Annotated in this window: 56 protein-coding genes (1 of these 56 running past the window's edge); 21 read left to right on the plus strand and 35 right to left on the minus strand. The window is 56.7% G+C overall.

Features of this window, described 5'->3' with window-relative positions; translation table 11 throughout:
- Positions 1-120: 120 nt before the first annotated feature.
- Together AACZ86_RS07435 and AACZ86_RS07440 are read left to right on the plus strand one after the other, a co-directional pair.
- On the plus strand, positions 121-2,001 hold the full coding sequence (locus tag AACZ86_RS07435; protein WP_339690916.1) for an ABC-F family ATP-binding cassette domain-containing protein: 1,881 nt from the start codon (positions 121-123) through the stop codon (positions 1,999-2,001).
- Between the two features lie 12 nt (positions 2,002-2,013).
- Entirely contained in the window at positions 2,014-2,997 is a 984-nt protein-coding gene (locus AACZ86_RS07440; RefSeq protein ID WP_339690917.1) for a 50S ribosomal protein L11 methyltransferase, read from the plus strand.
- A 267-nt stretch (positions 2,998-3,264) separates the two neighbouring features.
- Here AACZ86_RS07440 and AACZ86_RS07445 read toward each other — a convergent pair whose 3' ends face one another.
- Together AACZ86_RS07445 and phhA are read right to left on the minus strand one after the other, a co-directional pair.
- Positions 3,265-3,582, minus strand: coding sequence for a hypothetical protein (locus AACZ86_RS07445; RefSeq protein ID WP_339690919.1), 318 nt, complete (start codon positions 3,580-3,582; stop codon positions 3,265-3,267).
- 208 nt (positions 3,583-3,790) lie between these two features.
- Positions 3,791-4,687 (minus strand): phenylalanine 4-monooxygenase, encoded by an 897-nt coding sequence (gene phhA / locus AACZ86_RS07450; protein WP_339690922.1) that lies wholly within the window; start codon positions 4,685-4,687, stop codon positions 3,791-3,793.
- 28 nt (positions 4,688-4,715) lie between these two features.
- Here phhA and AACZ86_RS07455 point away from each other — a divergent pair, with 28 nt between their 5' ends.
- Complete coding sequence (locus tag AACZ86_RS07455) at positions 4,716-5,402, plus strand: TIGR02117 family protein (RefSeq protein WP_339690924.1); 687 nt, start codon at positions 4,716-4,718, stop codon at positions 5,400-5,402.
- A gap of 158 nt (positions 5,403-5,560) precedes the next feature.
- Here the strand turns inward: AACZ86_RS07455 and AACZ86_RS07460 are convergent, their stop codons facing one another.
- Positions 5,561-6,190: a Crp/Fnr family transcriptional regulator gene (locus AACZ86_RS07460; RefSeq protein WP_339690926.1), complete on the minus strand. Its 630-nt coding sequence runs from the start codon at positions 6,188-6,190 to the stop codon at positions 5,561-5,563.
- 126 nt (positions 6,191-6,316) lie between these two features.
- Between AACZ86_RS07460 and AACZ86_RS07465 the strand changes: the two genes are divergently transcribed.
- Positions 6,317-7,171 carry a sterol desaturase family protein gene (locus tag AACZ86_RS07465; protein WP_339690929.1) on the plus strand — a complete coding sequence of 285 codons (855 nt, stop codon included), beginning with the start codon at positions 6,317-6,319 and terminating at the stop codon, positions 7,169-7,171.
- A 100-nt stretch (positions 7,172-7,271) separates the two neighbouring features.
- Positions 7,272-7,832, plus strand: coding sequence for an HD domain-containing protein (locus tag AACZ86_RS07470; protein WP_339690931.1), 561 nt, complete (start codon positions 7,272-7,274; stop codon positions 7,830-7,832).
- Between the two features lie 405 nt (positions 7,833-8,237).
- On the opposite strand, the gene ligA is transcribed toward AACZ86_RS07470, so the two are convergent.
- The 4 genes from ligA to AACZ86_RS07490 form a co-directional block, all read right to left on the minus strand.
- On the minus strand, positions 8,238-10,523 hold the full coding sequence (gene ligA, locus AACZ86_RS07475; protein WP_339690933.1) for an NAD-dependent DNA ligase LigA: 2,286 nt from the start codon (positions 10,521-10,523) through the stop codon (positions 8,238-8,240).
- Positions 10,524-10,579: 56 nt separating this feature from the next.
- Positions 10,580-11,302, minus strand: coding sequence for a cistern family PEP-CTERM protein (locus AACZ86_RS07480; RefSeq protein ID WP_339690935.1), 723 nt, complete (start codon positions 11,300-11,302; stop codon positions 10,580-10,582).
- An 82-nt stretch (positions 11,303-11,384) separates the two neighbouring features.
- On the minus strand, positions 11,385-13,049 hold the full coding sequence (gene recN, locus AACZ86_RS07485; protein ID WP_339690937.1) for a DNA repair protein RecN: 1,665 nt from the start codon (positions 13,047-13,049) through the stop codon (positions 11,385-11,387).
- Between the two features lie 56 nt (positions 13,050-13,105).
- Positions 13,106-13,891: an outer membrane protein assembly factor BamD gene (locus AACZ86_RS07490; protein WP_339690939.1), complete on the minus strand. Its 786-nt coding sequence runs from the start codon at positions 13,889-13,891 to the stop codon at positions 13,106-13,108.
- Here AACZ86_RS07490 and AACZ86_RS07495 point away from each other — a divergent pair, their 5' ends adjacent.
- The gene (locus tag AACZ86_RS07495) at positions 13,892-14,086 is read left to right on the plus strand and encodes a hypothetical protein (RefSeq protein ID WP_339690940.1); all 195 of its coding nucleotides are present in this window, start codon (positions 13,892-13,894) and stop codon (positions 14,084-14,086) included.
- Here AACZ86_RS07495 and pnp read toward each other — a convergent pair.
- The 13 genes from pnp to AACZ86_RS07560 all read right to left on the minus strand — a co-directional run bounded on the left by pnp (position 14,083) and on the right by AACZ86_RS07560 (position 28,340).
- Entirely contained in the window at positions 14,083-16,374 is a 2,292-nt protein-coding gene (pnp, locus tag AACZ86_RS07500; RefSeq protein ID WP_339690942.1) for a polyribonucleotide nucleotidyltransferase, read from the minus strand. The two genes, AACZ86_RS07495 and pnp, sit on opposite strands and share 4 nt — an antisense overlap.
- Before the next feature lie 267 nt (positions 16,375-16,641).
- Positions 16,642-16,911 (minus strand): 30S ribosomal protein S15, encoded by a 270-nt coding sequence (gene rpsO, locus AACZ86_RS07505; RefSeq protein WP_339690944.1) that lies wholly within the window; start codon positions 16,909-16,911, stop codon positions 16,642-16,644.
- 25 nt (positions 16,912-16,936) lie between these two features.
- Positions 16,937-17,974, minus strand: a complete 1,038-nt coding sequence (truB, locus tag AACZ86_RS07510; protein WP_339691167.1) for a tRNA pseudouridine(55) synthase TruB — start codon at positions 17,972-17,974, stop codon at positions 16,937-16,939.
- Positions 17,975-18,001: 27 nt separating this feature from the next.
- Complete coding sequence (locus AACZ86_RS07515; RefSeq protein WP_339690945.1) at positions 18,002-18,736, minus strand: hypothetical protein; 735 nt, start codon at positions 18,734-18,736, stop codon at positions 18,002-18,004.
- Positions 18,733-19,269 (minus strand): GNAT family protein, encoded by a 537-nt coding sequence (locus AACZ86_RS07520; RefSeq protein WP_339690947.1) that lies wholly within the window; start codon positions 19,267-19,269, stop codon positions 18,733-18,735. Before AACZ86_RS07520 ends, AACZ86_RS07515 begins: the two co-directional genes overlap by 4 nt.
- The gene (locus AACZ86_RS07525; RefSeq protein WP_339690949.1) at positions 19,262-19,840 is read right to left on the minus strand and encodes a thymidine kinase; all 579 of its coding nucleotides are present in this window, start codon (positions 19,838-19,840) and stop codon (positions 19,262-19,264) included. The genes AACZ86_RS07520 and AACZ86_RS07525 overlap by 8 nt, the downstream gene beginning before the upstream one ends.
- Before the next feature lie 89 nt (positions 19,841-19,929).
- On the minus strand, positions 19,930-20,340 hold the full coding sequence (rbfA, locus tag AACZ86_RS07530; RefSeq protein ID WP_339690951.1) for a 30S ribosome-binding factor RbfA: 411 nt from the start codon (positions 20,338-20,340) through the stop codon (positions 19,930-19,932).
- Between the two features lie 102 nt (positions 20,341-20,442).
- Positions 20,443-23,013: a translation initiation factor IF-2 gene (gene infB / locus AACZ86_RS07535; protein WP_339690953.1), complete on the minus strand. Its 2,571-nt coding sequence runs from the start codon at positions 23,011-23,013 to the stop codon at positions 20,443-20,445.
- Positions 23,014-23,076: 63 nt separating this feature from the next.
- Positions 23,077-23,760 carry a DUF448 domain-containing protein gene (locus AACZ86_RS07540; RefSeq protein WP_339690955.1) on the minus strand — a complete coding sequence of 228 codons (684 nt, stop codon included), beginning with the start codon at positions 23,758-23,760 and terminating at the stop codon, positions 23,077-23,079.
- Positions 23,741-25,372, minus strand: a complete 1,632-nt coding sequence (nusA, locus tag AACZ86_RS07545; RefSeq protein WP_339690957.1) for a transcription termination factor NusA — start codon at positions 25,370-25,372, stop codon at positions 23,741-23,743. Before nusA ends, AACZ86_RS07540 begins: the two co-directional genes overlap by 20 nt.
- A 2-nt stretch (positions 25,373-25,374) precedes the next feature.
- A complete protein-coding gene (gene rimP, locus AACZ86_RS07550) occupies positions 25,375-25,932 on the minus strand; it encodes a ribosome maturation protein RimP (RefSeq protein ID WP_339690959.1) in 558 nt (185 codons plus the stop codon).
- A gap of 125 nt (positions 25,933-26,057) precedes the next feature.
- Positions 26,058-27,032 (minus strand): calcium/sodium antiporter, encoded by a 975-nt coding sequence (locus tag AACZ86_RS07555; RefSeq protein ID WP_339690962.1) that lies wholly within the window; start codon positions 27,030-27,032, stop codon positions 26,058-26,060.
- Between the two features lie 90 nt (positions 27,033-27,122).
- Entirely contained in the window at positions 27,123-28,340 is a 1,218-nt protein-coding gene (locus AACZ86_RS07560) for an argininosuccinate synthase (RefSeq protein ID WP_339690964.1), read from the minus strand.
- Between the two features lie 100 nt (positions 28,341-28,440).
- Between AACZ86_RS07560 and AACZ86_RS07565 the strand changes: the two genes are divergently transcribed.
- On the plus strand, positions 28,441-28,884 hold the full coding sequence (locus tag AACZ86_RS07565) for a DUF1801 domain-containing protein (protein WP_339690967.1): 444 nt from the start codon (positions 28,441-28,443) through the stop codon (positions 28,882-28,884).
- A 17-nt stretch (positions 28,885-28,901) separates the two neighbouring features.
- Here AACZ86_RS07565 and AACZ86_RS07570 read toward each other — a convergent pair whose 3' ends face one another.
- The 3 genes from AACZ86_RS07570 to AACZ86_RS07580 are packed head-to-tail and all read right to left on the minus strand — an operon-like array spanning position 28,902 to position 31,756.
- Positions 28,902-30,152 (minus strand): cyclopropane-fatty-acyl-phospholipid synthase family protein, encoded by a 1,251-nt coding sequence (locus AACZ86_RS07570; protein ID WP_339690970.1) that lies wholly within the window; start codon positions 30,150-30,152, stop codon positions 28,902-28,904.
- Positions 30,153-30,188: 36 nt separating this feature from the next.
- Complete coding sequence (locus AACZ86_RS07575; protein ID WP_339690972.1) at positions 30,189-30,947, minus strand: molybdopterin-binding protein; 759 nt, start codon at positions 30,945-30,947, stop codon at positions 30,189-30,191.
- Positions 30,944-31,756, minus strand: coding sequence for a cytochrome b/b6 domain-containing protein (locus AACZ86_RS07580; protein ID WP_339690973.1), 813 nt, complete (start codon positions 31,754-31,756; stop codon positions 30,944-30,946). The genes AACZ86_RS07575 and AACZ86_RS07580 overlap by 4 nt, the downstream gene beginning before the upstream one ends.
- Before the next feature lie 227 nt (positions 31,757-31,983).
- Here AACZ86_RS07580 and AACZ86_RS07585 point away from each other — a divergent pair, with 227 nt between their 5' ends.
- A complete protein-coding gene (locus tag AACZ86_RS07585) occupies positions 31,984-32,523 on the plus strand; it encodes a porin family protein (protein WP_339690975.1) in 540 nt (179 codons plus the stop codon).
- A 120-nt stretch (positions 32,524-32,643) separates the two neighbouring features.
- A complete protein-coding gene (locus tag AACZ86_RS07590; protein ID WP_339690978.1) occupies positions 32,644-33,033 on the plus strand; it encodes a RidA family protein in 390 nt (129 codons plus the stop codon).
- Here the strand turns inward: AACZ86_RS07590 and rlmN are convergent.
- From rlmN to AACZ86_RS07605, 3 genes are read right to left on the minus strand one after another with little or no spacing between them, the layout of a single operon-like run.
- Positions 33,030-34,277 (minus strand): 23S rRNA (adenine(2503)-C(2))-methyltransferase RlmN, encoded by a 1,248-nt coding sequence (gene rlmN, locus AACZ86_RS07595; RefSeq protein WP_339690982.1) that lies wholly within the window; start codon positions 34,275-34,277, stop codon positions 33,030-33,032. The genes AACZ86_RS07590 and rlmN overlap by 4 nt on opposite strands.
- 33 nt (positions 34,278-34,310) lie before the next feature.
- On the minus strand, positions 34,311-34,805 hold the full coding sequence (locus AACZ86_RS07600; protein WP_339690984.1) for a hypothetical protein: 495 nt from the start codon (positions 34,803-34,805) through the stop codon (positions 34,311-34,313).
- Positions 34,802-35,446, minus strand: coding sequence for a histidine phosphatase family protein (locus tag AACZ86_RS07605; protein ID WP_339690986.1), 645 nt, complete (start codon positions 35,444-35,446; stop codon positions 34,802-34,804). Before AACZ86_RS07605 ends, AACZ86_RS07600 begins: the two co-directional genes overlap by 4 nt.
- A 229-nt stretch (positions 35,447-35,675) precedes the next feature.
- Between AACZ86_RS07605 and dnaN the strand changes: the two genes are divergently transcribed.
- From dnaN to AACZ86_RS07620, 3 genes are all read left to right on the plus strand, one after another.
- Positions 35,676-36,791 (plus strand): DNA polymerase III subunit beta, encoded by a 1,116-nt coding sequence (dnaN, locus tag AACZ86_RS07610; RefSeq protein WP_339690989.1) that lies wholly within the window; start codon positions 35,676-35,678, stop codon positions 36,789-36,791.
- A 406-nt stretch (positions 36,792-37,197) separates the two neighbouring features.
- On the plus strand, positions 37,198-37,635 hold the full coding sequence (locus AACZ86_RS07615) for a DUF2946 family protein (protein WP_339690991.1): 438 nt from the start codon (positions 37,198-37,200) through the stop codon (positions 37,633-37,635).
- Between the two features lie 67 nt (positions 37,636-37,702).
- The gene (locus AACZ86_RS07620) at positions 37,703-38,788 is read left to right on the plus strand and encodes a transporter (RefSeq protein WP_339690993.1); all 1,086 of its coding nucleotides are present in this window, start codon (positions 37,703-37,705) and stop codon (positions 38,786-38,788) included.
- A 43-nt stretch (positions 38,789-38,831) separates the two neighbouring features.
- Here the strand turns inward: AACZ86_RS07620 and AACZ86_RS07625 are convergent, their stop codons facing one another.
- Positions 38,832-40,574: a D-aminoacylase gene (locus AACZ86_RS07625; protein ID WP_339690995.1), complete on the minus strand. Its 1,743-nt coding sequence runs from the start codon at positions 40,572-40,574 to the stop codon at positions 38,832-38,834.
- Positions 40,575-40,651: 77 nt separating this feature from the next.
- On the opposite strand from AACZ86_RS07625, the gene AACZ86_RS07630 reads away from it, so the two are divergent.
- Entirely contained in the window at positions 40,652-41,545 is an 894-nt protein-coding gene (locus AACZ86_RS07630) for an alpha/beta fold hydrolase (RefSeq protein ID WP_339690996.1), read from the plus strand.
- Here AACZ86_RS07630 and AACZ86_RS07635 read toward each other — a convergent pair.
- The 3 genes from AACZ86_RS07635 to AACZ86_RS07645 form a co-directional block, all read right to left on the minus strand.
- The gene (locus AACZ86_RS07635) at positions 41,542-42,846 is read right to left on the minus strand and encodes an FAD-dependent oxidoreductase (protein ID WP_339690999.1); all 1,305 of its coding nucleotides are present in this window, start codon (positions 42,844-42,846) and stop codon (positions 41,542-41,544) included. The genes AACZ86_RS07630 and AACZ86_RS07635 overlap by 4 nt on opposite strands.
- Positions 42,847-42,967: 121 nt before the next feature.
- A complete protein-coding gene (locus AACZ86_RS07640; protein WP_339691001.1) occupies positions 42,968-43,693 on the minus strand; it encodes a hypothetical protein in 726 nt (241 codons plus the stop codon).
- 3 nt (positions 43,694-43,696) lie between these two features.
- Positions 43,697-44,266 carry a hypothetical protein gene (locus tag AACZ86_RS07645; protein ID WP_339691003.1) on the minus strand — a complete coding sequence of 190 codons (570 nt, stop codon included), beginning with the start codon at positions 44,264-44,266 and terminating at the stop codon, positions 43,697-43,699.
- A 286-nt stretch (positions 44,267-44,552) separates the two neighbouring features.
- On the opposite strand from AACZ86_RS07645, the gene AACZ86_RS07650 reads away from it, so the two are divergent.
- The gene (locus AACZ86_RS07650) at positions 44,553-46,574 is read left to right on the plus strand and encodes a GMC family oxidoreductase N-terminal domain-containing protein (protein WP_339691005.1); all 2,022 of its coding nucleotides are present in this window, start codon (positions 44,553-44,555) and stop codon (positions 46,572-46,574) included.
- On the opposite strand, the gene AACZ86_RS07655 is transcribed toward AACZ86_RS07650, so the two are convergent.
- From AACZ86_RS07655 to AACZ86_RS07675, 5 genes are all read right to left on the minus strand, one after another.
- Complete coding sequence (locus AACZ86_RS07655) at positions 46,571-47,308, minus strand: peptidase (protein ID WP_339691008.1); 738 nt, start codon at positions 47,306-47,308, stop codon at positions 46,571-46,573. The two genes, AACZ86_RS07650 and AACZ86_RS07655, sit on opposite strands and share 4 nt — an antisense overlap.
- Positions 47,309-47,345: 37 nt before the next feature.
- On the minus strand, positions 47,346-48,146 hold the full coding sequence (locus AACZ86_RS07660) for a transglutaminase family protein (RefSeq protein ID WP_339691011.1): 801 nt from the start codon (positions 48,144-48,146) through the stop codon (positions 47,346-47,348).
- Between the two features lie 2 nt (positions 48,147-48,148).
- Entirely contained in the window at positions 48,149-49,099 is a 951-nt protein-coding gene (locus tag AACZ86_RS07665) for an alpha-E domain-containing protein (protein ID WP_339691012.1), read from the minus strand.
- A gap of 13 nt (positions 49,100-49,112) precedes the next feature.
- Positions 49,113-50,510, minus strand: a complete 1,398-nt coding sequence (locus AACZ86_RS07670; protein WP_339691168.1) for a circularly permuted type 2 ATP-grasp protein — start codon at positions 50,508-50,510, stop codon at positions 49,113-49,115.
- Positions 50,511-50,628: 118 nt separating this feature from the next.
- Complete coding sequence (locus AACZ86_RS07675) at positions 50,629-51,543, minus strand: oxidoreductase (protein ID WP_339691013.1); 915 nt, start codon at positions 51,541-51,543, stop codon at positions 50,629-50,631.
- Between the two features lie 164 nt (positions 51,544-51,707).
- Between AACZ86_RS07675 and prfB the strand changes: the two genes are divergently transcribed.
- From prfB to AACZ86_RS07710, 7 genes are all read left to right on the plus strand, one after another.
- Complete coding sequence (gene prfB, locus AACZ86_RS07680; RefSeq protein WP_339691015.1) at positions 51,708-52,835, plus strand: peptide chain release factor 2; 1,128 nt, start codon at positions 51,708-51,710, stop codon at positions 52,833-52,835.
- Between the two features lie 447 nt (positions 52,836-53,282).
- Entirely contained in the window at positions 53,283-54,092 is an 810-nt protein-coding gene (locus AACZ86_RS07685) for a hypothetical protein (protein ID WP_339691017.1), read from the plus strand.
- A gap of 182 nt (positions 54,093-54,274) precedes the next feature.
- A complete protein-coding gene (locus tag AACZ86_RS07690; RefSeq protein WP_339691019.1) occupies positions 54,275-54,628 on the plus strand; it encodes a helix-turn-helix transcriptional regulator in 354 nt (117 codons plus the stop codon).
- On the plus strand, positions 54,625-55,290 hold the full coding sequence (locus AACZ86_RS07695; RefSeq protein WP_339691021.1) for an ImmA/IrrE family metallo-endopeptidase: 666 nt from the start codon (positions 54,625-54,627) through the stop codon (positions 55,288-55,290). Before AACZ86_RS07690 ends, AACZ86_RS07695 begins: the two co-directional genes overlap by 4 nt.
- 117 nt (positions 55,291-55,407) lie before the next feature.
- Positions 55,408-56,058 (plus strand): multiubiquitin domain-containing protein, encoded by a 651-nt coding sequence (locus AACZ86_RS07700; RefSeq protein ID WP_339691023.1) that lies wholly within the window; start codon positions 55,408-55,410, stop codon positions 56,056-56,058.
- Entirely contained in the window at positions 56,055-56,465 is a 411-nt protein-coding gene (locus AACZ86_RS07705) for a hypothetical protein (protein WP_339691025.1), read from the plus strand. Before AACZ86_RS07700 ends, AACZ86_RS07705 begins: the two co-directional genes overlap by 4 nt.
- Positions 56,465-56,605, plus strand: partial view of a hypothetical protein gene (locus AACZ86_RS07710; RefSeq protein WP_339691028.1) — the 5' portion only. 372 nt of this gene lie beyond the right edge of the window; 141 of the gene's 513 nt are visible here — the first part of the coding sequence; the start codon lies at positions 56,465-56,467; its stop codon lies off the right edge, out of view. Before AACZ86_RS07705 ends, AACZ86_RS07710 begins: the two co-directional genes overlap by 1 nt.

Genomic DNA, 56,605 nt, shown 5'->3' on the forward strand with positions numbered 1-56,605 from the left:
AAAGCAAAACTCCAGCAAAATCAATAGAACGGATAATATGAGCCTATCAGCCTGCATTTGCACGTGAAGTTTTTTACGCTATCTTTTGCACTAATGCACTTGCTCCGCTAACGGCTGCCCATGCTTAATTTCAGTAACATAACCGTGCGCCTCGGCGGCACTGTGATCCTTGATGGTGCGACCGCTGCACTGCCCCCCGGCGCGCGCGTCGGCATGATCGGCCGCAATGGCGCGGGCAAGTCGACCCTGATGAAGGTCATTGCAGGGTTTCTCGAGCCCGACGACGGCAGTGTCGATATGCCAAAGGACGCACGGATGGGCTATATTGCCCAGGAAGCGCCTGCCGGACAGGATAGTCCGCTAGACACCGTACTGGCAGCGGACACAGAACGCGCTTCGCTGCTCGAGGAGGCCGAAACAGCCGCAGACCCGCACCGGATCGGCGAAATTCACGAACGTCTGAACATGATCGAAGCGCATAGCGCTCCGGCACGCGCGGCGAAGATCCTGATCGGACTTGGCTTTGACGAAGCCGCCCAGCAACAGCCGATGGACAGTTTCTCCGGCGGCTGGCGGATGCGTGTCGCGCTGGCGGCTCTGCTGTTCTCGCAACCCGAACTGTTGCTGCTCGACGAGCCCTCGAACCACCTCGACCTCGAAGCGACTCTGTGGCTGGAGAATTTCCTGACCAGCTATCAGGCGACGATCCTCGTTATCAGCCACGAACGCGACCTGCTCAACAATGTCGTCGACCATATCCTGCACCTCCAGCACGGCAAGACCACCCTCTATCCGGGCGGCTATGACGCGTTCGAGAAACAGCGGGCCGAACGGCAGGCGCAGCTCGCGTCCTCGCGTGAAAAGCAGATTGCCCAGCGCGAGAAGCTGCAATCCTACGTTTCCCGCTGGGGCGCCAAGGCGCATAGCGCGAAACAGGCGCAGAGCCGGGTCAAGGCGCTCGCCCGCATGGAACCGATTGCTGAAGCGATTGACGACCCGTCGCTGACCTTCCATTTCCCCAGCCCGGCGGAACTGAAACCCCCGCTGATCACGCTCGATGACGCGTCGGTCGGTTATGGCGACAATATCATCCTCTCCGGCCTCAATATGCGGCTCGATCCCGATGACCGGACCGCATTGCTCGGACGGAACGGCAACGGCAAGACCACACTAGCCCGCCTCCTCGCCAGCCAGCTCGAACCGAAAAAGGGCGCGATCAACAAATCGGGCAAGCTGACCGTCGGCTATTTCACCCAATATCAGGTCGAGGAACTGGACACATCCGACACGCCGCTCGAACATATGACGCGGCTGATGAAGGATGCCAAGCCGGGTGCGGTACGCGCCCAGCTCGGGCGGTTCGGATTTTCCGGCGACAAGGCGACGATATTGGTCGGCAAGCTCTCCGGCGGCGAACGTGCGCGCCTCGCACTGGCGATGATCACCCGCGATGCGCCGCATCTGCTGATCCTCGATGAGCCGACGAACCATCTCGACGTCGACGCCCGCGAAGCATTGGTCCACGCGCTCAACGAATATAGCGGCGCTGTGATCCTGGTCAGCCATGATCGCCATATGCTCGAGCTAACAGCCGACCGTCTGGTGATGGTCGACAGCGGCAAGGCAGAGGAATTTTCCGGGACGCTCAAGGATTATACCGATTTTGTTCTCGGCAAGAACCAGCCGGGATCATCCGGCGGCAAAGGCAGCGGCGGCAACCGCAAGGAAGAACGCCGCGCAGCCGCAGAGCGGCGCAAGCAGCAAGGGGAATTGCGCAAGACCGTTACCGCCTCGGAAAAGCAGATGAAGGTCCTCGGCGAGGAAGTTTCCCTCATTGACCGCGCGATGTTCGATCCGGCGTCCGCCGATCCCAAACATGCCGACCTGTCGATGACCGACCTGATGAAGCTGCGCGCGGAAACGCAGGACAAGCTGGATCAGGCCGAAGCAAAATGGATGGAAGCCAGCGACAAGCTGGAACAGGATAATGGCAATGGCTGATCGGTTGCCGCGTTGACCACGACCTGGAAAGTATCGCTCCCCTGCACCCGGGCCGAAGCGGATAGGCTGGCGGAAGACCAGCTGTTCATTGCGGGCAGCGATTCCACCCCGACGATTGTCGCCAGCGAAATCGATTCCAGAAACCCCGATGCATGGGTGATCGACGTCTATTGCCAGATCGAGCCGGATGTGGCGCTGATCGACAATCTTCTGCAACTGTCGCCCTCTGCCGAAGCAGCCGCTTTCGAGCCGATTGTAGAAATGCTCGATGACGAGGACTGGGTAACGCTCAGCCAGCAGGGTCTCGAACCTCTGCGCGCTGGCCGTTTTCACGTTCATACGTCGAGCGACCAGCCGTCCGCCGACCCGAAACTGACAAATCTCTGCATCGACGCCGGACAGGCTTTTGGCACCGGCCATCACGAAACCACGATGGGCTGTCTGCACAGCCTCGACCGCCTCAAGCGCGCCGGCCACCGGTATCGCAATATCGCCGATGTCGGCACCGGCACCGGCCTGCTCGCCTTTGCTGCCCATCATCTCTGGCCAGACGCCAAAATCATAGCCAGCGATATCGACCCGATTGCGGTCACCGTCACCGGAGAGAATGCCGGAGAGAATGCAATTCCGCTGGGCAACCGCCGCAGCCAGATCCGGCTGGTCCAGAGCAACGGCCTCGACCATCCGGCGCTGAAACAACGCGCGCCCTATGATCTGATCATAGCCAATATCCTGGCCGGTCCGCTCGTGTCCCTCGCCCCGCAAATCGCCGCCGCATCAACCACCGGAACCGTGCTCCTGCTCGCCGGTTTGCTGAGCCGCCAGAAAGCCGAAGTCGTTCGCGCCTATGTCCGCGAAGGATTTCGCCTTCGACACAGCCAGCTGGACAATGAATGGCCAAGCCTCACTCTGGTCAAATCAAGAAAATACGGCTGGCGCCGCAAAGCGCATCAGAGAAAATCACCACTGGCACCCGATTATTTCGGGGAAATTTAGCCCTTCCATGGCGAAGGCCCGGGTCAATCTCCAGCAATTTCGGCTGATGGCCTGATTGCGATGGGCGGGATATGGGGATTGTTGCACCTGTCACCGGAATTACCTGCAAATATACTCATGGTCATCCTCCTATCTTGGAGCGCTGCATTACGAATCCGTACATGATAAAAGGATGGCTACATCAATTTAGCAACGTCACCGTAATCGAGAAAGCGAGAAATAGTGGGTGTGTTACCGTTAATCACGGAACCCCACCATAGCTAATATTTACTTATGCCATTCAAGAAAACGTGCCTCTCCAGTATCTATATTCAATAGGAATTCGTCACCACCAAAAGTCTGTACTGTCAATTCACCATCGGTTGCTTCTCCAAAGAAACTGAAAGTTTCATATTCAAATCTAGGTGGAATTGATGGCGCAATTTGCCACAATATTTCAAAATATTCATTGATTTTGTACACATTATAGTTTTTCTTGGGACCATTTTCATGAACTTTGTATTCATCAATTATTACTATCTTGTTTTTTTCATCAATTTCAATTATACTTTTTACTCTTTTCAATTCATCCGTAGTTAGTTTCATGGCAATCGCCTTAGTATTCCGATGACAGTTGCAACAATCCCTACACTATTTTGGATTTTTGTTCCAAAAAAGTGCCTTATCTGCATAGACTTGCTCCCCTGCGAACGGCAAAGCGAGGCGTGTGACTCTCGTTGCGGTCCATCTAGGACCAGTCCGTCAAAACGCCATTTCAAGAGATGGGTACCTGCCTACGCAGGTACACAAACTCTCAAACGACCACAGCTTCCCCTGCCTTCGAAAGCGCATATGCCTGCGTACCCTCGGTCAGCACCTCGTCACCCGCCACAATCTCGGCAATCTTGATGTCGGGCAGCCCTGCAATCTTGTCGTAAACCGGTTTGAAATCCGTCTCCACGGTCACCCGCAGCAGCTCGTCGAGACTGGGGATAACGAAATAATTCTGCTGATAATCGTCGATCCGGTACTCGGTGCGCAAGACCCGCTCGAGATCAAACAATATCCGGTTGGGGCTGGGATCGTCGAGCGCAAAGACGCTCTCGCCATAGCTGGACACAATGCCCGCGCCGTAAATGCGCAGGCCCTCGGCTTCCTGAATCAGGCCGAATTCCACGGTATACCAGTAAAGCCGCGCCAGCTGTTTCAGCGTGCCATATTTCAGCGCCCGTAACCCGCCACGGCCATAAGCAGCCATATAATCCCCGAACCTCTGGTCCGCGAGCATCGGCACATGGCCGAAGACATCGTGGAAAATGTCCGGTTCCTGCAGATAATCCAGCTGGTCCCGCCGCCGAATGAAATTGCCCGAGACAAAGCGCCGGTTGGCAAGATGGTCGAAAAACACATCATCCGGCACCAGACCGGGTGCAGCGACAACCTGCCAGCCGGTGGCATCCATCAATATCCGGTTGAGCTCGTCAAAATCGGGAATACCCGGCTGCGACAGTTTCAATATGTCGATGCCGTCGAGAAACGCCTGCGCCGCCCGCCCCGGCAGCATTTTCTGCTGGCGCGCGAACAATATGTCCCAGGTCTCATGATCTTCTGCGGAATAGGCCTGCCAGTCCTGGTCAATCGTCCAGTCGGCATTTGCGTGCGCCGGCGGCTTGTCATAGACATGGGTTTCGGTTTCGGGTGTGCTTGGCATGCGTCATCTTACAGCAAAAAAGGTTTCCATGGCAACTACAGCGCATAAATGGTTGAAACGCATTGTGGTTGCAGCGGGTGCGATCATTTCCGCCTATCTGCTCGCGGCGCTGGGCGGCAGTTTGTTACCCGCCAACCAGAACTGGCAAAGCCCCGGTGACGGTATCGAGCTGTTCATCGAAACCAACGGCCTGCACAGCGGGATCATCATGCCGATATGGAGCGATGTCCACGACTGGACGCCCCTGATCCGGCCAGAGCATCTGGCGGACCCGTCGCTTTATGGCAGCCATATCCTGGTCGGATGGGGCCATGAAGGCGTCTATCGCAACGCTCCGCAATGGACCGGGCTCCGGCCCGCCGATGCCCTGAGCGCAATCTGGGGCAGCGACGACGTACTTATCCACGTCTACCACCTGAAATATCCACAGGCTTATCCCTATTACCGCCGCCGCCTGAAAGTCAGCGAAGCGGAATATCGGATAATCGTCAAGGAGATAGAAGCACGCTTCGTCCTCGACGATCAGTATCGCTCCCTGCCGACGCCCGGCTATGGCCAGGATGACCTGTTTTACGAGGCCAACGGCCATTATAGCGCCTTCTACACCTGCAACAACTGGACCAGCGACGTCCTGCAACAGGCCGGTATCCGCACCGGGCGCTGGACCCCGTTCCAGGGCGGCGTAATGCGCTGGTTTCCGGAAAGTACAGAATGAGGGGTTAGTGGCAAGCCTGCCTGAAGGCAGATTTCGGCGGACAGAGGTCCTTCGACAAGCTCAGGACGAAAGGGTTATTGCGAAGACGGACGAGTTATTCCAAATATGCCGTTCGTGGTGAGCCTGTCGAACCACCTCTTTCGCCTGAGCACCATCGACTAAGCCGATACCATATCCCGCAAGCCGGTCCGGTCCCTGATCGTCACCGCCCCATAGCCCGGCTCAACCATGGCCGCCGCGTGCAATTTGGTCAGCGCCTTGCCCAGTGATATCCGCGACACCCCTACCAGATCGGCGAGTTCCTGCTGGGTGACGAAAATTTCCGCGCCATCTTGCTGATCACCGCAAAGCTGTAGCAATGCCACCGCCAGCCTTTGCGGCACCGACAGGCTGCGGCTGGATTCGATCAGGTCGAACACCTCCTGCACCGTCAGCGCCATTGTCTTGAGCAGCAGACCGATGACCGCCGGATCGGAGTCCATCAAACTCTGCAGCTCGCTTTGACCGATCCGGATCAGGCGGCTGTCGCTGCCGGCAATCGCATCTACCGTGCGCGGAAACTCGCCCATGAAGGCCAGTTCACCAAAGGTATCGCCGGCACCAATCAGCGCGAACAATGTCAACCGCCCGTCTATGCCATAGCGCCCGACCTGCACCGATCCGCTTTCGATATACCAGAATTCCTTCGCCACATCACCGCGCTGCTGGATGATCTGCCCCTTGGCGAAGCCCCGCAGCTGCCCGCGCGCCAGCAAATCGCGCCTTATCCTCTCGGGTAATGCTTTCACAAAGCCCGTCCCGGCCATTGGAGCCGGCGCGTTCATGAAAAATCACAAGAATGATAACTAGTTTGCATTTGTGGACAACTACATCGGCTAATAAAAATCCGCAAGCAATCCTCTGGGAGAGACATCATGCGACCCGAACTTCTGGCGATTACCGGAATTTTCATCATCTTCGGACTTCTGGAATTTTTCCGTACCCGTCTGTTCAGCAAACCCGAACAGACCCGCGACGATGCAATGGTCGAGATAATCGGCTCGTTCGTGCTGCTGGCCATCACCCAGCCCGGCATCATTCTCGCTGCCCAGTTCATCCTCGGCAATGTCGCGCCGCAATGGCAAGGCGCGCTGGCCAGCATTCCGCTGATCGCCGCCATTGCCCTGTTTCTGGTGTTTGACGACATGATGCAATATTTCTGGCACCGGCTGTCGCACAGCGTACCCTTCCTCTACAATCTGCACCGCTCGCATCATAATGCGAAATATATGAGCGTCCGCCTCGTCTACCGGAATAATATCTTCTATTATCTGACCATGCCGAGCATCTGGTTTTCCGGCGCCTTGATCTATCTCGGCCTCGGCTGGGTCTATGTCGGCTATATCATCGTCAAGATGGCGGTGATTGTCGGCGCGCACAGCGATGTCGCCTGGGACGAGCCGCTCTACAGGATCAAATGGCTGTCGCCGGTTATGTGGCTGGTCGAGCGCACAATATCGACCCCCGCCACCCACCACGCGCATCACGGCCGCCACAAGAGCGACGGCGTGACCCATTACAAGGGTAATTTCGGAAACCTGCTGTTCTTCTGGGACGTCCTGTTCGGCACAGCCAAAATCACGCGCCGCTACCCGGAAACATATGGCGTCGAAAACCTCGCACCCGCCACTCTGGGCCAGCAACTGGCCTGGCCGATCTTTCCGGAGAATAAGGAAGGCGGCCATGGCGTAAATGAATTGGCGGCGATCGAGGCGGCAGCAGAGGTTTAAGCGGCTTGGGAGACCTCTGTCGACGCTGGCCTATGGACTTGTCGTGCCGATAAATTATAAGGTTCGATACGTGCCATCAAAGATAGAAGGAAATACCGATATGACCTCTCAGGCGACTTTTACCAGAATGCAGGATGGCACGCTCGAAGAATGGAAGGTTATCGGCGCCGCCCACAAAGAGGAATTCAAGAATACCGCTGATCGTTTTATCGGCATGTTGAAATCACTCGAGCAGCATACGCTCGGATTTGCCTGTGATCAGCTCCAGCATTCCCTGATGACAGGAACGCTTGCACGCAGGGCGGGCGCCAGTGTCGAGGAAATCGTTATCGCTCTTTGTCATGACATTGCAAAAGCGGTCAATGTTCCCAATCACGGTCCGATTGCCGCAGAGATGATGCGGCCTTACATCAGCGATGACAGCTATCACGTGATCCGCAACCACCAGGCTTTTCAGGGCGAACATTATTACCATTATATGGGCGCACCCACCGATCTCAGGAAAAAATGGGTCGATGAACCATGGTATGATCTCGCGGTCAAACTCGTCGACGAATGGGATGCACCGGCATTTGATCCCGACTTCGAAGTCGATTCGCTGGAAAGTTTTGAACCGCTGATGCGAAAGATATTCCACGACAATCCAACGGCCGTCGGATAGAAAATATTCCGGTTCCTCGGAAACAGCCGCAACAAGGGCAACGGGGTGAAGGAACTGGCGGCGGTTGAAGCTGCGGCCAAGGCATGATCCCGTCATTACGAGGAGCGAAGCGACGCGGCAATCCAGAGCGGCAAGCGACGCACTGGATTGGTTGATCTCCGGTCGGCGTCGGCTCGCTGCGCTCGCAATGACGATAGTTAGCTCGTCATCCGTCGAGAAAAACCGTTCGCACTGAGCTTGTCGAAGTGCACCTCTCGGGGGAACGCTGTCCTTCGACAAGCTCAGGACGAACGGCCTTGACTGAATGCTCCCTTCTCCCGTGAGGGAGAAGGGGGGTCTCAACCGCCCAACAAGGACTTCGGGACAAGATGTACAAACCAGCTAGCTCTGATCGAGGCAGATCCGTCACCCCGCCGCAGCGACAATCTCCGCCCAGGCGGCCTCGTCGATCACTTCAATCCCCAGTTCAGCCGCCTTTTTCGCTTTCGAACCCGCGCCCGGTCCGGCAACCACCAGATCAGTTTTCGCGCTCACCGAACCGGAAGCCTTGGCGCCCAGCGCCTCGGCTTGCGCCTTGGCTTCGTCGCGGCTCATGGTTTCCAGCTTGCCGGTGAAGACCACCGTTTTTCCGGCCACCGCACTGTCGCGGGTTTCGACGATATAGTCGGGCGGGGTAACCTGTTTCAGCAGGTCTTCCCAGACCGCGACATTATGCGGTTCGTGGAAGAAATCCGCCAGCGCCTGCGCCACGGTCGGGCCGACGCCGTCGATCGAGGTGATTTCCGCCCAGGCCGCATTACCCGCTTCGGTTCCGGTCGTATGAGGCGAAGCCTCTCCGTTCGTGTCGAGCGAAGTCGAGACACCGGTATCCGCGCCCTCCCCGTCTCTCGACTGCGCTCGAGACGAACGGTATTTTTCCGATTCTTGCGCAATCTCGGCAATTTCCCGCAACCGCGGCAGTGTTCTGAAATTCTTCAGCAAATCCTTTGCCGTTACTGTGCCGATATGCCTTATGCCCAGCCCGAACAGCAGCCGTGCCGCATCCGGTTGCCGTTTCTTTTCCACAGCCGCCAACAGATTATCCACAGACTTGTCCTGCCAGCCTTCGCGCGCCAATATATCGGCGCGATGCTCGTGCAGCCGGAATATATCCGCGGGACTTTCCAGCCAGCCCGTCTCGATAAATTCGGCGATGCTTTTCTCGCCCAGCCCGTCGATGTCGAGGGCAACCCGCGAGACAAAATGAGCCAGACGCTGGAACCGCTGCGCCGGGCAGATCAGACCGCCGGTGCAGCGCACATCGACCTCGCCTTCCTCGGCGACCGCTTCGCTGTCGCATTCGGGGCAATGTTCGGGGAAATGATAAGGCTGGCGTTGTTCGTCGCGGGTCAGATTTTCGACCACCTGCGGGATCACGTCCCCTGCCCGCTGGATCACCACCCGGTCGCCCGGCCGCACCCCAAGCCGTTCAACCTCGTCGCGGTTGTGCAGCGTCACGTTGGAAACCACAACGCCACCTACTGTGACGGGTTTCAGGCGCCCTACCGGCGTCAGCTTGCCGGTCCGTCCAACCTGGATATCGATACTCTCCAGCGTCGTCTGCGCCTGTTCCGCTGGAAATTTATGCGCTAATGCCCAACGCGGCGCTTTGGCGACGAAACCGAGCCGTTGCTGCCAGTCGAGCCGGTCGACCTTGTAGACCACACCATCGATATCATAAGGCAAGTCCGCCCGTTCCGCCTCGATATGGCGATAATGGGCGAGCATCTGCTCGAGCGTCTCAAACCGCTGAACCAGCGGCGACACCGGCACGCCCCAACTCTCGATCGCCTTCATGACGTCAAATGCCGCCTCGCCCGGCACGTCGCTATGCACGCCCCAGCCATGCGCCCAGAATTTCAGCGGCCGCTTGGCGGTGACATTCGCATCTTTCTGCCGCAGCGAACCGGCAGCAGCGTTGCGCGGATTGGCGAACTGGCGGATTTTCTCGGGATCGAAGTCGACACCCTTGGCCTCCGCATCGGCCCTGCCCTCGTCCATCAGCCGCTCGTTGATCCCGGCAAAATCGGCCTTGGCCATATAGACCTCGCCACGGATTTCGAACAGGTCGGGGATGGTGTTGGAATCGCCGTTCGTGTCGAGCGAAGTCGAGACACCTGTTCCCGCCTCACCGTCGCTCGGCTGCGCTCGAGACGAACGGAGAGATTGCGGAATATCCGAAATCATCCGCACATTAGCGGTCACATCCTCGCCAACCTGCCCGTCCCCGCGCGTCGCAGCCAGCACCAGCTCGCCCTTCTCGTAACGCAGCGAACAGGACAGCCCGTCAATCTTGTCCTCGGCGGTCACCGCCACCGGCGCGCCCTCGTCCAGATTGAGGAACCGCCGCACCCGCGCCAGCCATTCGGCGATATCCTCGTCGGAAAAACCGTTGTCGAGGCTCATCATCCGCTGGGCGTGGGTAACCTTCGACAATGGCGAAGCCGCCACCGCCGCGCCAACCAGCCTGTTCGGACTATTCTCCCGCACCAGATGCGGGAAGGCCTCCTCCAACTCGTTGTTCCGCCGCACCAGCGCGTCATATTCCGCATCGGAAATTTCCGGCGTGTCTTCGGCGTGATAAAGCTTGTTATGCTTCGCGATCGTGCGCGCCAGGCGCATCAGTTCGTTGGCTGCTTCGGCTTCGTTCATCACAAGGCTTTAGCCGCATAGAAACACGAACAAAAGCCGCTAAAATCAAGTTTTATTCAGGAGAGAGCGAAGCGCTTCCGTGATGCCACCGGTGCTGTGCGCAAGGCTCCACCAATCAAGCCAAAACCGAATATCAGCATCATCCAGGTGGCCGGTTCCGGCACAGCGTTCATCGTACCTATCCCGACACCGCTGTCGGACCCATTGATACCCGGCGCAATTGATTGAAAGCGGGTAACAAAATTATCCAGCTCAATCGTATTGGTTGCATCCGCAAAATTGATCGAAAACGTACCTATACCGGTCTGGTTTTGTGTGAGGCCATTGGGCCCACCGGTACAATTATTGCCGCCTGTTGCGCGGAAACATATCTCGCGTACTCCAAGGCCTTCGGGAAAATTATTATTGGCGGCTGAAAACGGATAGGCTCCGGTCGCCGAAAAAGAGGAAATCGTATCTGTCGATGTCACATCAAAGCCAAAAGACCGGAGGCGCGATGCATTGGTTGAATCATTGGCCAGCGAATAGCTGAAATTATATGTTGTGTTGCCATTGGTGGCCCCAACAAATGTAAATTCTTGCGATGCGCTGATCAGTGACGTCATCGAGCCGGCGACTTTGCCTTCATAGTCTATCGAAAATGTGCTTCCTGAAACGCTAGAATCGATAAGAACTGCGGCAGTTGACGGCATAGCCACCAAAGAAGTCGCGAAAAATGATAACGATATTAAATGTTTATACATGTTTATAACTCTACGTTTATGCAGACCCGCGTTCATGCATTCTATTGAACCCTTGTTGAGCAAATTGCAAATCTGACCAAAGGAGGCTGTCCTGTTTTGGTACAATATGTGGCAGCACTCAAACCCCCTCCAGCAACCGATCCGCCTGCGCTCTCGCCTCATCGGTCACATCCGCACCCGAAAGCATCCGCGCAATCTCCTGCCGCCGGCCTTTGTCGTCCAGCGCGCTGACATCGGTGCGCGATACGGTGCCGCTAAGCGACTTGTTGATCAGCATATGGGCGTCGCCCTTGGAGGCGACCTGCGGGCTGTGGGTTACAACCAGCAGCTGGGCGCCTCTCGATAGCCGCGACAGGCGGTCGCCGATCGCCGACGCCACCGCGCCGCCGACGCCGCGGTCGACTTCGTCAAAAATAATGGTTTTCAGGCCATATTCTTCGGCCAATGCAACTTTCAGGGCGAGAATAAACCGGGAAAGTTCGCCGCCCGACGCAATTTTGCCCAGAGGTGCCAGTGGCGCGCCGGGGTTGGTCGAGATCAGAAACTCGACCCGGTCCATTCCGCCTTTATTCCAATGCTCTTCGGGCAATAGTTCAAGCAAAGTCTCAAATCTCGCCGCATCCAGTTTCAGCGGCGCCAATTCTCCGGCCACCGCTTTGTCGAGCGCTTTCGCTGCCTTGCTCCGCTGCGCCCGCAGATTCTCCGCAGCCGCAATGTAGGATTGTTTCGCCCCGGTCAAAGATGCTTCCAAATCTTCCAATGTCCTGCCGCCATCGCTGATCGCGGCCAGCTTGTTCTGCAGTTCGCTGAGCAGGTCCGAAAGCTTGTCCGGCTCCACCCGATGCTTCCGCGCCAGGCCCCTCAGATCGAACAGCCGGGTCTCCATATCGTCGAGTCGCTGCGGGTCGAAGCTCAACGCAGCCGCCGCTTCGTTGAGCTTGTCCTCGGCTTCGCTGGCGTCGACAATCGAGCGGTCGAGCGACTCCAGCGCCTCGCCGAGCAAGGGATGACCTTCGGAGATCATGTCGAGCCGCCGCGCCGCCGCCCTCAGCGAGGCCAACCCGCCGTTGGAACCGTCAAAAGCCGCGCGAATCGCTTCGAGATCGCCGGTCAGCTTCTCGCCCTTCATCATCGTCGCCCGGTCCAGCGCCAGTTCCTCTTCCTCGCCTGGTTGCGGCGCAAATTTGGAGAGTTCCGCAACGCTATGCTCGAGATATTCGCGGTCCTGTTCCGCAGCTTCCTGATCCTGTTTCGCCTGCTCCAGCGCCGTTTTCGCCGACTGCCAGGCCTCATAGGCATCGCGAACCACATTGCCTTCGACACCGGCGAAAGCATCGAGCAACGCTCTATGTCCCTTGGGATTGATCAGGCCGCGATCATCATGCTGGCCATGGATTTCAATAAGCTGCCCGCCCACCGTGCGCAGCAGCGTCGCCGAACAGGGCTGGTCGTTGATGAAGGCGCGGCTGCCACCATCGGCCTTGACCGATCGCTTGATGATCAGCGGCTCGCCAGGTTCGATTTCAATATCATTTTCGGCGAGCGTAGCGGCCAGCTTGCTGCCCTTGGCGGGTGATGCAAAACTGGCGGTAACCTGTGCCTTTTCGGTGCCCTGCCGGACCAGACCGCTATCCGCCCTATTGCCGAGCGCCAGCCCCAGACTGTCGAGCAGGATAGACTTGCCCGCGCCGGTCTCGCCGGTCAGCACCGTCAGGCCCGACCCGAATTCGAGATCAAGCGCTTCGATCAGTACAATATCGCGGATGGAAAGGGACTGCAGCACAATACCCTCTTAAAACACGTTTACTCTAGCTGCAACGCATTGCAGCACCTGTATTCCTAACTGGCCACGTGCTTGTTCACGAGATCATAAGCGCGCTCATACCATTTGGTACCCGGATAGTTGGCACCCAGCACAGCGGCGGTCTTCTTCGCTTCTGTCGGAACACCCAGCGCGAGATAGGATTCGGTCAGCCGCATGAGCGCTTCCGGCGTATGGGTGGTCGTCTGATATTTCTCGATCACCGTGCGGAACCGGATGGTTGCTGCGAGCCATTTGCCGCGACGCTGGTAAAAGCGGCCGATTTCCATTTCCTTACCGGCCAGATGGTCATTGACCAGATCCATTTTCAACTGGGCGTCGGCGGCATAGCGCGTATTGGGATAGCGACGGGAAACCTCGCCGAGAGACGCCAGCGCCTGCTCGGTGATTTTCTGGTCGCGAGTGACATCGCTGATCTGCTCGTAATAGCAGAGCGAGATCAGATAATAGGCATAAGCGGCGTCCTTGTTCCCCGGATGAATCGACAGGAAACGGCGCGATGATTCTATCGCCTTGTTATAGTCCGCGGCAAGATAATAGCTGAACGCGCTCATCTGCTGCGCCCGACGGGCCCATGGCGAATAGGGATGCTGGCGCTCGACTTCGTCAAACAGCGCCGCCGCAATCTTGTACTGGCCACGGTCAAGGCGGTCTTTTGCCGCATTGTAGAGCGTATCGACATCCCGAGCGACGTATTTCGTGTCGGTACCACTACCGCCACCGCCTCCCCCTAGCAAAGCACAGCCGGAAAGTAGCGAAGCGGAGAGACCCAATACGGCCCATTTGAGAATGTGTTTTTTCATATGGCAGACCTCTTAACCGCTTGTTTTCATCCAGCCAAGAACAAAGCAAAAAAACCGCTGGAGGAGATCAATACTCCCTGTTCTGTTTCAGCTTTACCAGAGATTAATCGGACGGTGCAGCCGGAAATATTCCCGGAAAAGAAAAGGGCCCGGATCGCTCCGGGCCCCTTGCTGTTTCATTTTGCGAAAATCTAGTCTTCGGTGATCGAAGCAGGCAATGGAATATCGCCGCCGTCATCCTTCGGACCATCATTGTTCCGGCCACGTCCGCCGCCGTCACGGCCACGGCCACCGCCGTCGCGTCCGCGACCGCCGCCACCAGCACCGTCACGGCGTGGTCCACGAGGCTTGTCACCGCGTGGTTCGCGTGCAGGACGCGTATCTTCGAGCTCTTCGCCGGTTTCCTGATCAACAACCCGCATCGACAGACGGACCTTGCCGCGCTGGTCGATTTCGAGAACCTTGACCTTGACTTCCTGGCCTTCGCTCAGTTCGTCAGAGACCTTCTCGACACGCTCGTTCTTGATTTCGGAAACGTGGACGAGACCGTCCTTGCCGCCCATGAAGTTCACGAATGCGCCAAAGTCGACGAGGTTCACAACCTTGCCGTCATAGACTTTGCCGACTTCGGCTTCTTCAACAATGCCCTTGATCCATGCGATTGCCGCATCGATCTGGGATTTGTCGGAAGAGGAAACCTTGATCAGGCCTTCATCGTCGATGTCTACCTTCGCGCCGGTTTCTGCAACGATTTCGCGGATCACCTTGCCGCCGGTACCGATAACTTCACGGATCTTCTCTTTGTTGATCTGCAAGGTTTCGATGCGCGGAGCATGTTCGGACATTTCAGTCCGGGTGCCGCTGAGCGCCTTGCTCATTTCACCGAGGATATGAGCACGACCGCCACTGGCCTGTTCCAGAGCAGACTTCATGATTTCCTGCGTAATGCCGGCTACCTTGATGTCCATCTGCAACGAAGTGATACCCTTTTCGGTACCCGCAACCTTGAAGTCCATGTCGCCGAGATGATCTTCGTCGCCGAGAATGTCGGAAAGAACCGCAAATTCTTCGCCTTCGAGGATCAGACCCATCGCAATACCGGAAACCGGACGCGCCAGAGGTACACCCGCATCCATCATCGCAAGCGAACCGCCACAAACGGTCGCCATCGAGGACGAACCGTTGGACTCGGTAATGTCCGAGAGAACACGGATCGTGTACGGGAATTCTTCCACTGTCGGCAATACCGGACGGAGCGCGCGGAAAGCGAGCTTGCCATGGCCGGTTTCGCGGCGGCTGGTAAATCCGAAACGGCCAACTTCACCAACCGAATAAGGCGGGAAGTTATAGTGCAGCATGAAGTTGGTGTAGCTCAGACCGTCGAGACCGTCGATCATCTGCTCCGCGTCCTTGGTGCCCAGGGTCGTGGTCACGATCGCCTGCGTTTCACCGCGGGTGAACAGAGCCGAACCGTGGGTCCGCGGCAACAGGCCAACCATGGCTTCGATCGGGCGAACCTGATCGAGCTTACGACCGTCGATGCGGGTGCCGTCCTTGATGATGGCACCGCGAACGATTTCAGCTTCCAGCTTCTTGACCATCTTGCCGGCGGTCATCTGGGTCTGGCCGTCTGCATCGGCATATTTTTCTTTGGCTTTGTCGCGAACCTTGTTCAGCGCGTCGGAACGTTCTGATTTGTCGGTTTTCTTGTAAGCCGCAGCAATATCTTTTCCGACCAGCTTGCGCAGTTCGTCCTTGATAGCGCTATTGTCGTCACCGGCATCAAGCTGCCAAGGCTCTTTCGCAGCCTGTTCAGCCAGATCGATGATCAGGCCAGCAACCTGCTTGGATGCTTCATGGGCAAATGCGACAGCGCCGAGCATGACTTCTTCGGAAAGCTCTTGGGCTTCCGATTCAACCATCATCACTGCGCCCTGGGTAGCAGCGACAACCAGATCGAGTTCGCCTGTGGCAATTTCTTCCATCGACGGGTTCAGCTGATATTCGCCTTCTTTATAACCAACGCGAGCCGCACCGATCGGTCCCATGAAAGGAACGCCAGAGATGGTCAGCGCAGCAGAAGCTGCAACCATGGCGAGGATGTCGGGTTCGTTGACGCCATCATAGCTCATGACCTGACAGATTACGTTGATTTCGTTGTAGAAACCTTCCGGGAACAGCGGACGGCAAGGACGGTCGATCAAACGCGATGTCAGCGTTTCTTTTTCCGTCGCACGGCCTTCGCGCTTGAAGAAACCGCCCGGGATACGACCGGCGGCAGAGAATTTTTCCTGATAGTGAACGGTCAGCGGGAAGAAATCCTGCCCTTCGCGTACCGATTTGGCGGCGGTAACTGCGCACAGTACAACCGTTTCGCCGAGGGTCGCGAGAACCGCGCCGTCAGCCTGGCGGGCAATCCGGCCCGTTTCGAGAGTGAGGGTCTGTCCGCCCCATTCCATTTCGACTTTTTTGATATCAAACATTCGTATTTTCCTTTGTCCCGCCTGCCCTATGCAGTGCGGGGGCTTTCTTGTGTCCAGCAATCCGGCTGAACAGCGGTTCGGGGTCATTGTGCCCCTTTGCTTGGCCGATTCTCACCTTATTGCAAGAATCTGCCGATCTGCTCCTCCGCCAGGGCGGAAGTCCATCTCCCAGGTTTGCGTAAATTGGCACTTTCTGGAGATGGCCACCTGTCTACACAGGCGCACAAAGTGAAAACGGCCCCACTCAGGAGGCCGCCTTCGAAACTCTTATTTCCGGAGACCAAGGTCCTTGATCAACTTGGCGTAACGCGCGACATCTTTCTTGCGAAGATAGTCCAGCAGGCTGCGCCGCTTGTTCACCATCATCAGCAATCCGCGACGAGAGTGGTTATCCTTGTGGTGACCTTTGAAATGCTCAGTCAAGTTCACAATACGCTCTGTAAGCACAGCGACCTGAACTTCCGGAGAACCGGTATCGCCTTTGGTCTGGGCGAATTTTGTAATCAGTTCCTGTTTTTTTTCTGCGGTAATCGTCATTATTCATCATTCCTTCGAACATCTTTTACATATTGAACCCGCGGACCACCTTCACGGCGCCATCAACAATCTCTGCCAGAGCAACCGGAGAACCTAGATTCTCTGTCGCAAGAAAAAGCCCGTTGAGTGCGGGGTTCCCGATCAAATCCTGCTCGTCCAGCGTTAAGCCTTGCCGAAGCATTCTTGCCTGATCAGGGTCGAGGTCGAAAGCCGGGATGTCGTCCAGCCCCGCCTCAAGCGGCAAGAGGTATTCCTTAATGTCCGCGCCCTTACCAATTTCGTTGAGTTTGTCCAGCGAAATCGCCTGTTTCAAGCTGAACGGACCAGCCTTGGTACGGCGCAACATCGTGACATGACCAAACGTGCCAACGGCCCGGGCGATATCGCGGGCGAGCGAGCGGATATAGGTTCCTTTGGAGACATTGGCGGTGAGGGTTATTTCCTGAATTTCCTCCCTGTGCGAAGCATGGGGAGGGGGACCAGCGTTAGCTGGTGGAGGGGTCACCGCGCTTTCCGGCCCCTCCACCACGCCTTCGGCGCGGTCCCCCTCCCCAAAGCTTCGCTTCAGGGAGGAAATAGAAAGAGCGTATATAGTCACCCCCCGCAATTTCATCTCCACATCAACCCCTGCCCGCGCCAGATCATAGGCCCGCTTGCCATCAATCTTCAGCGCCGAATATTTTGGTGGAATCTGTTCAATCAGCCCGGTGAATTGCGGCAGAATAGCTTCAACCTCCGCCAGCGACGGCCGGTGGCCGGACGTCTCCGTCACCTCCCCTTCGACATCCAGCGTTTCGGTCTCACTGCCGAAGCCAATCGTAAATTCATAAATTTTGGTTGCATCGAGCATCCGCCCGCACAGCTTCGTCGCCTCACCGATCGCGATCGGCAAAACCCCGGTGGCCAGCGGGTCCAGCGTCCCGCCATGACCGACTTTCAGCTTGTCCTTGCCCTTGCCGAGAAGCCCCGCCTCGCGCAGATTGCGCTTCACCGCGCCGACGGCTTGCGTCGATCCCAGTTCCAGCGGCTTGTCCAATATGATCCAGCCATGGGGCTTTTCCATCGTCAATCTATATCCTGCCTGAAAAGACTAGTTTTTATCGGAATCAAATTCATAACCATCGCCGATATCGTCAAAAAGGATCAGCGGCTTGCGGCTGATCTTGCTCCACACTTCAGGAACATGAGCGTCTTCAATACTGCCGTTGTCGGTTTTTTTGCGCCGCGTCAGATAATTGATGCTGACAATATTCAATGCTCCGGACCCACGATGCACATGATGATTGTCATAGCCGATCAGCCCCAGCTGCCTCCCCTTCAGCCGAAACGAAAATGTCCTGTTGAACATGTCCCAGCTGCCCGCACTGGACCAGAAACCGATATTTAACCGCATGACGCCCTTGTCGATAGTCAGCGAACCATCCGAGGCGTTGTCAATCGGATCATCGATCATCGCGCCGCCGGTAACGGGGATGATCTGGTCGTTCTGAGCGATCCGCAAATATCCGCCACCCGCTTGCTTTAGCGCCACCAAGATTGTCCGCGGGTTACCGTCATATGGACCTGTACCCACACCGTTGCCTTCAATGACCAGTTTCGGGTCATTCTGCCGGATGATAAGCGCCAGATCCGGAAGCCCGTCCCTATCCAGGTCACCCTCGACGGATTTCTCCAGATACCAGCCATCGGGAACAAATCCTTCGGCGGAGACAGAATTCAACGGGATCGAAGCAGTGCCGGATCGATCCCCGACATCATCACATGCAATGCTTGCTGTATTCGCCAGCAGCAACGCCGGGACCAGGATCGAAAGCCTCGTCTTCACAAGCTCCACTCTTCCTTGAGCAACCCGAAAACGGCGGTATCCCGGACATAATCCGTCCAGGTAATCCGGTTCTTGCGCAATGTACCCTCATGCGTCGCACCGAGTTTCAACACGGCCGCCATCGAGCGTTTGTTACGGGTATCGACACGGAATTCGATCCGGGTAAATCCGCAGGCAAAGGCATGATTGATCATCAGTTTTTTCATAATATTGTTGAACCCGCTGCCGCGCACCGACGGCGCGATATAAGTTCCGCCAATTTCGACTACGTCGAACTGATCCGGGTTGATATAGTTGGTCATGCCGACGACCGTGTCTGTTTCGCGATTGATCACTGCAAAGCGAACCCAATTGCTGGTATTGTGGAAGGCTTGGATAGCCTTGTCGAAATTCTCGTCGAGCATCGAAACCGGATAGATTTCCCAGATATCCTGATCCTCAGCGCAGGCAGCGCGCAGCGGTTCGAGATGATGTTCGGCCAGCGGTTCGAGACGAACGGGGCCCTCTTCCAGTATTTTCGACAGCTTATCCATCAAGCCGCTCCCGGAAATGTTTCCGGCACAGCGCAATATAGCTTTCATTGCCGCCGATTTCGGTTTGTTCACCCGCAGCAATCGCCTTGCCGCTTTCATCTATGCGCAGGTTCATCGTCGCCTTGCGCCCGCATTCGCACACGGCTTTCAGCTCGACCAGACTGTCGGCAATACCGAGCAGCTTTGCCGAACCAGGGAATAAATTGCCCTGAAAGTCGGTGCGCAGACCATAGCAAAGTACCGGGACACCGCTCTCGTCCGCCAGTCGCGCGCATTGCCAGACCTGATCTTCGGTCAGAAATTGCGCTTCGTCGATCATCACGCAGGCCAGCCTGGCTTGCTCATGTTCGGCGGTCACAGCACTTAGTAAATCCGTCGTTTCGCTAAATCTATGCGCATCGGCGTGCAGGCCAATCCGCGAGGCGATGGCGCCAAAGCTCGCCCGATTGTCGATCGCTGCGGTCCACAGCATGACCTTCATGCCGCGCTCGCCATAGTTGAACGCCGCCTGGAGCAAATTGCTCGATTTTCCGGCGTTCATCGACGCGTAATAGAAATAGAGTTTGGCCATGTGGACGATCTCATAACCGTTCGTGCTGAGCCTGTCGAAGCACTTTTGCGTCCTGAAACCGTCCTTCGACAAGCTCAGGACGAACGGCGCTATTCCTCGTCAGCCTCTTTCGCCAAATCCTGCGCAACCTTGGGATTGTTGAGCAGGCTTTCGATATGCTCGGCAGTATCAAAGCTTTCGTCCGACAGGAATTTCAGCTTTGCCGCATATTTCATCTGCACCCGCTTCGCGACTTCCTTCTGGAAGAATGCGGTGTTGGTTTTCAGCGCCTTGAGCACGTCCGCCTCGTTCGCGCCGAGCAACGGCTTCACAAACACCGTCGCGTGGCGCAAATCGGGAGACATGCGCACTTCGGTGACGCTGACACTATGCGATGTCAGCACCGCATCATGTACTTCTCCGCGCATCAGCAGTTCCGACAATATATGCCGGACCTGCTCGCCGACGCGCAGCAAGCGGACCGAACGACCTTCGGGGGATGTATCGTTATATTTTGCCATCGTTGTTATCTCCCCCCTCCCGCTTGCGGGAGGGGTCGGGGGTGGGAAGGTCGAGGTAGCCCGAAGGCCTACCCCTGCCCCCTCCCGTAACCGGGAGCGAAATTAAATAATCCGCTCGCGTTCTTCAACCTCGAACACCTCGAGCATATCGCCCGGCTTGATGTCGTTGGTATCCTCGAGCACCGCACCACATTCCATACCGGCGCGTACTTCCTCGACGTCATCCTTGAACCGCCGCAGCGACGCGATCGTCGTTGCGCTGACGATGACATCGTCGCGGGTAAGACGGGCGAACAGGCCTTTGCGCAAGGAACCTTCGGTAACCAGCAAACCGGCTGCCTTGTCTTTCTTGCCCGACTTGAACACGTCCTTGACCTCGGCGCGGCCCATGACATTCTCGATCTTCTCGGGACCCAGCTCACCAGCCATTTCCGCGCGAATATCGTCGGTCAAAGCATAGATGATGTCGAAATATTTGAAGCGGACGCCGTCCCGCTTGCCGATTTCCCGGGCCTTCGCATTGGGACGGACGTTAAAACCGATGATCGGCGCCTTGCTGGCTCCGGCCAGAGTCACGTCCGATTCCGTGATCGCGCCGACACCGCTGTGCAGGATCCGCACCTTGATATCGTCGTTCGAGATTTTGTTCAGCGCCTGGACAATGGCTTCGGTCGACCCCTGGACATCGGCTTTCACCAATACCGGGAATTCCACCGCGCTATTTGCCGCCGCCGAGAACATGTTCTCGAGGCTGGTCGGCACCTGAGTGGTGCGTTTCAGCTTGTTTTGTTCCGCACGATATGCGGCGACTTCGCGGGCACGGCCTTCGTTTTCGACCACAGTCAGCTTGTCGCCGGCAGATGGAACGCCGGAGATACCGAGCACTTCGACCGGTGTCGAAGGTCCGGCTTCCTTGACCTGCTGGCCCTTGTCATCAATCAGCGCGCGAACCTTACCGGTTTGCGAACCGACGACAAAGACATCGCCGCGTTTCAATGTGCCGCGTTCGATCAGCACAGTTGCAACCGGACCGCGCCCCTTGTCGAGCTTAGCTTCGACAACCGAACCTTCTGCAGGACGGTCGGGACGCGCTTTCAGTTCGAGCAATTCGGCCTGAACGTGGATTTTCTCCATCAGTTCGTCGAGACCGATTTTCTTGAGCGCCGAGACTTCGGCGTCGAGAACATCACCGGACATTTCCTCAACAATGACTTCATGTTCAAGCAGGCGGGTACGAACCGTGGTTGGATCGGCGCCTTCCTTGTCGATCTTGTTGATCGCGACAATCATCGGAACGCCGGCCGCCTTGGTGTGATTGATCGCTTCAATCGTCTGCGGCATCAAACCGTCATCGGCGGCAACGACCAGGATCACGATATCCGTGACATTGGCGCCGCGCATCCGCATTTCGGTAAAGGCTTCATGACCAGGCGTATCGAGGAACGTAACCTTGTCACCATTTTTCATGGTCACCTGATAGGCGCCGATATGCTGGGTAATACCCCCGGCTTCACCGGCAACCACATCGGTTCCGCGCAATGCGTCGAGCAGCGAGGTCTTGCCGTGATCAACATGGCCCATGATCGTAACGACTGGCGCACGTGGCCGCAGCGTTTCTTCCGGATCGACGTCAGCCTGGGTGTCGATTTCGACATCAGCTTCCGAGACACGCTGGATATTGTGGCCGAATTCCTCGACCAGCAATTCTGCGGTATCCTGATCGATCGTCTGGTTGACGGTGACCATCGAACCCATTTTGAACAGGGATTTAACGAGGTCCGCGCCCTTTTCGCCCATACGTTTGGCCAGTTCCTGCACGGTAATGGCTTCCGGCACGATAACGGAACGGATCTGCTTTTCACGTGGCTCGGATGGCCGACCCGACCGCTGAGCGCGCTTTTCTTTTTCCCGGGCACGTTTCAGGGCAGCGAGCGAACGCGCCCGTGCCGCGCCGTCTTCGCCACGCAGAGCGCGGTTGACGGTCAGCTTGCCCGATTGACGGCGATCGTTGCGATCGTCGCGTCCGACTTTCTGTTTCTCTTTTTCTTTTTCCGGTTTCGGGCGTTTCGGCGCTTCCACAGGAGTGAATTTGCGAGCCGGTGGTCGCGCAGCAGTGGTACCGGCCGCAGCGGCTGGCGCTTCTTCCGGCTTGTCTGCCGACGCGGGTTCCGCATCAGCAGGAGCCTCCGCCGCCGCTTTTTCTGCGGCTGCAATTTCTTCCTGCGCCTTGAGCGCCTGCTCTGCTTCGGCCTTGCGGTTTTCTTCCGCCCGCTTTTTCTCTTCTGCGGTCTGCTCTTTCTTCTCGCGTGTGTCGCGTTTACGGGCTTCCTGCATCGCCTCGAGGCGTGCTTCTTCCGCTTCGCGTAACAGTTTCGCCTGTTTTTCCTGACGGGTCAGACCATCATCCGCTTTAGGCGCAGCTGCCGGCTTTTTCGGCGCTGCCTTGGGAGCGGGAGTAGGTGCCGGAGCGGGCACAGGAGTTTCCTTGACGATTTCTTTCGCCGCTTCCTGTGCGCCGGGTTTCCCGACAAGTTTCTTGCGCTTGACCTCGACCACAACCTTGTTGGTGCGTCCATGGCTGAACGTCTGTTTGACTTCGCCAGGTTCAACCGAACGCTTTAAGCCCAAAGGCTTGCGTGCAGGTTTTGGCGTATCTTTTGTATCTTCACTCATCGAACAGACTTAATCCCTAAAAATAAACATTTTCAATATATTACCTGGTCTTCCTAGACCAGATTAAGCAACTTTCTTTTCCGCTTCATCCGGTACTTCATCATTACCGATGAAGTGAAGCCATCTTGCGAGCATATGCGAAAGCCGCTCTGCTGCGCGTCTATCTATAATCCCGATATGAACAACATTCTGGCGGCCCAATGCCACAGAAAGGCACTGACGGTCCACAGGCAAAGTCATTCCGCGCAAATCTTGCCCTTCCCGATCACTGCCGACGCGCCAGGCTTGCGCAAGCTTTGACGACCCGTCTTGCCCGGCATCAGACGCGTGAAGAAGCATGAACAGCTCCTCGCGCCTTGCTGCAGTTTCGATTTTTTCTGAACCGGTTAACAAAGTCCCGCCACGGGCTTCGAGCCCCAGCCTGTCCAATGTGGCGCGTTCCAGCGCTTTTTCAAGCTGGTCTGCCAGATTGGCCGGAATATCGAGCGGGCCGGTCTTGAAGGCACGCGACAATGCCGCTTTAAGCTGGCCCTTGGCAAGCGCTGTCTCGAGCCCGGCCCGATTGACACTAATCCACGCCCCGCGCCCCGGTGCCTTTGCCCGCACATCCGGCGCGATTTGTCCTTCCGGACCCATCGCGAGACGCACCAATTGCTCCGGAGAGAAGCTCTCTCCGGTTAAAATGCATTTACGGTGTGACGTGCGATCTAGAGGGTTAGACCGCGTTTCATTGGGTGGATTCCGCATTTGCGTCCTCCCCGGTTTCCTCGGTCGCAGCAGCTGCCGCTGGCTCGTCTTCGTCCTCGAACCAGTGTGCACGTGCCGCCATGATGATCTCGTTGCCCTGCTCTTCGGTCAGACCATATTTGGCCAACACGCCGTCTGGCTCGGGCTTGCGCGTGTCGTTGCGGCGACGCGGTTCCGATTTGCGCTTCAGAACGAGTTCGTCGGTAGCGAGATCGGCAACATCGTCGAGAGTCTTGAGGCCTGCTTCACCCAGCGTCACCAGCATGGCTTCGGTCAGATGCGGCAGTTCGGCAATGGCATCCTCGACGCCCAGTTCGGTGCGTTTTTCCCGCGCAACCGCTTCACGCCGTTCCAGCGCCTCGAGAGCACGATTCTGCAATTCGGCAGCAAGCTCTTCGTCAAAGCCTTCGATATTGGAGATTTCTTCCGGCGCAACATAAGCGACTTCTTCAAGTTCGCTGAAGCCTTCGGCCACCAGAAGCTGCGACAATGTTTCGTCAACGTCCAGGTCTTCCTGGAACATCTCGGTACGGGCAGCAAATTCGGCTTGCCGTTTTTCGCTCGAGTCCGCTTCGGTCATGATATCGATCGCAAGACCGGTCAGCTGCGAGGCCAGACGGACATTCTGTCCGCGACGGCCAATGGCAAGACTGAGCTGGTCATCAGGAACCACAACCTCGATCCGTCCTTCTTCCTCGTCGATAACAACGCGGCTAACCGTCGCTGGCTGCAAGGCATTGACGACGAATGTCGCAATATCTTCCGACCATGGAATGATGTCGATTTTCTCGCCCTGCATTTCCTGCACGACAGCCTGAACGCGGCTACCCTTCATGCCGACGCATGCGCCAACCGGGTCAATCGAACTATCGTGGCTGATCACACCGATCTTGGCGCGAGAGCCCGGATCGCGGGCTGCTGCCTTGATTTCGATGATGCCGTCGTAAATTTCCGGCACTTCCTGTGCGAACAGATGCCGCATGAAATCAGGGTGGGCACGGGAAAGGAATATCTGGGGTCCACGATTTTCACGGCGCACATCAAGAATGAGCGAACGCACGCGATCGCCAACCCGGGCGGCTTCGCGCGGGATTTGCTGGTCGCGGCGAATAACGCCTTCTGCACGGCCGAGGTCGACGACCACATGGCCAAATTCAACCGACTTCACCACACCGGTGATGATCTCTCCGGCGCGTTCCTTGAATTCTTCAAATTGCCGGTCGCGTTCGGCATCCCGAACCTTCTGGAAAATCACCTGCTTGGCAGATTGCGCGTCAATACGGCCCAGATCGACTTCCGGCAGCGGATCGACGATAAAGTCGCCAACGCTGGAGCCCGGCTCCAGCTTTTCCGCCTGCTTGATATCGACCTGCTTGAAATAATCTTCGACTTCATCAACCACTTCGACAACCCGCCACAAGCGCAAATCGCCGGTTTTGACGTCAAGTTTCGCGCGAATGTCATTCTCTGCGCCATAGCGGGCACGAGCCGCTTTCTGGATCGCCTCCTCCAACGCTTCGATTACGATCGACTTGTCGATCATTTTCTCCGTTGCAACGGCGGTCGCAATAGCGAGCAATTCGGCTTTATTGGCTGAAATAGCACTGCCCATGATTAGTCTTCCTGTTCTTCTAAAGTCTGTTCTTCAATCTCGTCTGCACCCGCGGTGGAAACCGGAATGGTTGCAGCAATCAGTGCGTCGGTCAGAATCAGTTTCGCACTATGGACATTTGCCAAAGGCGTCTCCTGACTTCCCGTCTCCCGATCGTCAATCTTTATTATATCGCCTTCAATGCCTTCAAGCTGGCCGCGAAGCTGTTTCTTGCCGGCGATAGCCTCAATCAGGTTGATCCGTGCTTCATGGCCGGACCAATTTTGATAATCAGCTGCGCGCGTTAGTGGCCGGTCGATACCCGGCGAACTGACTTCCAGCCGGTAGGCATAGTCAATCGGATCGCGGCCTTCTTCTTCCATCATATCAAACTTTGCCGAGATGCGGCGCGACAAGGCGGCGCAGTCATCAATACCCAATTGTCCGGTTTCCGGACGCTCGGCCATGATCTGCAAAGTGGGCTCTTCCGCTCCGGACACGAACTCCACCCGCACCAGATCAAAGCCCAAAGCATCCGCTTCCGGCTTAATCAGATCTGTCAGTGTCGCTATATCAGTCAAATAAATTCCATTTCCGTATGCAAAAACCTTGGCTGCCGGCCCCGTCTGGCGCCAGCCCCTTCAAATCTCACAATGTTGGGATGACTGCTATTTAGGGAGAGATTCTCGATATTGCAACGCCTGATTCAAACAGCCACTACATTATAGACAAGCAGTGCCAGATAAGTGACCAGCAATATCCCACCTTCGATGCGCGTTATCCTTCGCCCGGTTGCGGCAAATATCAGCAGCAGGACCGAAGCGGCGATCAGCACAGGCAGGCCGAAACCGGTAATTTCGCCCGGAATCGTGCCGGGAGCGATGATCGCGGTGACCCCGCCAATCAGCAACAGATTGAAGATATTGGAGCCCAGTACATTGCCCAATGCAACGGCGCTTGCACCCTTGTAGGCCGCGATCACCGAGGTCACGAGTTCGGGTAGCGAGGTTCCGATGGCGATAACGGTCAAACCGATCACCGCTTCGCTCATGCCCACGAGGCGTGCAAGATCAATCGCGCCCTCAACCAGCCACCGGCCGCCCATAACAATCAGGACGATCCCGACAACCAGCACCAATATCGACCGCCATAACGGTTGCACATCATGCAAATGCGTGTCGGAAATTTCCAGGGATTCGGCTTTTTCGTGCAAGGCCGTAGCCCCGACCGGCTGCGTCTGTTCCGCCCGATAGGCATAAGCCAGATAGGCCATCAAAACGATCAGGAAAGCACTGCCAATGGCGATCGTGATCCCCGTAGTGCTGGCGACCAGCCACAAAACAACGGTCGCAGCCAGTGCCAGCCCGCCGTCGCGCCACAATGGTCCTCTGGGCACTACCACGGGCAGGATCAGCGAAGCGGTACCGAGAATGAGCAGGCTGTTCGCAAGGTTGGAGCCGACGATATTCCCCCAGGCGATACCGGGCGATCCGGCAAGCGCCGCCTCTACGCTGGCCACCAGTTCCGGTGCAGACGTACCGAAACCGACGATTGTCAATCCGATCAACAGCTCGGACATCCCTGCCCTTTCGGCCACGCGGACTGCGCCTCGGACCAGCAGTTCGCCGCCAACTATCAGGACGACGAAGCCTACGAGGAGCAGAAGGAGCGGGATCAGCACGACTTAAACCCTACAGTGGGTGCGACGGCGCCGAGACAGGTCGTCTCATTGCCATCGCAACTCCGCGACAAGCGCGGAGCACTGCAAATATCAGCCATTGCGCTTGCCGAGCAATTTCAACCGCAGCGCGTTGAGCTTGATGAAGCCTTCCGCGTCCTTCTGGTCATAAGCACCGGCGTCATCTTCAAATGTGACGACCTTCTCGCTGTAGAGACTGTCCTTTGATTTGCGCCCGACCACATCGACCGATCCCTTGTAGAGTTTCAGCCGGACGGTGCCGTTGACCCGTGCCTGACTGTGATCAATAGCGGCCTGCAGCATCTCGCGCTCCGGCGAGAACCAGAAACCGTTATAGACCAGTTCCGCGTAGCGCGGTGCCAGTTCATCCTTCAGATGGGCCGCGCCGCGGTCCAGAGTCAGCTGCTCGATGCCGCGGTGGGCAGCGTGATAGATGGTTCCGCCCGGCGTTTCGTACATGCCGCGCGATTTCATCCCGATATAGCGGTTCTCGACCAAGTCGAGCCGGCCGATGCCATGTTCGCGACCATAATCGTTGAGCTTCTCGAGCAAGGTCGCCGGGCTCATCCCCTCGCCATTGATCGCGACGCCATCGCCGCGCTCGAAATCGACGGTGATATATTCCGGCTTGTCCGGTGCATCTTCCGGATTGTTGGTCCGCGAGTAGACATAGTCCGGAACTTCTTCCCACGGATCTTCAAGCACTTTGCCTTCCGAAGACGTGTGCAGCATATTGGCATCGCAGGAAAATGGCGATTCTCCGCGCTTGTCCTTGGGAATCGGAATCTGGTGTTTTTCGGCAAATTCGATCAACCGGGTCCTGCTGGTCAGGTCCCACTCCCGCCACGGAGCGATTACTTTCACGTCCGGATCAAGGCCGTAATAGCCAAGTTCAAAGCGGATCTGGTCATTGCCCTTGCCGGTTGCGCCATGGGCCACGGCGTCGGCACCGGTCAGCTTGGCAATCTCGATCTGACGCTTGGAAATCAGTGGCCGGGCGATCGAGGTGCCGAGCAGATACAGGCCCTCATAAAGCGCGTTGGCGCGCATCATCGGAAAGACGAAATCCTTGACGAATTCTTCGCGCAGATCGTCGATAAAGATATGTTCCGGTTTGACGCCGAGCGTTTCGGCAACACGCCGCGCAGGACCCAATTCTTCGCCCTGCCCCAGATCGGCGGTGAAGGTCACGACCTCGCACTGATATTCCTGCTGCAGCCATTTCAGGATGACGCTGGTATCAAGGCCGCCGGAAAAGGCCAGAACCACACGCTTTACGGAATCGCTCATTTTATCGTCTTTCAAAGAGTAGAACCCAGATTAGACTGGCCGCCTAACAGGGTCCAATTTTCGGCGCAATATGATATGTCGGGACTGTTAGGAGAGTCTGATGGCAAAAGCAGAACTGAAAACCAAAGCGACCGATGCCGATGTCACCGCTTTCATCGAAAGTGCAGAGCCCGAGCGCCGAAAGGCGGAGGCGCATCAACTGATTGATCTGTTTCGTAAAATCACGGGTGAAGAACCCAGGATGTGGGGCCCAAGCATCATCGGATTTGGCAGCTATGACTATAAATATGAAAGCGGACGCGAGGGAACGATGTGCCGCGCAGGATTCTCTCCGCGTAAGGCGAAGCTGTCGCTCTATCTGATGGGAGCTTATTGCACGCCGGAAGCGCGGGCAGAGCAAGATCGGTTATTCGGGCTGCTCGGCAAGTACAGCGTCGGCAAGTCCTGTCTCTATATAAACCGGCTCGAGCAAGTGGATATCGCAGTTCTGGAACAGCTGATCCGCAACAATTGGGATTTGATGAACGAGCGCTATCCGCAATAGCGGCATCATAGAAAGAGTTACGTCGCCAGCTTTTGCTCTGCCGCCGCGATATAGTCGCGCGTGATCGGCAAGGTCCGCCGGTTGCGGCTGAACTGGATCTGGTAATTGCACATACCGCCGTTTTCAAACGCCGCCGTCGCGCCAGCCAGATAGAATATCCACATCCGGTAGAAACGCTCGTCATATAGCGCGATGATCTTTTCCCGGTTTTCCACCGTTCTTTTATACCATTCTCTCAGGGTGAAGGCGTAATGGAGCCGCAGATTCTCGACATCCGTCGCGATCAGGCGAAATTGCTCGCTGGCCGCCAGCGTTTCGCTCAGCGCCGGTATATAGCCGCCGGGGAAAATATATTTGCGGGTAAAGGCATCGGTCGTCCCGGGACCGCCCATCCGCCCGATCGTGTGCAGCAGCATCACCCCGTCATCGGTCATCAGGTTGGCGCAACTGCGAAAAAAAGTGCGAAACTGCGGCGTGCCAACATGTTCGAACATGCCGACCGAAACGATCCGGTCAAAGGTGCCGGCATCGCGCCGCGCAAGGTCTCGATAGTCGATCAGTTCGAACTTCACCTTGTCGGCGACGCCTTCCTTCTCGGCCCGCGCCCGCGCCTTTTTAAGCTGTTCTTCGCTCAGCGTAATGCCCAGCACTTCAACGCCGGTTGTCCGGTGCAGATAGAGCGCCATGCCGCCCCAGCCGCAGCCGATGTCGAGCACCCGCTGGCCCGGCCTCAAATCCAGCTTCGCGGCGATATGCGCCTTCTTGTCAGCCTGCGCCTGTTCCAGCGTCATATCCGGCCCGCGCCGGTCGAAGTCCCAATAGGCGCAGCTATATTGCAGGTCATCATCCAGAAACAGGTCGTAGAGATCATTGCCGATATCATAATGATGCGCGACATTGCTTTTCGACCGGCCGAGGAAATTTATCCGATCCAGGCTTCCCGCCACATGGTCACGAAGCTTTTTGAATGCACTTGGATCCTTGAGCTTGCCGCCACGTTCGAACGGTTTGTTGGCGCGCAACAGCTGCACCAGTTGCATGATATCGCCCTGTTCGACGATCAGCCGGCCATCCATGAACGTCTCCGCTGCGCCGAGCCGCGGATCGAGCAATATTTGCCGCATCACATTCTTGTCAGCGAGCCGGATGCCGATATCGGGATAGCCGTCGGTCGGCGTGCCATATGCTTCGGTCGATCCGTCGGGATGAGTGACCTTTATAGAACCCTTTTCAATCACGCTTTTTAGAAAACGTCCCAAAATCGACATTCATTCACTCCCAAGAAAACGCGCCAAGTTCAAAAATCAGATTCCCGCATACCATTCATAATTGGCGACATCCTGCCAGTAACCGCCCTTGCCCTCGCCAATCCCTGCCAGCGATGCGACAGCTTCTACCCCCGTCACATATTTGGCCTGTTTGTAACCCAGTTGCCGCTCGACCCTGAGCCGCAGCGGTGCTCCGTTCTCGATTGGCAACGGCTCCCCGTTCAACCGGTGCGCCAGCATCGTCTGCGGATGGAAGCCGTCAATCAGGTCGATGCTCTCGTAATAAGGCCTGCCGCCCAGTCGGTCGGCGCAGTGAAATACCAGAAACTTCGCGCTGCTTTTCAGCTGCGCCAGATCCAGCAGAATCTTGAGCGGAACGCCGGTCCATTGCCCGATCGCACTCCAGCCCTCGACACAGTCATGCCGGGTGATCTGGGTCCGCTGAGGCAGGGATTGCAGCGCCGCGAGGCTAAACTGCTGCGGCCTGGCGAACAGACCGGTGAGCCGGAGTCGCCAATTGGAAAAACCCTGAGCCGCGCTGGCGGCATAGTCGGCGGTGCCGGGATCGCGGGTGCCGTTGGCCCGGAATTTGGGTGAAAGATCGACCATAGCATATTCACTCGCCAGCGCCATCCGGTCACCCAGAGCGCGCTGGACCGTGAAATTGGCGGTTTCGGCACTTGCGAGAATATCCTGAAAGGCAGGACTCCGATTAAGCGCATCACAACCGGACAACAGGCTCCCCGCGCCGATTGCCGCGCTGCTGATCAATTTCCGGCGGGTGATAATCGTCATCGCAGGGACTCCTTCCGTTCTCCGCCGGAGATCATCGCTCCGATTTGCCGAAATGGGCCGGAAAGCAGAACCATCACCATATGGATCAGGAAAAATAGCACCAGAAGAAACGCGGCAATGAAGTGAAGCGAACGCGCTGACTGGCGCCCTCCGAACAGATCGCTCAGAAACGGCCAATTGGCGTCCATCGCGGGAGACATGGTCAAACCGGTAAAAATCATCAGCGGCAACAGGATGAAAATCACCCCGATATAGCTCAGCTTCTGGATGCTGTTATAATCCTCTCCGGCCGATTGGCGGATTGCCCTGAGACTGGTATGATTGCGGAAAGACCGCCACAGATGCGACGGTCGCCATTCCTCGCGCCGCATATGAAGGTGCCGCTGAATATGGCGGTTCCAGAGAGACCGGAGCATGAACAAGCCCAGGCCGAAGCTGAATATCCAAGCAAAAAAGAAATGCCAGCGCCGGCCATCGGCCAGACTGTAGCTTGAAGGAATGGTCGCCCAGCCTGGAAAAGCCCATGTTCGGGTTTGACCCTGACTATCCTGCCAATTTCCCAGAAAGCCGGTTGTCTCGACGCGCAATTCACCCAGGCGCAAATAACCCATCCGTTCCGAGGAACCGACCGCCATCCAGGCATAGTCATCATTCGCGCCATATTCGCCCCAATAGAGCCGAGGATGGGCGTTGAAAATCGTCAGGCCACTCATCAACAACACCATCAGACAGAGAGCATTGGTCCAGTGCCACAGACGCGTGGTCAGGCGGTGACGTTTGGGGGCGGAAATGATTGCGTCCTTCGGCATGATTGCACTCTAGCCATTGGTTCGGCCTTGCCAAGCCCGACGTTACAACGGCCAACTGTTGCATATCCACAACACAGTTCTCGAGAACGGCGTTTGTTACAATTTTAATTCATTCGTGCAGTTGTCATTCATGTTTGTAAACTTATATCAACAGTCGACCACGAAAGAAGAATTGAAGATTAATAAAAGTAGTGGTTGTTTAATCGTAAAACCAAGGAACAAATAAAATGAAAAATGTAACAATAGCAGTTGCTATTGCAGCATCTGTGCTTGCGTCCCCCGCAATGGCTCAAGAAAAAGGCGACTTTTCCGGCGTAAAAGCCACAGCAATCGCTGGATATGACAATATTGACCTCGACATCGCCGGTGCCGATAATGTTGACGGATTTCTTTACGGCGCCGCACTGGGATATGACGTCCAATCGGGCAATATTGTCTATGGTGCCGAGCTGGAAGCAACCGAGTCCACCAGCAAAATTTCCAATGGTATAGATCGTGTCGACGCCGGTCGTGACCTCTATGCCGGCGCTCGTCTTGGCTATGTCGTTGGCGGCTCCGCCCTGCTCTATGCAAAAGCAGGCTACACCAATGCTCGCGTGTCTTCCCCCGGACTCGGCGGATATAACGGCGACGGCGTTCGCGTCGGTGCCGGTATCGAATATAAGCTGAGCGACAAGGTCTTCACCCGCGGCGAATATCGTTACAGCAACTATGAAGATGGCGTTTCCCGTAACCAGGGTCTCGTCAGTCTCGGCGTAAAATTCTAATCCAGCCGGACTGAATCGAAACAGATCGGGCGGGTAGAAATACCCGCCCTTTTTTTATCACTTTCAAAATTGTCCAATATTCTCCAGAATATGCCTTGGTAACGGGAGGGACTGGATATTATGAGCACGTATAAACAGGTCATCAAACTGCAACCTGATCCGCTCGCGGCTTATGCTATATCGCCAGCATGGCAAGTGGGTGATTTGCTGTTTCTTTCTGGCCAGGCGGCCATCGACCAACAGGGACAAATTGTCGGCATCGATGACTTCGACGCCCAGTTGGAACAGGTCTTTAGCAATATCGACCGCGTCCTTCGCGCGGCGGGCAGCAGCCGGGACCAGATTTTCAAGGTCACGATCTATCTGACCGATATGGCCAATTTCTCGAAAATTGTGGCCGCGCGGAAGAGGTTTTTCACACCGCCCTATCCTGCTGATACAACCCTTGAAGTCAAGGCCCTGGCTCTGCCGGAATTGATGGTCGAGATCGACGTAATCGCAGCTGCCTAGCCGAGCGCAGCCTGCTTCTCTTCGGCCAGCCGGTCGAGTTCCGCCCGGCTCTTCTTTTCGCTCGCGGATTTCAATTGGCCGCAGGCCGCCATGATATCGCGACCTCTTGGCGTCCGGATTGGCGCGCTGATACCGGCATCGAAGATGATCTTGGAGAAGGATTTGATCCGTTCGGGCGTGGAACATTCATAATCCGAACCGGGCCAGGGATTGAACGGGATCAGGTTGACCTTGGCGGGCAAGTCGTAATTGCGCAGCAGGTTGACCAGCTCGCGGGCATCCTGATCGCTGTCATTCTTGTCCTTCAGCATCACATATTCAAAAGTGATCCGGCGAGCGTTATTGGCTCCGGGATAATCGGCGCAGGCCCGTAGCAGTTCCTCGATCGAATATTTGCGGTTGAGTGGGACGATCTCGTCTCTGGTTTCCTTGTTCACCGCGTGCAGGGAAATCGCGAGATTGACGTTAATCTCCGCTCCCGCCCGGGCGATCATCGGCACAACGCCGCTGGTCGACAAAGTGATCCGGCGGCGCGAGAGCGCAAGCCCGTCGCCGTCCATCACTATCTTCATCGCATCACGAACATTCTCGAAATTATACAATGGCTCACCCATGCCCATCAGCACAATATTGGTCAGCAGGCGTCCGTCAGACTTATAAGCCTGATTATATTCCTTGGTATTTTCCGCTTCGCCTTCTTCGGCAAAATCCATAACGCCCTTCGGCCATTCGCCAAGCGCATCACGGGCGAGCATCACCTGACCGACAATTTCGCCAGGGGTCAGGTTGCGTACCAGCCGCATCGTGCCGGTATGACAGAAACGACAATTGAGCGTGCAGCCAACCTGACTGGAAATACATAATGTCCCGCGATCTTCATCGGGAATGAAGACCATTTCATAATCTTGGCTATCGGCAGAGCGCAGCAACCATTTGCGGGTGCCGTCTTCCGACAGATGCGCTTCGACGATTTCCGGACGGCCGATGACAAAACGCTCGGCCAGCCAGGGCCGCAGGCTCTTGCTCATGTCGGTCATCAAGCTGAAATCATTGATCCCGCGATGGTATATCCAGTGGAACAGCTGCTTGGAGCGCAGTTTTCCTTGCTTTTCTTCAAGTCCCGCAGCGATCAGAACGTCGCGGATTTCCGCAACGCTGAGACCAATGAGGTCGACGCGACCGTCTTCACGCGGGGTGACCTTGGATGGCAAGGGAACGGGATCTATATGGCCGGGTATCTGCATGAAGCGGCATATAGGGAGTGTCTGCAGGAAAATCTACCGCAACCGCGAGCAGCCCAGCGATGCGGCGTCTATGGCCGTTGCAGCGCCCCGCAGCCGGTAAGCATCCACGATCGACTTGCCATCGCGGCCGACACTTTCGACGGTCATGCTGGTGGAGGACCGGATCGCGGCGATGATCGCGGCGTCCATCCGCTTGTCCTGCGACCAGCCATCGGAGCGATTGGCGGTGAGCTGGAAACGGCGACCGGCGATGCTGACGATCACCCGGCTATTGGTTGACCGGTTCCGGCTCAGGCGAACGTGAAACTGGCGCCTGATCTCGCGTTTGGGCCAGAACCCGATGCTGACGTAAGATTTGCGCTCCGCCTTGCCATTAATTTCTTCCGACTCCGCAATCGCATAGCAGCGCGGAATTTCCGGATCGCGGAACGCGCCCCAACTGTTGAATATGCCAAGGGAATCCTTCGCCACCACCGGTGTCGAGATTGTCGACACGAAAAGCGCCAGGAATATGAGCCGCTTTTTCAAGCTTTCTCCCCTTCCCCTCCGCCGGTGTGAATAATCTCTTCCACACCGTCACGGATCTGCACGATCGAACCCTGCGGCAGGCCTGCGGCGATCGGCGCGCCAAAGCGCGGATGCGGATCGGCACCGACGAGCAGGCCGCGCAACACCCGGCTGGTCATGCCGTGGCTGATTAGCACAGCGTCCCGCGCAAAATCCTGCTCCGCGATCCAATGTTCCAGTCTTTTTGCAACATCGCGATAATCTTCGCCACCGGGAGCCACCGTGACAAACAGCCGCTCCTCTTCGTCGATTTCGAGCTTGCCGGCCAGATCGCGGTAATAGACGCCGCCCCACTCCCCCATATCAATTTCCTGAAGCCGCGCGTCGCTGCGCGCCTGATGCCAGTCGGCCCCGACATGTTCGGCAACCACCGAAAGAGTTTGCAGCGCCCGATCGGTATCGGAAGCGATCAGATCGAGCGTGAGTGGATTTGGCGCAAGGTGCAGCGCAAGAGCGCGCCCCATCGCATCCGCCTGGGCAAAGCCGGCGCGGGTCAATGGCGTATGGACATGGTCACCCTGAATCCGCGCTGCGAGGTTGAAGATTGTCTCGCCGTGGCGCGCAATGAACAGACGCTTTCCATTGGTATTGATACCGCTCATTTCTTTCCTGTCCCGTTCGAAAATGGCAAAAACCATCCGATGAAACTGCGGCTTTACCCGCCTCACTAGTTTTTTCCACAGTTTTTCACGGCATTATCGGACATCGGGCCGCGATCAGGCTTGCCCTGCGGCACTTTATTGTTAATGAAGCGTGGAACTATTCGTGAACCTGTGCGGACTCTTGTGCACAGCGATTTTCACGGTTGATTGGGAACAAGAAGGACGGTTTATGAAAGCGACCATTGAACGCGCGGCATTGCTAAAGAGCCTGGGCCATGTCCAGTCCGTGGTTGAGCGGCGCAACACCATTCCGATATTGTCCAACGTGCTGATCGAAGCAAGCGCCGACGGCAGCATAAAGCTGATGGCGACCGACCTCGACCTTCAGGTTGTCGAAACCGTCGAAGCCCAGGTCGAGACCGCGGGATCGACCACGGTGTCCGCCCACACATTGTTCGACATTGCCCGCAAGCTGCCCGACGGTTCTCAGGTGCAACTGGACGCGGCCGATGGCAAGATGAAGGTCAACGCCGGCCGCGCCCGCTTTAATCTGCAGACGCTGCCCCGTGACGATTTCCCGGTCATTGCCGAAGGCGAACTCCCGACCAGTTTCGAACTGCCCGCAAGCTCGCTGATCCAGATAATCGACAAGACCCGCTTTGCGATCTCGACCGAAGAGACCCGCTATTATCTCAACGGCATCTTCCTGCACGTGCAGGACGAGGAAACGCCGGTACTCAAGGCCGCCGCGACCGATGGCCACCGCCTCGCCCGCGTCACCCTGCCCCGGCCCGCCGGTGCAGAAGGCATGCCCGACGTGATCGTCCCGCGCAAATGCGTCAACGAATTGCGCAAATTGCTCGACGAAAATAATGAATCATCGGTCCAGATCGACCTGTCGGCGAGCAAGATCCGCTTCACTCTCGGCACCGCGATCCTGACCAGCAAATTGATCGACGGCACATTCCCCGATTACACCCGAGTGATTCCAACCGGCAATGACAAGCTGCTCAAGATCGACGCGAAAAGCTTCGCCCAGGGCGTCGACCGCGTCTCGACCATCGCCACCGAGAAAACCCGCGCCGTCAAAATGGCGCTCGGCGATGACAAGATCACTCTCTCCGTCACCTCGCCGGAAAATGGCAAGGCCGAAGAAGAAGTGCCGGGTTCCTACAAGGACGATGTTTTCGAAATCGGTTTCAATTCAAAATATCTGATGGATATTCTCGGCGAGATCGAAGGCGACACCGTCGAACTGCACCTGGCCGATGCCAGCGCCCCGACGCTTATTCGCGAGAATGACAAGTCGACGGCGCTATACGTGCTTATGCCGATGCGGGTTTGATAGCGCTCCCGCTCCCGTAAGGGAGAGGGTTGCGTAGACTTAATGAGCTCCGTTCGTCCTGAGCCTGTCGAAGGACAGCTCTCGGCTACAGGCGTCGTTCGACAGGCTGACCACTAACGGCAATAAACCGTTGCATGGCTCTCATCCAACTGCGTTCAATCCTGTCACTCCAGCGAAGGCTGGAGCCTAAGCCAATGTTGCTATCTCTCGCTTGTTCTCGCCAAGTGTAAAACTTGCTGGTCATCGCCAGATCGGGTTGGGCCCCAGCCTTCGCTAGGGTGACGGACATGTAGGCAGCTACCCTTGAACCTAGACCATATTACATTGAATTTTCGGCCTCTCGCAGCCGACACCTCCGAGAACACTAGCATTTACTCCCGCTGCACAATATAGCGCCCGCAACACCATGACTCGGCCCCTCGCCCTCTCCCGGTTCTTGAAGACCAACCCCGCGATCCACGCTTTCGCTTTGCTCGCAATATTGCTGAGCGCGCTTGCGCCGCAAGGCTTCATGCCGACCCAGACCGCCAGCGGCTTTGCGATCAAGCTGTGCTCCGGCCACGCCGACAGCAAGCTGTCGATCACGCCGGACAATCCTGACTTTGAGCTGCTTTCGCTGGTCTATGGTCAGCAGGACGAGAGCGCGCCGGAACCCGACCAGGAACCATCAACGCCTGCCTGCGCCTTTGCCGGTGGCACGTCCTTTGGCCTTGCTGCTTCCGCACCAGAACTTGCAATGTCGACATTGGCTCCGGCCACGCACGAACCATCCGCGCCGCGCCGCTTTGCGCTGCGCAACCGGATCAACGTTCCGCCAGCAACCGGGCCGCCTGTAACCGTCTGAACCCGATTTCAAATTTGCAGTGCGCCACACGGCGACCACTGCGTTCAGATATTTACAGGAAATTTTCATGAAGAATCTAGCTTTTGCAGGCGCGATGATCGCGTCTTGCACCCTAATCTCTCCCGCACTCGCGCATGACGTGCGGGCTGATGACCATGCCCCCATCGGGGTATCGGCTGACCACACGCACAAGAAGGGCGAGATCATGTTCTCGCTGCGCTATATGCATATGGAAATGAGCGGCAACCAGATCGGCACCGACGGCATCAGCAATGAAGCTATTGTGACCACCATCCCCAATCGCTTTGCCGGCATGCCGATGCAGCCACCAACCTTGCGGCTGGTCCCGCAGTCCATGGCAAAAGACATGGTCATGCTGGGCGCCATGTATTCCCCTGCCGACTGGATCACGCTGGTCGCCATGCTGCCCTATAGCGAGCGGGAATCAAATATCACGACCTATGCGGGACCAACCGGGACGACGGTGCTGGGAGACTTCCAGACCAATCCCAAGGGCATTGGAGACATCAGTGCCGGCGCAATTTTCCCGCTGCTGGGTCAAAAACCGGCCACCAGCGACACCGGCACCGAGCTGAACCTGCGCGCCGTGGTAGGCATGCCCACCGGATCGATCGATGAAACCGGCCAGACGCTGTCTCCGATGAACATGCAGATGACCATGACCATGCCCTATGGCATGCAGAGCGGTTCGGGCACCTGGGACCTGATGCCGGCACTGACGCTGAAACAATGGGCGGGGAAATGGAGTTTTGGCGCGCAATATGCCGGAACCATCCGCACCGGCACCAATGACAATGGCTATCGTCTGGGCGATGTCCATGAAGGCTCACTCTGGGCCAGCTATCTGCCCGCACAATGGATCAGCCTGTCGGGCCGCGTCCGCGCCCAGTCGACAGGCCGTATCGATGGTTTGAACCCGAATGTCATGGGACCGGTACAGACCGCAAATCCCGACTTTTCCGGGGGAGAAAGAGTGGATCTGCTCGGCGGGGTCAATTTTGTCGCGACCCATGGCGCGCTGGCCGGCCATCGGCTAGGCATCGAACTTGGCGCGCCGGTCTACCAGAATATCAACGGTCCGCAGGTGACCGGTGACTGGATGCTGACGGTCGGTTGGCAGAAGGCATTCTAGCCTGAAAAGCCCCTCCCCCCTTTTTTGGGGGGAGGGGTTTATTTCATTCCGCCGCTTCGAGCATTTCGACCATCTGCGGGCCGCGGATCAGACCACCGGGTCGCTTGTCGGTCACGACCCCGCCCTTGAAGGTCACCTGCCCCGACTTGATCGTATAATCATAGCCATCAGCCTTTTGCAGCAGACGCTTGCCGCCCGCTGGCAGATCAAACGCCAGCCATGGTTTACCAAGCTTGATCCGCTCCATGTCGATGACATTGACGTCCGCCAGATAGCCGGCCTTCAATACCCCGCGATCGTTCAGGCCATAGAGCCGTGACGTATCCAGACATTGCCGCTTGATCGCGTTCTCGATACTGATCGTCCCGCGCGTCCGGTTCTTCACCCAATATTCGAGCATGAAGGTCGGGCTCGCCGCGTCACAGATCGTGCCGCAATGCGCGCCGCCATCCGACAGGCTGTTCACCGTGTCATCGGCTTGCTGCAATGTTTCGAGGAAATCGAGATTGCCGTCCATATAGTTGAGCAAGGGCAGATAGATGAAGCCCTTGCCATCATCGGCCATCATCAGATCATAAGCATATTCCGCACCCGATTTACCAGCGGCGGCAGCGCGCGAGGCGATACTTTCGTCGGCTTGTGGTTCGTAGTTGAAATCCGGATCCATCTCGAACTGCATTGGCCAGCCCTGGGTGATGACCATGAACACCGGAACGATATCGACCTGCTCCGGCATCTCGGCACTCTCGTTCAGCAATTGTGCCTTGAACGCCGGATCTTTCAGCTTGGCATATTTCTCGTCCCAGCTCAGCTCTTCCATAGCCATCCAGCTCGGTTGACGGACGAAGGGATGCACCGTGCCCTGCCAGGCCATGACAATGCCGTTTCCGCGCAATGCAATCTGCGCGACGATATTGGCACCATTGTCATTTTCCGCGCGCATATTGCTGATCTGCTCGTCGAGCGACTGCTCCTTGGCGATAGACTGCAGCGCCGCGAAGGTCACCGGCAGACCGGTTTCGCGGCTGAGATCGCCCATCCAGCCAAATTCATCCCATTCCTTGTTGAGATCGCTGGCCATTTCAAACACGCCATAGCCGACCCGGCCCATTGCGCGGCCAATGCCGATCAGCTCTTCCTTGGTCGCCGTCGTGCCAGGTACGAGTTCACCATCAATGCTGCGATGCAGGATCGTCCGCGAGGTCGAAAATCCGAGAGCACCTGCTTTCAGACCATCCTCGACAATCTGTGACATCTGGTCGATCTCGTCCTGCGTCGGCACAGCGCCCGGTTTTTCCCGGTCGCCGAGAACATAAGCGCGGACAGCGCCATGCGGCACATGCGTCGCCACATCGACGGTGCGCGGCATTCTTTCCAGCTCGTCGAGATATTCGGGGAAAGTCTCCCAGTTCCAGCTCATCCCTTCGGCCAAAGCGGTGCCGGGAATATCCTCGACGCCTTCCATAAGATTGATCAGCCATTCGTGACGGTCGGGCCGCGCCGGAGCAAAGCCGACACCGCAATTGCCCATCACAACCGTTGTGATACCGTGCCAGCTCGAAGGTGCCATTTCATCGTCCCAGGTCGCTTGCCCGTCATAATGGGTGTGCACGTCGACAAAACCGGGGGTGACGATTTTTCCCGATGCATCAATCTCTTCGCGGCCCTGCGCCGCGACCGTTCCGACCAGCGAAACCCGGTCACCATCAATCGCGACATCGGCGACAAAAGGCGCTCCGCCCGTACCATCAACCACGGTTCCCCCGCGTATAACCAGATCATGCATCGACTCTCTCCTTTATTTTTTCGCTGCTATAACAGATTTAACTGGTTGGTTAAAGCGTCCTCGTGCAAGATGAAAATATGAAAAAAATTGTCTCATGGAATCCGGAGCCGTCGAGCGGCATCGCAGTGGAATGGGTTGAAGCCCACGGCCAGACCTTTGAAGTGGCGACCGCCGGCAAAGGCAAGAAGCTGGCGCTTTGCTTGCACGGCTTCCCCGAACTCAACCATAGCTGGCGTCACCAGATGCCGATGCTCGCCGAGATGGGCTATCGCGTCTGGGCACCCAATCTGCGCGGCTATGGCGGCTCGAGCAGACCAGAGGGCATAGACTCCTATCGCCTGAACCTTTTGGTCGAGGATGTCGCCGCCCTGATCGATGCCAGCGGCACGGACGACGTCACCCTGATCGCCCATGACTGGGGCGCGATCGTCGCCTGGCATTTTGCGATCAAAAAGATACGCCCGCTGACCCGGCTGGTGATCATGAACGTACCCCATCCCAAATGCGCGCAGCGGGAATTTCGCCATTGGTATCAACTGAAGAAAAGCTGGTATATTTTCTTCTTCCAGATCCCGTGGCTGCCGGAAAAATTGTTCGGACGAAACGGAGCAGAGCCTGTCAAACAGGCCTTTTTCAATATGGCGGTCGACAAAAGCCGCTTCCCCGACAGCGAATTGCAGGTCTACGCCGACGCCGCCAGCCGCCCCGGCGCCCTGCGCGCGATGATCAACTATTACCGCGCCCTGCTCCGCACCAGGGACGCGAGAGAGATCGGCGACGGGATTGTAGATATCCCGACCCTGATGATCTGGGGAGAAGAAGATGCAGCGATAGACATCCGCTGCACCGACGGCACCGAAGAATGGGTGCCAAATCTCGAACTCCATCGCCTGCCCGGCGTGTCGCACTGGGTGCAGCAAGAAGCGCCCGAAAAAGTGAATGCGATTTTGCGGAAGTGGTTGTCCGCTTAACCCCGCGCCGCGATCATGTCGGCGATATCGGTAAATTTCTCGCGCGGCGAACCGTCTCTTGCGCGGGCGATTTCAGCTTCCTCGATTTTTTTCCAGTCGCGGAAGGTGACCGCTTCTACGCCGCGCTCTTCAAACAGCCGATCCAGTCCTGCACGTCCTTCCTTGCGATCACCCGAACCAATATCCTCTGCAATGGCATCGACAATTGCAAAGCCGTCCGGCTTGTTGGTCCCTATCGTTCCTGAAGGTCCGCGCCGCGCCCAGCCAACGCAATAGAGGCCCGGCAATATCCGTCCGTCCGTATTGGCGAAGCGGCCCCGGCCATGCTCGTAAGGCACGCCTTCGATCGGCGGAGTGCGATAGCCGATGCAGCTGATCACCATCTGGCAATCAAGCTCGTACTGTTCGCCAGTGCCGTTGGAGCGCATATCGGCATCCAGTGCGGTGCGTTCGATGACCAGCTTCTCGACCTTGCCGTCATCGCGAATTTCAACCGGCATGGCGAAAAAATCGAAATCGATCTGGATCGGCTTGTCGAGCAATTCCCCTGCCCGCTCGTAAAAGCTGCGCAAATGGGTGACCGATTTGCGCATGCCGGGTTCGAGCATCGCATCATCGCCTTCCTCGGGAAAATCGAGTGGATCGACAATAGGACGCGCCCGATGCAAATGTCCCAGTTCCCCCAGTTCCTTGGGTGTCATCGCGATCTGGTGCGGGCCGCGCCGCCCCAGTAACGTGATCTTCCTGATCTTGCTGTTCTTCAGCCCGTCGAGCGCGTGGCCGACAATATCGCTGCCGGCAAATTCATCTTCGGTTTTCGCCAATATCCGCGCAACATCCAGAGCGACATTGCCATTGCCGATGATCGCGACCGATGTCGCGTCGAGCGGCGGATCGAGATCCCTGAAATCGGGATGGCCGTTATACCATCCGACAAAGGCTGCGCTGCCGATCACGCCATCCAGATCGCTGCCGGGAATATCCAGCTTGCGATCATTGGGTGCGCCGGTGGCGAGCACCACGGCGTCATAGAGACCCTGCAACTCGGCTACGCTGACGTCCTCGCCAACCGTGACATTGCCGACGAAGCGGACATTGTCGCCGAGATTGGTTTTCTCATAGCGTCGCGAGACGGCCTTGATCGATTGATGGTCGGGCGCAACGCCGGTGCGGATCAGGCCGAAAGGAACGGGCAGCCGGTCGATAATGTCGACCGCGACATCTTCGCCAAATTTCTTCTGTGCGGCTTCTGCTGAATAATAGCCTGCAGGTCCCGATCCGATGATCGCAATATGACGCATTCTGCTGCCTCCCCGATTATCTGGCCCGAATAGCTCTCGCCCATGCTAACGCCATAATTTCAAAAGAAAAGCAAAAGCATGGCTGTCATTTTCGGGAGGCCGGGCGGCTTTGACGGGAGCTCTAGCCCGTTACATTGGCAACATTGTAACGCAGCGCTTCCTCGTTGGTGAGGCAGCGGCGGGTGGACTTGTCGCTGTCACCGCTTTTGACCGCGCTGGTTTTATACATGACTTCCGACAATAATTTGCGCGAGACACCCATGCGGATCAGAAAGTCATTGTCCTCGGTGGCGAGCAGCGCGCTTTCCTGCTCCACTTCGCTGATCAGTCCGACCGTGGAGTCCGTTCCCATCTCGATGCTGTAATTGATCGCGTTGCGGTCGCCGGTCATGGTGAACATATGAACCATGAAATGGGCACCGGGTTCGACGATCCTCGCCCGGCCGCCCATGAACACGAAATTGCACGCGCTGAAACAGGTCCATCCCTTGGGAATGCGCGTGATGATAGAGGCGTCCGCCTCCCGGATCACCCGGCCCGCTTCATTGCCCGCTCTTGCCACTCCGCCGGGCGAGCGCAGCCAGATTTCGGAAATATCCGGATTTGCCGCCAGCACCTTGCGCAACCGGTCGGGAAGCCCGACATCAATCGCGCCTTCGGCGAGCAAAATCTTCGTACCTTTGCGATCAACAGGAGTCAGTTCCATCTTCGCGGACGACGACCAGTTGGGATAGCGCGGGCAAGTCGGATTATCCGGGTCCATGCCGGGCTTAACATCGCTGGCGCCCATCACCAATAATGAGGCGGCGGCAATTGCGGCTCTTGTGATTTTGATCCTATTGTTCATTTATCAGACCATGACGACATAGCGAGACTCACCGGCGCCTTTGCACATTCGCTTCGACACCCGGGTTTCTTCGCCATCAACAATGATGACATCGGTGATGCTCATGCAACTTGTACCGTCTGCGGTTTGCGTTTTTGATGTCGCGGTGGAACTTCCCGAAACATTGGCGCGCGTCTGGCTGGTCCATTCCGAGCTGCTGCCAACCTCTGCAGCTCGCGTGACGTCGCGCGTCGCATCCGCTGCCTGCAACTGCTCGTCAGGATCGAGCTGGCAGGCGATACTGTTGGTCAGCGTGTCCGCCACTTCTGCCCGGGGGATATAGGATCCGATGACGCCCATGCCGCGCGTTGCCCGCCCGGTGAAATCTCCGATCATGTTACCCAGGATGGATTTGCCGATCGAATTACCCGGATCGGTGGCGCAATCCTTGTCCGCGCTGTTGGCGCTCGTGCTTGGCGATCTTTTTTTGAACAATCCGCCGAATTGTGCCGAAGCGGGCACGGGAAGCGCCAGTGCCGCAACGGATATAGCGACAACCAGTTTGGAACGGAAACGACGGACTTCTTTTCGCATGACAAACTCTCGATTGTTATGAAGATAACATATCCTATCATCGATGCTGTCACAAGCAGTGCCTTACATCACATTCCGGTTTAAACCCGAAGAAAAGGATCGCAACATGCCGGTAAGCTGCACGAATATCAGGAAATATACGAATATCGCGACGGCCATTTTCTGTTCGATAGCGGATTAGCAGCGGAGCAAGCCTCCACTCGCGTGGCATAGTCATAGACGATCATGCTCCGAGGGATTATACCGCAACCATAAACACCCCGGGTCGCACCGAGGGAGATGGAAATTGCAGAAGCCATTCAATCGACTGCAGGCGCTGATGATCAAGGCGATGGCGGACGCTTTGTTTCACGACCGCAAAATGGCTATTTCTGCCGACCAGGTCGTCGAGAACCTGCAAGAGCATTTCTCCAACATCGACGGCGACAAGCCTGATGAAATCGGCATGGCGCTTTACGGATTGTTGCTGGTCCTCGGCGGCCCGCTTTTCCTTGTCGCAACGCCGGCTTTGCGGAAAAGGCTGATCAACCGGCGACTGCGAAACTCCCGGATCGATCTGTTTCAGGATATTGCGCGAACCAAAGGCGTCATCCTGGCCGGCTATTATGGCCATTGGCAGCATGGCGACGAAGAGGCGAATTTCGACAACCCGGTCTTTACCGACCTCGATTTCGAACTGCCGGCGCAACGCGACCGTTCTGCCGCCGGCGAACGCCCGGTTCGTCGTGAGACGTGCCGCGATCTGACCGCCGAAGTATTTGTCGGCCATCAAGCTGTCCCGGAAGAGACCGACGTGATCGTAATTGGCTCCGGCGCTGGCGGTGCCGTTGCCGCAGCGGCGGTTGCCGACGAGGGGCACGAGGCCCTGATTATCGAGGCCGGCAGCCATTATCCCTCCTCCCGCATCACCCATGAAGAAGCGCGGATGACCGCCCGTATGTTCAAGGATGGCGCCCTGCAAACCACGGCCGATCGAGACATCATCGTGTTTCAGGGTCGCGTCGTCGGCGGCTCCACCGTCATCAACAATGGCATCTGCCTGCGGATGAAGCATGAAGGGCTCGTCCATCCGGACGCAGAAGATGTATATGATACATGGTCCAGGCTCGGCGCTCCGGTCAGCGAAGCGGAACTTGCGATCAGTTACGAGGCAGTCGAGCAAGCGCTTGAAGTGTCGGAAATCGACCATATCACCGGTCGCAACAATGGTCCGCATCTGATCGACGGCTGGAACAAATATGCGGCCCAATCGAGCGACCCGATGGACCACAAGGCCGTCACCGCCTGGTTCAGGAAAAATTACGGACCGAAAACAGCGGATAGCGAATGCGTATATTGCGGCTATTGCAACACCGGTTGCCCCTATGGCCGAAAAAAAGCGATGCCGGAAAGCTTCCTGACCCATGCGACCAGCGATGCGCGCGACAAGCCGGCCCGGATATTGCACAAAGCCGAAGCGACCGAAATCCTGTGGGGCGAAGGCGCCAATGGCAAGCGGGTCGCAGAGGCCGTCGAAATCAGGTTGACCAACGGCCAGAAGCGGACAATTCGCGCTCGCAAAGGTGTGGTGGTGGCAGCGGGAGCGCTTGCCTCCAGCAACCTGCTCTACAATAGCGGCATTCTGCAATCAGGGACCAATATCTCGCTCAACATCGCCTGTCCGGTGGTCGCCCTGATGCCCGAGGGTACGAACGCAAACGTCTGGAACGAAGACCAGATGGCGACCTATGTAGACCGCGGCGATTTTCTGATCGAAAGCCATTTCCAGCCGCCGATGAGCATGGCAACCCTCGTGCCGGGGTGGTTTGAGGACCATTTTGAACGGATGAAAAATTACAACCGGCTGGTTTCCGCAGGCGTCCTGTTTCCCGCCGACCGGCTCGGCTATATGGACAATGGCAAACTCAAACTAAAAATCGGCGAAGATGAGCTGGCTTTATTGCGCCGCGCGCTGGCGACCATGACCAAGGTCCATTTCCTCAACGGCGCAATCGAGGTCTACCCTGCCCTGCTCCGCGGCCAGACGCTGACCTGTGACATGAGCCATGACGAGATTGACGCCTTCTACGAAGAGACCATCGTCGAGCCGGATGATGTCGTCCTGTCGAGTTCCCATCCCCACGGGGGAAATGCGATCAATGTAGATCCGCACAAGGGCGTCGTCGATCTCAACCAGCGCGTGCACAATACGACCAATTGCTATGTCGCCGATGCCAGCGTGATGCCCAGTTGCATACGCGTCAACGCGCAACTGACCACAATGGCAATGGCGCACAGGGCGATGGCGGGGAAAAGGCGCTTCGGTTAATCTTCGAAGCGGAAATCGGGCAGCGATTGAAACGCATTTTTCAATGCATCGCCCCATCCCTCCGAAATTGCCTGGAAATAGGGATCGTCTTTTTCGATCCGCTGCTGTTGCGTGACCGCGAAACTGTCGGCTTCATAGACCTGCATATCGAGCGGCAAATCCACCGCCAGATTCGCACGGATCGTGGAGTCGAATGAAACCAGCAAAAGTTTCACGGCATTTTCGAAGGACATTTCCGGATCGAAGCCGCGGACCAGAATCGGCCGGCCATATTTGGTTTCGCCGCTCTGGAAAAACGGGCTGTCGTCGCTGGCTTCGATGAAGTTGCCAGCGGGATAAATCAGGAAAAGCCTCGGATCGCTGCCTTTGATCTGCCCGCCGAGAATAAGCGTCGCGCCAAAGGGCGATTTCGCTTCCTGACCCTGATGAGAATAGGTTTTGACGACTTCGCGCAATGTGTCGCCAATGATCGTCGCAACCTGAAACATCGATGGCGCCTGCAAGATCGAAGGATTGCGATCATCGGGATGTTTGCCGCGCTCGTCCAGCAAGCTCACAACCGCCTGCGTAGTCGCCAGATTGCCTGCCGACAGCAAGGTGATCACCCGTTCGCCGGGCACTTCCCAGCTTGTCAGCTTCTTGACCTGGGCAATATCGTCGACGCCCGCATTGGTGCGGGTATCAGACATGAAAACCAGTCCGTGCTTCATCCGCAGTGCCACGCAATAGGTCATTTATAATGGTTATCCCTGATCAATATTCGTGGTCTCTCTACTGCTGCACTTGCAGGCTTACAATCATATCCTCACTGCCCGCACCATATCGCAGGCCGGTTATCGGTGATGCATCGCGATAATCCAGACCTGTCGCGACCCGGACATAGCGTTCGTCCGGCGAATAGCCGTTGGACACGTCAAAGCCGACCCAGCCAATATGCTCGACATAGGCTTCCGCCCATGCATGTGTCGCGTCCTGATCGACCCGGTCGCTCATCATCAGATATCCGGAGACATAGCGCGCCGGAAATCCGAGCGAGCGAGCCGCAGTGCAGAAAATATGGGCATGATCCTGACAGACGCCGCCGCCGATGGAGAGGGCCTGCTCGGCAGTAGTTTCGGCATTGGTCTCCCCGGTTTTGTAAGCGACCCTGTCGGTAACCAGCGCCGATAGCGCGTGCAGCCGGACAATATCATTATCATAACCCTGATCGAGGGATGCAATCAATTTGGCGGTTTCAGCCTCCGGCCTGGTAAGCGCCGTCGCCCGCTTGAAATACCATAAGGGGGCAAAGCCCGCGTGCCTGCCGATAACGCCGCTGCCATCGGTATTTTCAACCTCGCCGGTACAACGAATGACGATTTCGCTCCGCCCTCGCTCGATATTGATCAGATCGACATGATTGCAATGTTGATCTTCGAAGGACAATTCCACCAAACCGCCTTCAATCTCGATATTCCAGTCCAATATCCGCTGACCGGGTCTTTCCTTCGGGCGAAGGCGCAGTTGTTGCAGACCATATTGCACGGGCTTGTCGTAATTATACCGGGTTTCATGATTAATTTTCAGCAGCATATTCAGCTTATCCTGTCTTGAAAATTATAGTCGGTCTCGATCTGGGCAGCGAGACCGTTATTGGCCGCCAGAAATTCGATAATGAACTCGTGCAGGCCGGCTTCAAAAATATTCTGTACAGGCTGGCCGAGCAAGCGGTCGCAAATATCGTCGGCAAGACGATGTGAGGTCACTTCATTGCCATAATCCCGTTCCAGATATCCGAGATTTTCAGATATTTGTGCATAGCAAAATGCCAGTGAGCGCGGCATCTGGCGGTGAAGGATCAGATATTCGGCGACACTCAACGCGCTGATATCGGAACCGTTTAGCCACCGATAGGAGCGTTGGGCAGATACGGAACGTAAAATAGTTTCCCATTGAACATTATCTACTGCCGAGCCGATTTGTGCGATCGACGGCAGCAATAGATAATATTTCACATCCAAGATCCGGGCAGTACTATCCGCGCGTTCGATGAACGTTCCCAGCCGGATGAAGTTAAAGCCGTCATTGCGCAGCATCGTGCCCAGCACAGCTCCCCGAACCAGCGAGCTTTGCTGACGAATAACGGTCAGAACGTCGGGCAAATCCCGCTCGTCGACTGGATTGGCCAAGGCGGTTTTCAGATTCATCCAGGCTTCGTTGGTCGCTTCCCAAACTTCTCTGGTCAAAGCAATGCGGCCAGTGCGGGCGCTGTCCCGCGCCTGCTTGATCAGCGAAATAATGCTGCCCGGATTATCCTTGTCCCGCAGAAGAAAGTCGATGACCTTGGCCGAACTATAATCGGCATGTTTGGCCAGATAGCTTTTCTTGGCGCCCGAAGACGCAAGAATGGAGGCCCATTCATCGGCCGCTGACGACGAGTGGGTAAGCGCGATGCGGAAGCCCGCTTCGATCAGGCGCGCGCTATTTTCGGTCCGCTCGAGCAGACGCGACATCCAGAAAAGACTGGCGGCGGTTTTGCCTAGCATGATCCCGCCCCCCTCATTCTTCCAGCACCCAAGTATCTTTGGTCCCCCCGCCCTGGCTGCTGTTGACCACCAGAGATCCCTCGGTCATCGCAACGCGGGTCAGGCCGCCGGGCGTGATATCGATACGATCGGGAGACACGAGCACGAACGGGCGCAGATCGACATGTCGCGGCGACAGTCCCTTTTCGGTAAAAATCGGCACCGTCGAAAGCGCCAGCGTCGGCTGGGCAATATAATTGCCGGCATTGCCGATCAGCTTGGCGCGGAATTCCTCGACTTCCTTCTTGGAAGCCGCCGGTCCGACCAGCATGCCATAGCCGCCCGATCCGTGCACTTCCTTGACCACCAGTTCCTCTAGATGCTCCAGCACATATGCAAGCTGGTCCTTCTCCGAACAGCGCCATGTCGGCACATTTTCCAGCAGCGGTTTCTGGCCGGTGTAGAATTCGATAATGTCCGGCATGTAGGAATAGAGCGCCTTGTCGTCGGCGATGCCGGTGCCGGGCGCATTGGCGATGGTAATCCCGCCGGACCGGTAGACATCCATGACCCCCGGCACGCCGAGCATCGAGTTGGGCAGAAAATTCAGCGGATCCAGATAATCGTCATCGATCCTGCGGTAGATCACGTCGATCGGGGTATAGCCTTGCGTCGTGCGCATCGCGACGCGTCCGTCCACGATCTTCAGGTCATGCCCTTCGACCAGTTCCGCGCCCATCTGGTCGGCGAGAAAGCTGTGCTCGAAATAGGCGCTGTTGTGGATGCCCGGCGTCAGCACGGCGACCACTGGCTTGCCTTCGCATTTTGGCGGCGCACAGGCGGCCAGCGACCGGCGCAAATTGTTTGGATAGCGGCTCACTTCCTGCACGCCGATCTTGGCGAACAGTTCGGGGAACATGTGCAGCATCGTCTCCCGGTTCTCCAGCATATAGCTGACCCCGGAAGGCGTCCGCGCATTATCCTCGAGCACATAAAATTCGCCCGGTCCTGTCCGGACAATGTCGGTACCGATGATATGCGTGTAAATCCCGCCGGGCGGGTTGACGCCGATCATTTGCGGCAGGAAAGCGATATTGTTCGCGATCAGTTCAACCGGCACCCGGCCAGCGCGCAATATTTCCTGGCGATGATAGATATCATAGAGGAACGCGTTGATCGCCTTGACCCGCTGCTCGATACCGCGCGATAATTTGCGCCATTCGCGGGCAGATAATATCCGTGGAATAACGTCGAACGGAATCAGCCGTTCATCGGCCTCATCCTGGCCATAGACATTGAACGTGATACCCGTCTTGCGGAAAAAGGCCTCGGCATCGTCGGTCTTGCGATGGAGACGTTTGACATCTTCCCTGTCGAGCCACTCTTTATAGTCGGCATAAGGCTCACGAACGACATCGTCGCTGCCCAGCATTTCATCGAACAAACAATTTCCCCCTCGATTAAGCGTTCAATTGTCTCCTCCCGCTGCCTGTCTAACGGGGGAACGCGCGATAGGCAAAGACAATCAGGGAAAAACGACCGCGCAGAAACTATACGGGATAGCAGACGCCGGTCATCGCCTCGGAGACGTCCCACAATCGTCTGGCCAATTCTATCCGCAGGGCCTTGGATCGGGGTTGCACTTCACGCGCCGGGCCGGTCCACTCGCCATTCCGGCTGGGTCCGAAATATTGCCCGCCCTCGACATCGTCCCCTGCAGCGGCGGCCAGCGTCGGCCACGCCCCTTGCGCCGCGCTGTTCATGAACAGGCTCGACACGGGCCGGAACAGGGAAACCAGCGCGGCCGGAAAATTCTTGGCCAGTTCGGTATCGGCAACGCCGGGATGACAGGCAACGGCGATTGCCGGCGAACCCGAGGACAGCAGCCGCCGGTCGAGCTCGTACATGTGCAGCAGATTGGCCAGCTTGCTCATCGCGTAACGACCCCAGCGGCTGTAGCTCTGCTCGGCGTTGATATCATCGAAATCGATCTGGCCGCTACGATGCGCCATGCTCGCGGTGATGACAATCCGTGGTTTCACTCCCCGCGAGACCTTGTCCAGCAACAATCCGGTCAGCGCGAACGTCCCGAGATGATTGACGCCGAATTGCGATTCAAAACCGTCAGCGGTCTCTTCGCGTGGCGGCATCATGATCCCTGCATTGTTGACCAGAACATCCAGCCTCGGCTCTTTCGCCGCCAGCTTTGCCGCACTGCGAACCGATTTGAGATCTCCCAGATCCAGTGGAATGAACCGCAGGTCGGCTTTCGGAACAGCCGCGCATATGCTCGCCATCGCGGCTTCTGCTTTTTCCTCAGAACGGCACCCCATCAGCACCCGCGCGCCCTTGCCCGCCAGCACTTTGGCGGCCTCGTAACCCAGACCGCTATTCGCCCCGGTGATGAAATAGACCCGCCCGCTCTGGTCGGGAACATCCCTGTCGGTAAAATTGCTGATCGCCATGCCGCTTGTCTCCTGTACCAACGCCGTTTCTACCACATAAACCGGAATCCGGAGAGAAAATCCTCCCTGAAAAAATCCGCCCGATCCCTCCGGACAGGCCGCACACCACTTTACTTCCCGCCGATATCGTCTAATCGCAGCAACCAATAGTTTTGGAGAATATCATGCGTGCCGACGCGCAAGCCTTTGTCGACCGGATCGACGCCGCTCTTACCCTGATCAAGACCGCGCTCAACTGGGATGTTGCCCTGCGGCGCCTTGACGAGCTCAACGCCCGCGTCGAGGACCCGACCCTGTGGGATGACCAGGCAGCCGCCCAGGCAGTGATGACCGAACGCCGCCGCCTCGATGAATCGATCAGCGCCGCCCGCGAAATCCAGCAGGAACGCGACGACGCGCTCGAATTTATCGAGATGGCCGAGGAAGAAGGCGATGCTGGTCTGGCCGACGAAGGCGTCGCCACGCTCGAAAAGCTCGCCACCCGCGCCGACCGCGACAAGGTCAAGGCCCTGCTCTCCGGCGAAGCCGACGGTCTCGACACCTATATCGAAATCCACGCCGGCGCCGGCGGCACCGAGAGCCAGGACTGGGCCGAAATGCTGCTGCGCATGTACCAGCGCTGGGCCGAGGCCCGCGGATACAAGGTCTCGATGGTCGATTATCAGGCAGGCGATCAGGCCGGTATCAAATCCGCGACGATCGAGGTCAAGGGCGAGAATGCCTATGGCTATGCCAAGACCGAGAGCGGCGTCCACCGGCTGGTCCGCATCTCCCCGTTCGACAGCGCCGCCAAGCGCCACACCAGTTTCTCCAGCGTCTGGGTCTATCCGGTGATCGACGACAGTTTCGAGGTCGAGATCAACGAGAGCGACCTCAAGATCGACACCTATCGCGCCTCCGGCTCCGGCGGCCAGCACGTCAATACCACCGACAGCGCCGTCCGCATCACCCACGCCCCCACCGGCATCGTCGTCGCCAGCCAGAATGACCGCAGCCAGCACAAGAACCGCGCCACCGCGATGGGCATGCTGAAAGCGCGCCTGTTCGAAGCCGAACTGCAACGCCGCGAAGCCGAAGCCTCGGGCGAATATGAAGCCAAGACCGAAATCGGCTGGGGCCACCAGATCCGCTCCTATGTCCTGCAACCCTATCAGATGGTCAAGGACCTGCGCACCGGCCACACCAGCAGCGCTCCGAGCGATGTGCTCGACGGCGGCCTCGACGAATTCATCGCCGCGACGCTCGCGCAGAAAGTGACCGGCGAAGCGGTTGATGTCGAGGATGTGGAATAGGCAGACCGGCGCCCCTGTAAAAACAGATTGCCCTATCCCCGTTCGTCCTGAGCCTGTCGAAGGACCGCGCGCGACCGAAAACCGTGCTTCGACAAGCTCAGCACGAACGGTTTAAAAATCCCGCCACCCTCCGCCCTCCACCGGCAAAAGCACGAGATGGACCCCTGCTTACGCAGGGGAACAAGGCCCAACCCCGCTCCGTTCGTCCTGAGCCCGTCGAAGGACCGCGCGCGACCGAAAACCGTGCTTCGACAAGCTCAGCACGAACGGTTTAAACAACCAGACCCTTTCCTTTCCCAAGGCCTCTCAGCCCACTGCCCAGCCAACGAGAAAGACAAGCCAACCCCACCCCGTTCGTCCTGAGCCTGTCGAAGGACCTCGCGAGACCAAAAGCCAAACTCTAACAATCCCGGCCGGCCCGACAAAAAGCCCTGTCCTACACACCCCGTGCTGAATTATTATCGCCGCATGACCGACCATCCCGACGAGCCACCGCCCCCTCCGGACTTCACCCCAGTGCCGCTAAAATATTACCGCCACGACGGCTGGACCCCGGAGCGGCAGCGCGCCTTTATCGATGCGCTGGCCCAGTGCGGCAGCGTCCCCAACGCGGCGCGCAGTGTCGGCATGGCCGCTGGCCGGATATATCAACTGCGCCACCGCGAGAGTGCCGAAGAATTCCGCGCGGCATGGGATGATGCGATAAAGAAGGCCACCGGCAATATCCATGATGTGCTGGTCGATCACGCGGTCAACGGCGCGCCCGAACCGGTGATGTTTGGCGGCGAGCAGGTCGGCGAGTTCCGGCGGTTCAATTACCGGCTGATGATGTGGCTGCTGAGCCACCACAAGCCGGACCAGTTCAGCCTCGGCCCCGACAATGCCCCTGCCCTGTCCGCCCAGCGGATGAAGAGCCTCAAGAAACAGTGGCGCGCCGAATGGGAAGCCGAGCGCAAGCAGAAGTCCGAGGCGGCGATGAAAGAATATCTCGAGGCCAAAGAAAAGCACCAGCAGGAACAGGAAGCCCAGCAAGCACAGCTCCACGCCAAGATCGAGCAACTGCGCCAGCGGATGATCGCCATCTATATCGCCAAGGACGCGGCTACCGGAAAGCCGTCCCGGCGCTTTGATCCCGCGGGTGCCAGCCCGATGGAGCTGCTGGTCTATGACGAGGTGAGCGGGGGGACGCCGGGCGAAGACGGGAAGGATTTGGGGAAAGAGGTGCGGGAGGAGATGGGGTTTGGGGGAAGCAAGTGATCTTCATAACTTAAATTCGAATGTCATCGTCTAGCGAATCATATTGATCAAATATTCTATTTTCGAAATTTCCTTCACCATTTTTGGCATTGACCAAGAAGGAAAATCTCTCTTGCAACACCATTCTTTGCGTATAAATGCGAAATACGCTAATATGCTGATTCGCCGACCACAGGAGATTTATGCCACAGGCCCCCAAAACACTCGGTCAAATGATCGCAGAAAAAAGAAAAGAAATTGGACTTAGTCAGAAAGCACTAGCTGAAAAAATAATAAACGCCGACACTGGCTTACCGATTTCCCCTCAGTATCTGAACGATATTGAGCATGATCGCCGTACCCCAAGCTCCGATCATATGTTGACACAAATCGCAAAAATTTTGAAAATTGAGGAAGACTACGTATTTTTCCTTGCGGATAGAATTCCTGCCAGATTGAAAAAACTGAATCCGGGTGAAGAAGCTGTCCATGAGTTTGTCAATCGTGCGGCTAGTTTGGCCGTCGCTTTTCGTAAACAAGCAAATAACAATCGGTGAGAGACGTTCCGGACAACACTGGACGATTCAAATCGCGACCTCACTACGAGCCCAAAGAATTGGATAGGCTTTTTGAGAAAGTGCTTATTGATTTTTTTAAGGAATCACATGGCTCAATTCCCATTCCGGTCACAACTGATGATATCACCCTATTGATCGAACGTGACACCTCGGATTTTGATCCAGGTTCTGATTTGTCGGAATATGGATTGAACGTCGAAGGGGTAACTGAATTTCCGAAGAATGGGAAGCCAAGAGTACGCATTGCATCTGAACTGGCTTATGATGAAGTTCGCGAGAATCGCTACCGCACAACGCTGACCCACGAGTATGGCCATGTCTGCCTCCACACATACCTGTTTCAAATGATCGACTCCGAAAAAGATCGGAAGCAGGTCTGCAAACGAGACGCAATTGTTGGAGCCTCAGCAGTTGATTGGATTGAATGGCAAGCGGGTTATGCCTGTGGAGCACTGTTGATGCCAGCGAGCAAAGTGCGCCAGCGAGCCACTAACTTTATGACAAATCAGAATCTGGATAGCGATAAACCAATTCGTGGACTCCCGGCCCTTGATCTAATCGAATTGATCAAAAATGATTTCCAAGTTTCAGAAGCGGCTGCCCGTGTTAGGCTCTCAATCTTAGGTTTTCTACCAAACTAAATTTTCTATCGGTTAACCATGCAAGGGATTGACATCAAAGCTTCACCTCTATATCTACGTCAATTAGCTGATCTGCAGGTCCGCAGTTTCACGAATATAGAGGCGGCTATGAATGTCATGAATAATCTCAAGTATAAATTTATTATCAACGACGACGGTTATGAAACTGACGATCCAGTCGTATCCGGGCGACAACTGATGCAAATCGCTGCCTTCGATCCGGCAGATGAGCATATTTTGATTCAAATATTCAAACCAGGTTCTCAGTCGATTGGGTTGGAAGAAAAAGTCGGTCTGCGTGAAAAGGGTAAAGAGAGTTTTCGCGTCTTTAAATCTGATCGCACCTTTTCCTTCACTGTTGACGAGCGTGGCTATGAATGGGGAAAACGCAAAATCTCCGTCGTGGACATCCGTGAAATTGCAGATATCGGTTCAGATCAAGATTTGTTTCTCGAACGTAAAGACGAAGCGGATGAACAGTTGCAGGATGGTGTAGACGTCGATCTTGGCGCTCGTGGTACGGAGCATATTCGTTCCGAGAAGAAGCATCCCAAATATTGTATCAACATCGAAGGTGTAGGGATTATCGATTGGGACCTTCCGACAATCACCGCAGAGCAGATTGCTGAACTTGGTGGCTGGAACATTTCGGAAGGTGTGGTCGAAGTCGATGAAGACAATAACGAACGCACTTTGGTTCCTGGCGAAGTCATTGAGCTCAAGCCGGGCATTGGATTCTGTAAGAAGCATCGTTGGAAGCGCGGATGATGCGCTCGAGACTAGACGCCGAGCTTGAAATCTTAAACCAATCCTACATCGGAGTGATCCATATTGATCGCCAAGGTGAGGATTGGTTTCTGATTCCCGACTATCAGTTTCCCGAAGGCTGGGAAATTGGTGGGAAGGATATTGGGATGGCCCAAATCGCGTTTATGTTAGCCGCCAACTACCCCCAAGGCCAACCATATGCTTTTCTTGCACCCAACGGACTAACATTCAATGGTAATCCGCCAAACAACACTGCCGAGGCTTCACCACCTTTTGATGGAAAATGGTTGCAGTTTTCTTGGTCGCCGGAAGACGGAGACTGGAAACCATTGCCTGATGTCAGCAAGGGATCAAACTTAAAGACATGGGCAGATAGCTTTCGAAAACGTTTAGCGGAGGGCGTGTGATGGTTCAATTGACATTACCGGCTGGCAAATTCGAAGATATTTATGCCTCCCTTCTCCCATCTGATGCGCTGGTCGAGCAAGCTGGCATTCTGTACGTCAAACCGAGACAGATTGGCTGTAACGCAGAATTCGTTTTCCAT

This window comes from uncultured Parasphingorhabdus sp. (genome assembly GCF_963975735.1).
GTDB lineage: Bacteria > Pseudomonadota > Alphaproteobacteria > Sphingomonadales > Sphingomonadaceae > Parasphingorhabdus.

Excerpts from the sequence above, each read along its gene's own strand:
- AACZ86_RS07435 (WP_339690916.1), top strand. The coding sequence starts at position 121 with ATGCTTAATTTCAGTAACATAACCGTGCGCCTCGGCGGCACTGTGATC.
- AACZ86_RS07445 (WP_339690919.1), bottom strand. The coding sequence starts at position 3,582 with ATGAAACTAACTACGGATGAATTGAAAAGAGTAAAAAGTATAATTGAA.
- phhA (WP_339690922.1), bottom strand. The coding sequence starts at position 4,687 with ATGCCAAGCACACCCGAAACCGAAACCCATGTCTATGACAAGCCGCCG.
- AACZ86_RS07455 (WP_339690924.1), top strand. The coding sequence starts at position 4,716 with ATGGCAACTACAGCGCATAAATGGTTGAAACGCATTGTGGTTGCAGCG.
- AACZ86_RS07465 (WP_339690929.1), top strand. The coding sequence starts at position 6,317 with ATGCGACCCGAACTTCTGGCGATTACCGGAATTTTCATCATCTTCGGA.
- AACZ86_RS07470 (WP_339690931.1), top strand. The coding sequence starts at position 7,272 with ATGACCTCTCAGGCGACTTTTACCAGAATGCAGGATGGCACGCTCGAA.
- ligA (WP_339690933.1), bottom strand. The coding sequence starts at position 10,523 with ATGAACGAAGCCGAAGCAGCCAACGAACTGATGCGCCTGGCGCGCACG.
- AACZ86_RS07480 (WP_339690935.1), bottom strand. The coding sequence starts at position 11,302 with ATGAACGCGGGTCTGCATAAACGTAGAGTTATAAACATGTATAAACAT.
- AACZ86_RS07490 (WP_339690939.1), bottom strand. The coding sequence starts at position 13,891 with ATGAAAAAACACATTCTCAAATGGGCCGTATTGGGTCTCTCCGCTTCG.
- AACZ86_RS07495 (WP_339690940.1), top strand. The coding sequence starts at position 13,892 with ATGGCAGACCTCTTAACCGCTTGTTTTCATCCAGCCAAGAACAAAGCA.
- pnp (WP_339690942.1), bottom strand. The coding sequence starts at position 16,374 with ATGTTTGATATCAAAAAAGTCGAAATGGAATGGGGCGGACAGACCCTC.
- rpsO (WP_339690944.1), bottom strand. The coding sequence starts at position 16,911 with ATGACGATTACCGCAGAAAAAAAACAGGAACTGATTACAAAATTCGCC.
- truB (WP_339691167.1), bottom strand. The coding sequence starts at position 17,974 with ATGGAAAAGCCCCATGGCTGGATCATATTGGACAAGCCGCTGGAACTG.
- AACZ86_RS07520 (WP_339690947.1), bottom strand. The coding sequence starts at position 19,269 with ATGGATAAGCTGTCGAAAATACTGGAAGAGGGCCCCGTTCGTCTCGAA.
- AACZ86_RS07525 (WP_339690949.1), bottom strand. The coding sequence starts at position 19,840 with ATGGCCAAACTCTATTTCTATTACGCGTCGATGAACGCCGGAAAATCG.
- rbfA (WP_339690951.1), bottom strand. The coding sequence starts at position 20,340 with ATGGCAAAATATAACGATACATCCCCCGAAGGTCGTTCGGTCCGCTTG.
- infB (WP_339690953.1), bottom strand. The coding sequence starts at position 23,013 with ATGAGTGAAGATACAAAAGATACGCCAAAACCTGCACGCAAGCCTTTG.
- AACZ86_RS07540 (WP_339690955.1), bottom strand. The coding sequence starts at position 23,760 with ATGCGGAATCCACCCAATGAAACGCGGTCTAACCCTCTAGATCGCACG.
- nusA (WP_339690957.1), bottom strand. The coding sequence starts at position 25,372 with ATGGGCAGTGCTATTTCAGCCAATAAAGCCGAATTGCTCGCTATTGCG.
- AACZ86_RS07560 (WP_339690964.1), bottom strand. The coding sequence starts at position 28,340 with ATGAGCGATTCCGTAAAGCGTGTGGTTCTGGCCTTTTCCGGCGGCCTT.
- AACZ86_RS07565 (WP_339690967.1), top strand. The coding sequence starts at position 28,441 with ATGGCAAAAGCAGAACTGAAAACCAAAGCGACCGATGCCGATGTCACC.
- AACZ86_RS07570 (WP_339690970.1), bottom strand. The coding sequence starts at position 30,152 with ATGTCGATTTTGGGACGTTTTCTAAAAAGCGTGATTGAAAAGGGTTCT.
- AACZ86_RS07575 (WP_339690972.1), bottom strand. The coding sequence starts at position 30,947 with ATGACGATTATCACCCGCCGGAAATTGATCAGCAGCGCGGCAATCGGC.
- AACZ86_RS07580 (WP_339690973.1), bottom strand. The coding sequence starts at position 31,756 with ATGCCGAAGGACGCAATCATTTCCGCCCCCAAACGTCACCGCCTGACC.
- AACZ86_RS07585 (WP_339690975.1), top strand. The coding sequence starts at position 31,984 with ATGAAAAATGTAACAATAGCAGTTGCTATTGCAGCATCTGTGCTTGCG.
- AACZ86_RS07590 (WP_339690978.1), top strand. The coding sequence starts at position 32,644 with ATGAGCACGTATAAACAGGTCATCAAACTGCAACCTGATCCGCTCGCG.
- rlmN (WP_339690982.1), bottom strand. The coding sequence starts at position 34,277 with ATGCAGATACCCGGCCATATAGATCCCGTTCCCTTGCCATCCAAGGTC.
- AACZ86_RS07605 (WP_339690986.1), bottom strand. The coding sequence starts at position 35,446 with ATGAGCGGTATCAATACCAATGGAAAGCGTCTGTTCATTGCGCGCCAC.
- dnaN (WP_339690989.1), top strand. The coding sequence starts at position 35,676 with ATGAAAGCGACCATTGAACGCGCGGCATTGCTAAAGAGCCTGGGCCAT.
- AACZ86_RS07615 (WP_339690991.1), top strand. The coding sequence starts at position 37,198 with ATGACTCGGCCCCTCGCCCTCTCCCGGTTCTTGAAGACCAACCCCGCG.
- AACZ86_RS07620 (WP_339690993.1), top strand. The coding sequence starts at position 37,703 with ATGAAGAATCTAGCTTTTGCAGGCGCGATGATCGCGTCTTGCACCCTA.
- AACZ86_RS07625 (WP_339690995.1), bottom strand. The coding sequence starts at position 40,574 with ATGCATGATCTGGTTATACGCGGGGGAACCGTGGTTGATGGTACGGGC.
- AACZ86_RS07630 (WP_339690996.1), top strand. The coding sequence starts at position 40,652 with ATGAAAAAAATTGTCTCATGGAATCCGGAGCCGTCGAGCGGCATCGCA.
- AACZ86_RS07635 (WP_339690999.1), bottom strand. The coding sequence starts at position 42,846 with ATGCGTCATATTGCGATCATCGGATCGGGACCTGCAGGCTATTATTCA.
- AACZ86_RS07640 (WP_339691001.1), bottom strand. The coding sequence starts at position 43,693 with ATGAACAATAGGATCAAAATCACAAGAGCCGCAATTGCCGCCGCCTCA.
- AACZ86_RS07645 (WP_339691003.1), bottom strand. The coding sequence starts at position 44,266 with ATGCGAAAAGAAGTCCGTCGTTTCCGTTCCAAACTGGTTGTCGCTATA.
- AACZ86_RS07655 (WP_339691008.1), bottom strand. The coding sequence starts at position 47,308 with ATGACCTATTGCGTGGCACTGCGGATGAAGCACGGACTGGTTTTCATG.
- AACZ86_RS07660 (WP_339691011.1), bottom strand. The coding sequence starts at position 48,146 with ATGCTGCTGAAAATTAATCATGAAACCCGGTATAATTACGACAAGCCC.
- AACZ86_RS07665 (WP_339691012.1), bottom strand. The coding sequence starts at position 49,099 with ATGCTAGGCAAAACCGCCGCCAGTCTTTTCTGGATGTCGCGTCTGCTC.
- AACZ86_RS07670 (WP_339691168.1), bottom strand. The coding sequence starts at position 50,510 with ATGCTGGGCAGCGACGATGTCGTTCGTGAGCCTTATGCCGACTATAAA.
- AACZ86_RS07675 (WP_339691013.1), bottom strand. The coding sequence starts at position 51,543 with ATGGCGATCAGCAATTTTACCGACAGGGATGTTCCCGACCAGAGCGGG.
- prfB (WP_339691015.1), top strand. The coding sequence starts at position 51,708 with ATGCGTGCCGACGCGCAAGCCTTTGTCGACCGGATCGACGCCGCTCTT.
- AACZ86_RS07690 (WP_339691019.1), top strand. The coding sequence starts at position 54,275 with ATGCCACAGGCCCCCAAAACACTCGGTCAAATGATCGCAGAAAAAAGA.
- AACZ86_RS07700 (WP_339691023.1), top strand. The coding sequence starts at position 55,408 with ATGAATAATCTCAAGTATAAATTTATTATCAACGACGACGGTTATGAA.
- AACZ86_RS07705 (WP_339691025.1), top strand. The coding sequence starts at position 56,055 with ATGATGCGCTCGAGACTAGACGCCGAGCTTGAAATCTTAAACCAATCC.